This is a genomic window from Agrococcus sp. TF02-05, from assembly GCF_017565345.1.
GTDB lineage: Bacteria > Actinomycetota > Actinomycetes > Actinomycetales > Microbacteriaceae > Agrococcus > Agrococcus pavilionensis.
Genome location: NZ_JAGEKO010000009.1, coordinates 1 through 56665, shown reverse-complemented (window position 1 = coordinate 56665; position 56665 = coordinate 1). Strand labels below are relative to the sequence as shown.

The following is a 56665-nucleotide window of genomic DNA, read 5'->3' as shown; positions in this document are numbered from 1 at the left end:
GACGGTCGCGCGCAGCTCTCGTTCCGGCACCGCGCCGAGCGGCTGCTCGTCGAGGACGGTCGCGTCGTCGGCGTCGCCGGCTCCCGGCTCGCGCCCGACGTCACCGTGCGCGGTGAGCCCTCGAGCCGCGAGGCGGTCGGCGGCTTCGAGCTGCGCGCCGAGTCGGTAGTCGTGGCGACCGGCGGCATCGGCGGCGAGCTCGAGCGCGTGCGCGAGCTGTGGCCCGCGCGGCTCGGCGCCGCGCCCGAGACAGCGGTGCGGGGCGTGCCGGTGCACGTCGACGGCTCCGGGCTCGCGATCGCGGCGGATGCCGGTGCCCGGCTCGTGAACGGCGACCGCATGTGGCACTACACCGAGGGCATCCGCAACTGGGATCCGGTCTGGCCGCAGCACGGCATCCGGATCCTGCCAGGTCCCTCGAGCCTGTGGCTCGACCACCGCGGCCGCCGCTTGCCCTCCCCCAACTACCCGGGCTTCGACACGCTCTCGACGCTCGAGCACCTGCGCTCGGTCGGCGCCGAGCACTCGTGGTTCGTGCTCACGCAGTCGATCGTCGAGAAGGAGTTCACGCTCTCGGGCTCGGAGCAGAACCCCGACCTCACCGGCAGGAGCATCCGCAGGCTCGCCCAGCGTGTGCTGCCCGGCGCGCCCGCGCCCGTGCAGGCGTTCCTCGACCACGGCGAGGACTTCGTCGTCGCCGGCAGCCTCACCGAGCTGCTCGACGGCATGGAGCGGCTCGGCCCCGGCCTCGACCGCGCGGCGGTCGTCGCAGCGATCCGCGAGCGCGACGCGGCCGTGGCCGACCCCGCCTCGGACGACCCGCAAGCGGTCGAGATCCGCCGCGCGCGCGAGTACGTCGGCGACCGGCTCGTGCGCACCGCCGCGCCCCACCGCATCCTCGACGAGCGCCACTGGCCGCTCATCGCCGTCCGCCTGCACACGCTCACGCGGAAGACGCTCGGCGGCATCCAGACCGACCTCGACTCGCGCGCGCTCGGCGCCGACGGCGAGCCGATCCCCGGGCTCTTCGCGGTCGGCGAGGCGGCGGGCTTCGGCGGCGGCGGCGTGCACGGCTACCGCGCGCTCGAGGGCACGTTCCTCGGCGGCTGCCTGCACACCGGGCGGCGTGCGGGTCGCGCCGCCTGAGCCGGGACGGCGAAGCGCCCCGTCCGCGGGGGACGGGGCGCTTGCGCTGCGAGCGGTCAGTGCGTGAAGTTGCCGCGGTAGTGCTCGTAGACCCAGCCGACGAGCATGATGATGAGCAGCACGGCCGCGATCGGGATGAGGAACGTCGGCCCCGTCGGGGAGAGGAACACGAGCGCGAGGGCGAAGCCCACGCCGATCGGCCACCAGCTCCACGGGGAGTAGTGCCCCTCCTCCGGGTCGGCGTCGTCGATCTCGGCGTCGAGGCGGTCGGACGGGTGCTCTGCCCCGCCCTGCCCGCGGCGCACGAGCACGAGGTAGAACCCGATGAGGCCCGACATGAGGCCCGTGAGCGCGAGGCCCAGGGTGCCGGCCCACTCGACCCGGCCGTCGTACGCGAGCATGTGCCAGATCGTGTACGCCGCCGAGCAGAGGAGGAAGAAGGCGGTCAGGATCGCCATCAGGATGATGTTGACGCGCATGTCAGCGCACCTCCTCGTCAGACAGATCCACGACCGGGCGCTGCGGGGCGTCCTTGAGCGCGCCCACTCCCACGCCGTACTGCATGCCCGCGTTCGGGTGGTGCAGGTCGAACGCCGGCGACTCCGAGCGGATGCGCGGGATCGAGTGGAAGTTGTGGCGCGGCGGCGGGCAGCTCGTCGCCCACTCGAGCGAGCGGCCGGTGCCCCACGGGTCGTCGACCGTCACGCGCGGCGCGGTGCGCGCCGTGATCCAGACGTTCCAGAGGAACGGGATCATCGACAGGCCGAGGATCATCGAGCCGATCGTCGAGACCTGGTTCATCCACGTGAAGCCGTCCTCCACGAGGTACGTGTAGTACCGGCGCGGCATGCCCATCACGCCCAGCCAGTGCTGGATGAGGAAGGTCATGTGGAAGCCGATGAACAGCATCCAGAAGTGCACGTGGCCCAGCCGGTCGTTGAGCATCTTGCCGGTCCACTTCGGCCACCAGAAGTAGAAGCCCGCGAACATCGCGAACACGACGGTGCCGAACACGACGTAGTGGAAGTGCGCGACCACGAAGTACGTGTCGGAGATGTGGAAGTCGAGCGGCGGCGAGGCGAGGATGACGCCCGTGAGGCCGCCGAACGTGAACGTCACGAGGAACCCGAGCGTCCAGATCATCGGCGACTCCCACGTGATGGAGCCTCGCCACATCGTGCCGATCCAGTTGAAGATCTTGACGCCCGTGGGTACCGCGATGAGCATCGTCATGAGTGCGAACCACGGCAGCAGCACCGTGCCGGTGACGTACATGTGGTGCGCCCACACCGTGACCGAGAGCGCCGCGATCGCGATCGTCGCGCCGACGAGCGTGTTGTAGCCGAAGATCGGCTTCCGCGAGAACACCGGGGTGATCTCGGAGATGATGCCGAAGAACGGCAGCGCGATGATGTACACCTCCGGGTGCCCGAAGAACCAGAAGAGGTGCTGCCAGAGCACAGCTCCGCCGTTCGCCGGATCGTAGATGTGGCCGCCGAGGATGCGGTCCATCGCAAGGCCGAACATCGCGGCCGCGAGCACCGGGAAGACGACGATCACGAGGATCGACGTGATGAGCACGTTCCAGGTGAAGATCGACATCCGGAACATCGTCATGCCCGGAGCGCGCATCGTGATGATCGTCGTGATGAAGTTGACGCCACCCATGATCGTGCCGAAGCCCGAGAGGCCGAGGCCGAGCACCCAGAGGTGCCCGCCGATGCCGGGCGAGAACGCCGTCGTCGAGAGCGGCGTGTAGGCGAACCAGCCGAACGACGCGGCGCCCTGCGGCGTGAGGAAGCCCGCGACCGCGATGAGCGAGCCGAACGAGAACATCCAGTAGGCGAGCGCGTTGAGCCGCGGGAACGCGACGTCGGGGGCGCCGATCTGCAGCGGCATCATGACGTTCGCGAAGCCCGCGAAGAGCGGCGTCGCGAACATCAGCAGCATGATCGTGCCGTGCATCGTGAAGAGCTGGTTGTACTGCTCCTCCGTCGGCACGACCTCGAGGCCAGGCGCGAACAGCTGGGCGCGGATCAGCAGCGCCATGACGCCGGCGATGAGGAAGAAGAGGAACGAGGTGATCAGGTAGAGGTACCCGATCGTCTTGTGGTCGGTGGTGGTGATCCACTTGACCAGCACGTTGCCCTTGCGCTCAGCCCCCGGGCTCAACGCCGGTCGCGTCTGCGTACCGGGCGTCACCGTGGCAGTCATCAGCGGTCCTCGCCTTCGTTCGTGGTGTCGACGTCCTCGTCACGGGCCGGGTCGACGTTCTCGTCGCCCGAGAAGGGGTTGATCGACTCGCCGATCTCGCCCACGAAGCCCTGCTGCTCAAGGCTCTCGAGGTAGGCGTCGTACTCCTCCGGGCTGACGAGCTCGACGTTGAAGAGCATGTACGCGTGGTACTCGCCGCAGAGCTCGGCGCACTTGCCGCGCAGCACGCCCTCCTGGTCGCCGGTCTCGAAGTACATGTGGTTGGTGACGCCGGGCAGCATGTCCTTCTTGTAGAGGAACTCCACCACCCAGAAGGAGTGCGCGACGTCGCGCGCCTCGAGCGTGATCTCGATCGACGAGTTCGTCGGGAGGTACAGCGTCGGCAGCGAGTCGGCCTGCATCTGCCCCGTCTCGGGGTCGTTCTGCACCTGGATGCCCTGGTAGTAGACCGGGTCCTGGCCCTCGCGCTCGTAGACGAAGTCCCACGACCAGCGCTTGCCGTAGACGGTGAGCGAGTAGTCGGGGTCCTCGATCGGCTCCTCGATGATCGCCTGGTCACGCGCGGTGAACGCGAAGAAGCCCGCGACGAGCACGACCGGCACGATCGTGAAGAAGATCTCGATCGGCATGTGGTACCGCAGCTGCACCGGCAGGCCCGTCTGGCCCCGGCGGCGGCGGTAGGCGATCGCGGCCCAGATCATGAGGCCCCACGTGATGATGCCGACGCCCATCAGGACGATCCACGAGGTCGTCCAGAGCCCCATGATGCGGTCGACGTGGTTCGTCAGCCCGGGCTCGGACGGCATGTACCCCTGGAGCTGTGCCTGGGTGCATCCCGCGAGCGCAAGAGCGACGACCACCGCGACCGGGGCGGCGATCCAGCGAGATCGACGATTGCGCAATGTCTTCCTCCGAGTCCTTGAGCAGTCTCCCTCGATCCTAGTACCCACAGACGGCGCTCAGGCCCCGGCGACGCTCCACCGAACCGGCCGTGCAACGGCGGAGCGCCGCGGTTCCGAGTGGATCCGCGGCGCTCCGGCGTGGTGCCTTGCGTACGTCAGTGGAACGAGTCTCCGCACGCGCAGGAACCCTGCGCGTTGGGGTTGTCCATCGTGAAGCCCTGCTTCTGGATCGTGTCCTCGAAGTCGATCGTCGAGCCGTCGAGGTAGGGCACGCTCATGCGGTCGACGATGACCTCGACGCCGTCGAAGTCGCGCACGACGTCGCCGTCGAGCATCCGCTCGTCGAAGTAGAGCTGGTAGATGAGGCCGGAGCAGCCGCCCGGCTGCACGGCGACGCGCAGCCGCAGGTCGTCGCGGCCCTCCTGGTCGAGCAGGCGGCGCACCTTGTCGGCGGCCGTGTCGGTGAGCGTGACGCCGTGCGTCGCGACATCCGTCATGGGTTCGCTCCCTTCGTTCGGCCGGGCGAGCCGGCGTCCCCCAGTCTACGCCTGTCGGTCGCCCGCGCGCGCGAGCAGCAGCGCCTCCGCGCCGATCGCGCGCTTGAGCACCCCGAGGTGCTGCGACTCGTTGGGGCTGTGCGCCATCGTGCCGGGGTCCTCGACGCCCGTCACGAGGATCTGGGCGCCCGGGAACTGCGCGACGAGGTCGGCGATGAACGGGATGGACCCGCCGATGCCGGCCTCGACGGGCTCGGCACCCCACGCATCCGCCATCGCCCGCTTCGCCGCCTCGGCGCCCCAGCCCGACGCGTCGACGAGGAAGGGGTCGCCGAGGTCGACGTCGGTGATCTCGAGGTGCGCGCCGAAGGGCACGTGCGCGCGCAGGTGGCGCTCGATCGCGGCGAACGCGTCGGCGGCCGACTGGCCCGGCGCGATGCGGGTCGAGAGGCGGAAGCGCATCGTCGGGAGGATCGTGTTGGATGCGTCGGGCACGCTCGGCGCGTCGACGCCCGTGATCGTCGCGGCGGGCTTCGCCCACAGGCGGCGCAGGAGCGGCCCCGTGCCGATGAGCTCGACGCCCTCGAGCACCGCCGCCTCGTCGCGCAGGTGCTGCTCGGACTGCTCGGGCACGTCGAGGTCGGCCTCGGTGAGCCCCGCGATCGCGACCGAGCCCTCGCCGTCCCAGATGGTCGCGGCGAGCTTCGCGAACGCGAGCATCGCATCCGGCACCGCCCCGCCGTACATGCCGGAGTGGCTCGCGTGGCCGAGCGTCGTGATGCGCACGTTGAGCGCGACGTTGCCGCGCAGCGCGACGGTGAGCGAAGGCGTCTCGATCGACCAGTTGTCGCTGTCGGCGACGACGATGACGTCGGCGCGCAGCGCATCGGCGTGCAGCTCGAGGAAGCGCTGGAAGGAGCGGGAGCCGTGCTCCTCCTCCCCCTCGATGAACAGCGCGAGGCCGACCTCGGGGTCGAGCACCTCGGCGAGCGCGCGCACGGCGGCGATGTGGGTGATGACGCCGGCCTTGTCGTCGGAGGCGCCGCGGCCGTGGAGCCGGCCGTCGATCTCGGTGGGCTCGAACGGCGGCGTGCGCCATAGCGCCTCGTCGCCCCACGGCTGCACGTCGTGGTGGGCGTAGAGCAGGATCGAGGGCTTGCCGTTCCGCGCCGCGCGCGTCGCGAGCACGGCGGGCTGGCCGAGCTGGTCGGTGTCGCCGATCGGCGCGCGCTCGATCGAGACGCGCTCGAACACGCCGGTGCCCTCGGCGAGCGCGGCGACCGCCTCGGCGCTCTCCCGCACGTGCGCGGGGTCGTACGCGTCCCACGAGACGGAGGGGATGCGCACGAGCGCCTTGAGATCCTCGACCGCGCGGGCGAACCCGGCGTCGACGGCGGCGAGGATGGCCTGGTCGCGCTCGGAGAGCGCGCTGGAGTCAGCGGAGGCGAGAGTCATGCGCTCGATCCTAGGCGCGGGCACGGCACGCGCGCGGCGGTAGGATGGGGGCTCCCCTGGCACACAACGAGAAGGACCTCCCCGTGGCCCTGTTCCGCCGTTCCGCCGACGACAAGGCCGTCGCCGCTCCCGAGCCCTCGGGCCGTCGCACGCCCAAGCAGTCGGAGCAGGTCGCCCGCAACCGCCGGCCGCTCGTGCCGGAGGACCGCAAGGAAGCCCGCCGCCAGATGCAGGACAAGATGCGCGCGGAGCGCGAGAAGGCGCGCCGCGGCTTCGAGGCGGGCGACGAGAAGTACCTGCCGGCGCGCGACAAGGGCCCGGTGCGCCGCTACGTGCGCGACTTCGTCGACGCGCGCCTGTCGATCGGCACGCTCGCGATGCCGATGATGATCGTCGTGCTCGTCATGACGTTCCTCAACGACCCGCAGTGGCGCCTCATCGCGAACCTCGTGCTGTGGGGCTTCGTCATCATCGTCGTGCTCGACTCCGTCTTCATGGCGTGGCAGCTGCGGCGCGCGATCCGCGGCAAGTTCGGCGAGAAGGATGCGAAGGGGCACGGCTGGTACGCGACCATGCGGTCGGTGCAGCTGCCGTTCATGCGCATGCCGAAGCCGAAGACGAAGCTCTTCAAGTACCCGGAGTAGCCGCCGGAGCGGCTCGCTCGGCCGGCTGGGTCGGCGCGGTCAGCCGGCGAGCAGCCCGCGGTTGATCTCGCGCGCCCACCCCGGCCCGCGGTAGATGAAGCCCGTGTAGCCCTGCACGAGCGCGGCGCCCGCCTCGAGCCGCTCGCGCACGTCGGCGGCGGTCTCGACGCCGCCGACCGAGACGACGTCGATCGCGCCGGGCAGCTCGGCGCGCAGCAGGCGGAGCACCGCGAGCGAGCGCGACGCGACCGGCGGCCCCGACAGGCCGCCCGCGCCCGCGCGAGCCACCGCATCCGCCGCCGTCCGCAGCCCGTCGCGGCGGATCGTCGTGTTCGTCGCGATGATGCCGGCGAGCTCGAGCCGGGTGGCGAGCGCGGCGATGCCCGCGACCTGCTCGTCGTCGAGGTCGGGCGCGATCTTCACGAGCACGGGCACCGCGCCGGCCGCCTCGCGCACGGCGGCGAGCAGCGGCTCGAGCACCCGCTCCTCCTGCAGGCCGCGGAGGCCCGGCGTGTTCGGCGAGGAGACGTTGACGGCGAGGTAGTCGGCGACCGGCGCGAGGAGGCGCGCCGAGTGCAGGTAGTCGGCCTCGACGGCCGCGGCGTCATCGGCGTCGACGACGCGGCTCTTGCCGATGTTGACGCCGATCACCGGTCGGGAGCGCGCCTCGCGAGCGGCGGCGATGCGCTCGGCGGCGGCCGCCGCTCCCCCGTTGTTGAAGCCCATCCGGTTGACGAGCGCGCGGTCGTCGACGAGCCGGAACAGGCGCGGCCGCTCGTTGCCGGGCTGCGCGCGGGCCGTGATCGTGCCGACCTCGACGTGGCCGAAGCCGAGCGCGCCGAGGCCCGCGATCATCGTCGCGTCCTTGTCGAAGCCCGCGGCGACGCCGAACGGGGTCGGGAACCGACGGCCGAGCGCCTGCGTCGTCAGCCGCGCATCCGTCCGCACCCCGGGGCGCGCGGCGCCGATCGCGCGGATCGCGGCCGCGCCGAGGTGGTGCGCGCGCTCGGGGTCGACGTGCGCGAAGCCGTGCCGGAACAGCAGGTCGTAGGCGGTCACCGGTCGTCCTCGGCGCTGTCGGCCGCCGCGGCGCGCTCCTCGCGGAGCGCCCGGATCGCCGCCTCGAAGTCGTCGAGCGAGTCGAAGGCGTTGTAGACGCTCGCGAAGCGCAGGTAGGCGACCTCGTCGAGCGCGCGCAGCGGCGGCAGCACCGCGAGGCCGATCTCGTTCGCGTCGATCTGGCTCGCGCCGGTCGCGCGCACGGTCTCCTCGACCGCTTGGGCGACGCTCGCGAGGTCGGCGTCGGTCACGGGGCGGCCTCGCACGGCCTTCCGCACGCCCTCGATGACCTTCTCGCGCCGGAACGGCTCGAGCACGCCCGAGCGCTTGACGACCGAGAGGCTCGCGGTCTCGACGGTCGTGAACCGGCGCCCGCACTCGGTGCACTGGCGACGGCGGCGGATCGACGTGCCGTCGTCGGTCGTGCGCGAGTCGACGACGCGCGAGTCGGGGTTGCGGCAGAACGGGCAGTGCATCAGCGCGCCTCCTCGAACCGGGCGTCGATCGCCTCGCCGTGCGCGGACAGGCCCTCGGCGCCCGCGAGGGCGACGACGTCGGCGCGCACCGCCTCGAGCGCCGCGCGGTCGTAGCGCACGACCTGCTGCGGCCGCAGGAAGGTCGCGGCGCCGAGCCCCGCGACGCGGCGCGCCTGGCCGCCGGTCGGCAGCACGTGGTTGGAGCCCGCGGCGTAGTCGCCGAGGCTCACGGGCGAGTGCGGGCCGAGGAAGATCGCGCCGGCGTGGTGGATGCGCGCGAGCACGGCGTCGTCGTCGCGCGACTGGATCTCGAGGTGCTCGGGCGCGTAGGCATCGCTCACGCGTGCGGCGGCCTCGAGGTCGGCGACGAGCACGATCGCCGACTGCTCGCCGGCGAGCGACGTCGAGACGCGCTCGGCCGCGGCGGTCGCGGCGGCACGGCGGGCGACGGATGCGTCGACGCGGTCGGCGAGGTCCGTGCTGTCGGTCACGAGCACGGCCGCCGCGAGCTCGTCGTGCTCGGCCTGGCTCACGAGGTCGGCGGCGATGAGCTCGGGATCGGCGCTCTCGTCGGCGATCACGAGGATCTCGGTCGGGCCGGCTTCGGCGTCGACGCGCACACGGCCCGCGACGGCGCGCTTCGCGGCAGCGACGAAGACGTTGCCGGGGCCCGTGACGACGTCGACGGGCTCGAGGCCGATGCCCGGCACGCCGTGCGCGAAGGCGCCGATCGCGCCGGCGCCGCCCATCGCGTAGACCTCGTCGACGCCCAGCAGCGCGCACGCGGCGAGGATCGTCGGGTGCGGGAGCCCGCCGTGCTCGGCTTGCGCGGGGCTCCCGACCGCGATCGAGCCGACGCCCGCCGCTTGGGCCGCCACGACGTTCATCACGACGCTCGAGGGGTAGACGGCCTTGCCGCCCGGCACGTAGAGGCCGACGCGGTCGACCGGCTGCCAGCGCAGCTCGACCACCGCGCCCGGCGCGAGCTCGACCGAGCTCGGCGGCGGCACCTGCGCGGCGGAGCCGACGCGCACGCGGGCGATCGCCGTCTCGAGCGCGGTGCGCACGGCGGGATCCAGCTCGGCGAGCGCGCGCTCGACCGCCTCGCTCGGCACGCGGAGGTCGGCGGGCCGCACGCCGTCGAAGCGCTCGGCCTGCGCGACGAGCGCGTCGGCGCCGCGCTCGCGCACGTCGGCGATGAGCTCCTGCGCGGCGGGCAGCGCGCGCTCGACGTCGACCGCCGGCCGCGGCAGCAGCGCGCGCAGCTCCTGATCCCCGGGCAGCGTCGTGAGGTCGAGTCGTCGGAGCATGACCTCCATCGTATTCGCCGCGCCCGCCCGCGCCGCCCCTGCCCTGCCGCCGAGCAGCGCCTCCCGCGCCTGAGTGGCGGCTCCCGCAGGTGAGTGGCGGCGTCGTCCGCCACTCACCCACCGCGGGCGCCACTCACCTGCCGCGGGCGCCACTCACCTGCCGCGGGCGCCACTCACCTGCCGCGGGCGCCACTCACCTGCCGCGGGCGCCACTCACCTGCCGCGGGCGCCACTCACGGGCGGGGCGGCGTGCGCGGGTGGCGCGGGGCGGGTCAGGCGATCGAGGCGGGGCCGAGCAGGCTCTTGATCTCGCCGAAGAGGTCGCTCGAGACGCGCACCTTCTGCGGCAGCGAGAAGACCCGCAGCACCTCGGGGCGCTCGAGCGCGAGCCGCACGTCGGTCGGGCCCGAGTGGCGCTCGAGCAGTGACCGCAGCTCGCGCATCGCCGTCATCGAGGCGCGCCGCTCGGGGATCCGCAGCTCGAGCGGCCGGCTCTCGTCGATCGGCTGCACGTCGGGGGTGTCGATCATGTTCGCGTGCACCGTGAAGCCGTCGTCGCGGGTGCGCACTCGGCCGCGCACGACGACCACCTGGTCGGGCACGAGCGCCGGCCGGAACTCGGTGTAGGTCTTCCCGAGCACCATGACCTCGAGCTCGCCGCCGAAGTCCTCGAGCGAGAAGATGCCGTACTGGTTGCCAGAGTTACGCGCCACGCGGTGCTGCACGTTCGTGATGAGCCCCGCGAGCGTGACGGTGTCGCCGTCCTCGGCCGAGTCCGCGAGGTCCTGGATCTGGTGCGTCGCGTGCTTCGCGAGCTCGAGCTCGAGCCCCGAGAGCGGGTGGTCGGAGACGTAGAGCCCGAGCATCTCGCGCTCGAACGCGAGCTTGTCCTTCTTGCCCCACTCCGGGCGGTCGGGCACGCGGTCGGCGACGGTCTCGAGGTCGTCGAAGATGTCGCCGAAGAGGTCGACCTGCCCGTTGGCCTCGTTGCGCTTGATCGAGACGGCGGCATCCACCGCATCCTCGTGGATCTCGAGCATCGCGCGACGCGTCGCGCCGAGGCTGTCGAACGCGCCCGACTTGATGAGCGACTCGACCGTGCGCTTGTTCGCGACGCCGAGCGGCACCTTCTTCAGGAAGTCGTGGAAGCTCGAGTAGGCGCCCTCGCGCGTGCGCGCCGTGATGATGCCGTCGACCACGCCATCGCCGACGTTCCGCACCGCGCCGAGGCCGAAGCGGATGTCGTCGCCGACGGCCGTGAAGTAGAGCGACGACTCGTTGACGTCCGGCGGGAGCACCGTGATGCCCATCCGGCGGCACTCCGAGAGGTAGAGCGCCATCTTGTCCTTCGAGTCGCCGACGCTCGTCAGCAGCGCCGCCATGTACTCGGCCGGGTAGTGCGCCTTGAGGTAGGCGGTCCAGTAGGAGATGACGCCGTAGGCGGCGGAGTGCGCCTTGTTGAACGCGTAGTCCGAGAAGGGCAGCAGGATGTCCCAGAGGGCCTTGACAGCGGCGGCCGAGTAGCCGCGCTCGAGCATGCCGCCCGAGAAGGCCTCGAACTGCTTGTCGAGCTCGGCCTTCTTCTTCTTGCCCATCGCGCGCCGCAGGATGTCGGCCTGGCCGAGCGAGTAGCCGGCGACCTTCTGCGCGACCGCCATCACCTGCTCCTGGTAGATGATGAGGCCGTAGCTCTCGGCGAGGATCTCGGCGAGCGGCTCCTCGAGCTCGGGGTGGATCGGCGTGATCTCCTGGAGCCCGTTCTTGCGCAGCGCGTAGTTCGTGTGCGAGTCGGCGCCCATCGGGCCCGGCCGGTAGAGCGCGATGACGGCCGAGATGTCGCCGAAGCTGTCGGGCTTCATGAGCCGCAGGAGCGAGCGCAGCGGCCCGCCGTCGAGCTGGAAGACGCCGAGCGTGTCACCGCGCTGCAGCAGCTCGTACGCGCCGCGGTCGTCGAGCGGGAGCGTCTCGAGGTCGAGCTCCTCGCCCCGGTTCGCGCGGACGTTGTCGAGCGCATCCGAGACGATCGTGAGGTTGCGGAGCCCGAGGAAGTCCATCTTGATCAGGCCGAGCGACTCGCACGCGGGGTAGTCGAACTGCGTGATGATCGCGCCGTCCTGCTCGCGCTTCATGATCGGGATGATGTCGATGAGGGGGTCGGACGACATGATGACGCCCGCCGCGTGCACGCCCCACTGGCGCTTGAGGTTCTCGAGCCCGCGCGCGGTCTCGAAGACGGTCTTCGCGTCGGGGTCGGTCTCGATGACCGCCCGCACGTCGCCGGCCTCCTTGTAGCGCTCGTGCTTCTCGTCGAAGATGCCCGAGAGCGGGATGTCCTTGCCCATCACCGCGGGCGGCATCGCCTTCGTGAGCTTCTCGCCCATCCCGAAGGGGAAGCCGAGCACGCGGGATGCGTCCTTGAGCGCCTGCTTCGACTTGATCGTGCCGTACGTGACGATCTGGGCGACGCGCTCCGAGCCGTACTTCTCGGTCACGTAGCGGATGACCTCGGGGCGCCGGCGGTCGTCGAAGTCGATGTCGAAGTCGGGCATCGAGACGCGGTCGGGGTTGAGGAAGCGCTCGAAGATGAGGCCGTGCTCGAGCGGGTCGAGGTCGGTGATGCGCATCGCGTAGGCGGCCATCGAGCCGGCGCCCGAGCCGCGGCCGGGGCCGACGCGGATGCCGTTGTCCTTCGCCCAGTTGATGAAGTCGGCGACGACGAGGAAGTAGCCCGGGAAGCCCATGTTCGAGATGACGCCCATCTCGTACTCCGCCTGCCGGTGGACGGCGTCGGGGATGCCGCCCGGGTAGCGGCGCTCGAGGCCCACCTGCACCTCGTGCCGGAACCACGACTCCTCCGTGTGGCCCTCGGGCACCGGGAAGCGCGGCATGTAGTTCGCCGACTCGTCGAACTCGACGTTGCACCGCTCGGCGACGAGCAGCGTGTTGTCGCTCGCGCCCTCCAGGTCGCGGAAGAGGTGGCGCATCTCGGCGGCCGACTTGACGTAGTAGCCGCCGCCCTCGAGCCGGAAGCGGTTCGGGTCGTCCATCGTCGAGCCCGACTGCACGCACAGCAGCGCCTCGTGGCTCTTCGCGTCCTCCGCGTGCGTGTAGTGCAGGTCGTTCGTCGCGAGCAGCGGCAGCCCGAGGCGCGAGCCGATCTCGAGCAGGTCGTCCTTGACGCGCCGCTCGATCTCGAGCCCGTGGTCCATGATCTCGAGGAAGTAGTTGTCGGCGCCGAAGAGGTCGCGGTAGCTCGCGGCCGCCTCGAGCGCGGCGTCGAACTGCCCGAGCCGCAGCCGCGTCTGCACCTCGCCCGAGGGGCAGCCGGTCGTCGCGATGAGCCCGGTCGAGTAGCGCTCGAGCAGCTCGCGGTCCATGCGGGGCTTGAAGTAGAAGCCCTCCATCGAGGCGTAGGACGAGAGCCGGAAGAGGTTGCGCAGCCCCTCGTCGTTCTCGGCGAGCAGCGTCATGTGCGTGTACGCGCCGCTGCCCGAGACGTCGTCGCCGGGCGAGGCGTCGGCGCCGCCCCACTTCACGCGCGTCTTGTCGCTGCGGTGGGTGCCGGGCGTGATGTACGCCTCGGTGCCGATGATGGGCTTGACGCCCTGCGCGCGTGCCGCCTTCCAGAACTCGTAGGCGCCGAAGACGTTCCCGTGGTCGGTCATCGCGACCGCCGGCATCCCCTCCTCCTGCACCGCCTTCATGAGCTCGTTGATGCGAGCGGCGCCGTCGAGCATCGAGTACTCGGTGTGGACGTGGAGGTGCGCGAAGGAGTCTGCCATGGCCCCTCGATCCTACGGCGGGGCGCCCACCGCGGGCGGCGGCTCGCGCGCCGGCTGTCAGTCCTCGCGCAGCACGTCGAGCGCGCGCGAGAGCTCGGGCGAGGGCTCGGAGGAGAAGACCGCCCACTCCCCCGTGCCGGGGTGCTTGAAGCCGAGCCGCACCGCGTGCAGCCACTGCCGCTCGAGGCCGAGCCGGGCGCTCACCGTCGGGTCGGCGCCGTACATCGCGTCGCCGAGGCACGGATGCCTCCTGGCCGCCATGTGCACGCGGATCTGGTGGGTGCGACCCGTCTCGAGCTGCACCTCGAGCAGGCTGCCGCCGCGGAACGCCTCGATCGTCTCGTAGTGCGTCACGGCGTGCTTGCCGCTCGAGACGACGGCGAAGCGCCACTCGTGGTTCGGGTGCCGCCCGATGGGCGCGTCGATCGTGCCGACGAGCGGGTCGGGGTGCCCCTGCACGGCGGCGTGGTAGATCTTCTCGACCTCGCGGTCGTGGAAGGCGGCCTTGAGCCGCGAGTAGGCCCGCTCGCTCTTCGCGACCACCATGAGCCCGCTCGTGCCGGCGTCGAGCCGGTGCACGACGCCCTGCCGCTCGGCGGCGCCCGAGGTCGCGATCCTGAAGCCTGCCGCGGCGAGCGCGCCGACGACCGTCGGCCCCTGCCAGCCCATGCTCGGGTGCGCGGCGACGCCCGCGGGCTTGTCGACCACCACGATGTCGTCGTCGTCGTGCACGATGCCGAGCTCGGGCACGGGCGTCTCGACGATCGTGGGCTCCTCGCGCGGCTGCCACGAGAGGTCGAGCCACGCGTCGGCGCGCAGCCGATCCGACTTCCCGAGCACCGAGCCGTCCTGCACGGCGCCGCCCGCGTCGAGCATCGCCACCACCGCGGTGCGCGAGAGCCCGAGCAGCCGCGCGATGCCGGCGTCGGCGCGCGAGCCGTCGAGCCCGGGCGGCACCTGCAGGAAGCGGGACTCCATCAGTCGCGCGGTCCCTCGGCGTCCGTGCCCGGCTCGCCGGACGCATCCGCCGCCGTCGGCTCGTCGGTGTGCCGCTGCCCGTCGAGGCCGATGTTCAGCAGCACGAGCAGCACGATGCCGATCATCGACGAGACGATGAAGATGTCGGCGACGTTGAAGATCGCCGGGAAGCCCCACACCTGGATGAAGTCGACGACGTGGCCGACGAAGAAGCCCGGCTCGCGGGTGAGCCGATCGGTCAGGTTGCCGAGCGTGCCGCCGAGGAGCCCGCCGAACGCGGCCGCCCACCAGATGGAGCGGATGCGTCGCAGCTGCGTGATGATGACGACCACGACCGCGGCGGCGAGGATCGTGAAGATCCAGGTCGAGCCGGCCGCGAGCGAGAACGCGGCGCCGGGGTTCCGCACGAAGTGCCACTGCAGCAGCTCGCCGAGCACCTGCCGGCGCTCGCCCTCGGCCATCTCGGCGATGACCCACTCCTTCGAGAGCAGGTCGCCGAGCCAGACGAGCGCCGCGACCCCGAGCACGAGCCCCAGCGTGCGCCAGGAGCGCGCCGCCGGAGCCGCGCCCGGGGTCTCGGGTGCAGCCTCGTGCGTCACCGAGCGGCTCAGCTGCCGCCCTGGCCGCCGAAGGCGAGCGACGACGACCGGTCGAGGTCGCGCAGCTGGCTCTCGATGTAGCCGCGCAGCTTGAGGCGGTAGTCGCGCTCGAAGCTCTTGAGCTCGTCGATCTTCTGCTCGAGGAGCGACTTCTGCTCGTCGAGGCGGGCCTTGGTCTGGTCGAACTCCTGCTCGAGCAGCGACTTGCGCTCCTCGGCCGCCTCCTCGATCTGCTGGGCGGTCTGCTCGGCAGCGGCGACGAGCTCGTCGCGCTTGCGCTCGCCCTCGGCGACGTGCTCGTCGTGCAGGCGCTGCGCGAGCACGATGAGGCTGTTGGCCTCGGTCTGGACGGGGTTCGAAGCCTCGGCGGCGGGCTCGGGCGCGGCCTGCGCGGCGCTCTGCTGCTGCTCGGCGAGCTGCTGCTTGAGCTGCTCGTTCTCGGCGCGCAGCGCGTCGAGCTCGGCAGTGTCGGGCTCGGCGGCCGCGACGGGCTCGGCCTGCTCGGTCGCGACCGGCGCGGCGTCGCGCTCGGCGAGCTGCTGCTTGAGCTGCTCGTTCTCGCTGCGGAGGGCGTCGAGCTCCGCATTGTCGACCTCTGCGGCCGGCGCGGGCTCGGCGGGGGCGATGCCCTGGCGGAGCTGCTCGTTCTCGGCCCGGAGCCCGTCGTTCTCCTCGATGAGGCGACGCAGCTCGGTGACGACCTCGTCGAGGAAGTCGTCGACCTCGTCCTGGTCGTAGCCGTCGCGGAAGCGCGTCGTCTCGAAGCGCTTGTGGACGACGTCGTCAGGAGTCAGTGCCATGGCTTGCCTTTCTTCGTCGGCTGCCCGGCCCGAGCGGGCCTGCAGCGCAGATTCACTGTACCCGCCCGCGGACGGCGTTCTGTCGATCCTAGCCAAGCGCCGACCGAGCGAGCGCTCAGGCGGGCAGGAGCCGGAAGGGACCGACGATGGTCATGACGAGCAGCAGCGCGAGCATGAGCACGACCATCGCGAGGTCGAGCATCGCGCCGCCCACGCGCACGGGCTTCACGAACCGGCGCACGAACCGCAGCGGCGGGTCGGTCAGCCGCAGGATCCACACCGACACGACGAGCCAGAAGCCCGTCGGCCGCCAGTCGCGCCGCACCTGTCGCACGAGGTCGACGACGATGCGCGCGAAGAGGAGGTAGAACGCGAGCAGCGCGGCGGTGTGGACGACCCAGGCGAGGATCGAGACGAGCAGCACTGGGCGCGCGTCAGTGCGAGAAGACGGCCGAGTCGGCGTCCTCGTCGATCGAGCGCGTGCCGGAGACGGCGATGTGCTCGGGGGTGAGGAGGTAGACCTTCGTCGTCACGCGCTCGATGCGGCCCTCGAGGCCCTGCGTGAGCCCGGCGGAGAAGTCGATCAGGCGACGCGCGTCGCCGTCGGTCATCTGCGACAGGTTGATGATCACCGGCGTGCCGGCGCGGAACGCCTCGGCGATCGCCTTCGCGTCCTTGTACTGGCGCGGGTGCACCGTGAGGATCTCGCTCATGTCGTTCACCTTCTGGCTCGCGCGGAGCTTCGTGACGGGTGCGCGGCGCGGCTCCTCCGCCGCGCGCTCGCGCACGGGCTGGGGCGCGCGCTCCTCGCTCTCGGCCCGCTCGACAGGACGGACCTCCTGGGTCAGCTCGTCCTCCTCGGCGAAGCCGAAGTAGATCGCAGCCTTCTTGAGTGCGTTGCTCATGGGATCCTCCTCGTGGCTGGGTTCACGCTATAAGCCGGTCGCACGGTTTCCCGTGATTGCCGTGCCGATGCGCAGGTGTGTCGCGCCGTGGTCGAGCGCCTCGCGCCAGTCGCCGCTCATGCCGGCGGAGATCCAGTCGGCGTCGGGGTCGATCGATCGCGCGCGCTCGGCGAGCGAGGCGAGCCGCTCGAAGGCGCGCGCCGGCTCCTCGCCGAGCGGCGCGACCGCCATGACGCCCCGGAGCCGGAGCGCGGGTGATGCGGCGACGCGCTCGGCGAGCGCGTCGAGCCCCGCAGGCGCGACGCCGCCGCGGCCGGGGTCGTCGGTCAGGTTGATCTGCACGAGCGCGTCGCGCACCGGGCGCTCGTCGCCCGGCTCGCCGCCCTCGAGCGCCTCGACGAGGTCGACGGAGTCGATGGAGTGCAGCACGTCGGCGTAGCGGGCGACCTGCCGCGCCTTCTTGCGCTGCAGCTGGCCGACGAAGTGCCACGTGAGCCCGAGGTCCTCGAGCTCGGCCGCCTTGTCGCGCGACTCCGGGTGCCGGCTCTCGCCGAAGTGCCGCTGCCCCGCCTCGGCGAGCTCGCGCACGAGCGAGGCCGGGTGAAGCTTCGTCACGACGACGAGCGTCACCTCGCGCCCCCGGCGCGCGCCCTCGAGCTCGTCGAGGAACGCGGCCAGGCGCGCGGCGGGGGTGTCGGTCACGTCAGCGGAGGAAGTCGGGGAGGAACTCGTCCTCCTCCTCGTCCACCTGGGTGAGCGGCTGCACCGGACCGGTGAGGTGGTCGGCGACGGGCGGGGCCGGGATCGGCCGTCGCTCGGCGGGCGCCTCCTGCGCGCTCGGGGCGCTGTGCGACGACTCGCGCAGGCCCATCTCGGTGCGCGCCGCGGTGCGGATGACCGAGTCGTCGTCCTTCGCGATCGGGCCGGCGCCGTCGAAGCCCGCGGCGATGACCGTCACGCGCACCTCGTCGCCGAGCGTGTCGTCGATGACGGTGCCGAAGATGATGTTCGCCTCGGGGTGCACGGCCTCCTGCACGAGCTTCGCCGCGTCGTAGGTCTCGTGGATGCCGAGGTTGCTGCCCGCCTGGATCGAGAGCAGCACGCCGTGGGCGCCGTCGATCTTGGCCTCGAGCAGCGGGCTCGCGACGGCGAGCTCCGCCGCCTTGATCGCCCGGTCGGCGCCCCGCGAGGAGCCGATGCCCATGAGCGCGGAGCCCGCGCCCTGCATGACCGACTTCACGTCGGCGAAGTCGACGTTGATGAGGCCCGGCGTCGTGATGAGGTCGGTGATGCCCTGCACGCCCGCGAGCAGCACCTGGTCGGCGGTCTCGAAGGCCTCGACCATCGAGATGCCCATGTCGCTGATCTCGAGCAGGCGGTCATTCGGCACGACGATGAGCGTGTCGACCTCGTTCTTGAGCGCCTCGACGCCAGCCTCGGCCTGCGCCTGGCGGCGGCGGCCCTCGAACGAGAACGGCTTCGTCACGACGCCGACGGTGAGCGCGCCGAGGCTCTTGGCGATGCGAGCGACGACGGGCGCGCCGCCCGTGCCCGTGCCGCCGCCCTCGCCAGCGGTGACGAAGACCATGTCGGCGCCGGCGAGCGCCTCCTCGATCTCCTCCGCGTGGTCCTCGGCAGCGCGACGGCCGACCTCGGGGTCGGCGCCCGCGCCGAGGCCCTTGGTGAGCTCGCGGCCGACGTCGAGCTTGACGTCGGCGTCGCTGAGCAGCAGCGCCTGCGCGTCGGTGTTGATGGCGATGAACTCGACGCCGCGCAGGCCGAGGTCGATCATGCGGTTCACGGCGTTCACGCCGCCGCCGCCCACACCGACCACCTTGATGACGGCGAGGTAGTTGTTGTTGGAAGTCACGGTCCCGGCCCCTCGATCGAACTCTCAACCTCTAGTTGAAGTTTAGAGAATTCCTCACTTCATGCTGACGACTCCGACGGTACGGGCGGCGGAGGCGCTCGGCCGGGAGCGACTCGGTGTGTCGGCGCAGGTCAGGACAAGAAAAAGAATCGTCAGATTCTTCGAGGCGCCAGGGGGCGCTCGGGACGCCGCCGACGGGCGTCAGGAGCCGCGGACGACGGGCGTCTCGGGGGCGCTCACGTCGAGGATGACCGCAAGCGCCGGGTCTTGCGTCTCGAGCAGCGCGGCGAGCACGTCGGCCTTGAGCTGGCTCTCGTCGGCGCCGCCCCACAGCACCGTCTGCCCGCTGTGCAGGGAGAGCTGGATGTCGGACGGGGTCGGCGCCGCGATCGTCGCGGTCGCCTCGAGCACGCTCCTGGGCACCGACACGAGCACGGTCGCGGCCGCCTCGAACTCCTCGGTGCCGACCGCGACGCCGTCGAGCCGCGGGAGCGCGGCGGTCGACTCGTCGACCCCGCCGAGCACGACGCCAGCCGCGTCGATCACGACCTCGCCAGCATCCCCCGGCACGATGGCCGCGGGCTCGCGCTCGACGATCCGCACGATCACGGTCGACGGCGGCACGATGTCGACCCGGAAGGACTCGATCTGCGGGATGGACCGGAGGCGCGCGGCGACGCCCTCCTCGGTGACCGTCGCGATCGGCTGGCCCATCGAGTCGGCGAGCGCTTGCTGCACGGCGGCGGCGCCGAGGCGCTCGGTGCCCTCGACGCGCACCTCCCGCACCGACATGAGCGGCGACCAGACGAGCCCGACGAGCGCGGCGAGCGCGACCGCGAGACCGCCCACGGCCAGGAGCGCCGTGCGCAGCTGCCTGCGGCGCGCGGCCGTGAAGCGTCGCACCTCCGCGCGCTCGCGGCGCACGCGCGCGCGCTTCGCGGCCCGCGCGGCGCGCGCCGCCTCCCGTGCCTCGGCGCGCTCGGCGCGCCGCTGCTCGCGCTCCGCCTCGCGCCATGCCCGGTCGACGCGCTGGGCGTGCGAGCCGCCCTCGACGAGCGGCTCGACCGGCGCCGTCCCCGCGTCGGTGCCGTCGGCATCCGCCGCCTCGCCCTCGTCGAGGTCGCCGTAGGCGCTCAGCGCCCAGCGCCGCTGCGGCACGGCCTCGGCGGCCTCGCGCTCGAGCGCCTCGCGGCGCGCGCGCACGAGCTCGGCGAGGTCGACGGGCCGCTCCCCCGCCTCCTCGGCCTCGGTTGCGCGGGGCTCGGGCTCGACCGGCTCGAAGCCGTCGGGTCGCCTCACGCCTCGCCGCCCTCCTCGAGCGCCGAGAGCACCTGCGGGATGATGCGGTACACGTCGCCGCACGAGAGCGTCACGATGATGTCTCCCTCGCGCGCGAGCGCAGCCGCGCGCTCGGCCGCGCGCTGCCAGTCGGGCAGGTAGTCGACGTCGGCGGGGTCGGCGAAGCGCTCGGCGACGAGCGCGCCGGTGACGCCGGGGATCGGGTCCTCGCGCGCGCCGTAGACGTCGAGCACGACGGTGTGGTCGGCGACGCGCTCGTACACGGCCGCGAAGTCGGCGGCCATATCGCGCGTGCGGGTGTAGAGGTGCGGCTGGTGGATCGCGATGATCCGGCCGTCGCCGATGACGCTGCGGGCGGCCGTGAGCGCCGCGTCGACCTCGGCGGGGTGGTGCGCGTAGTCGTCGAAGACCCGCACGCCGCGCCGCTCGCCGTGGAGCTCGAAGCGGCGGCCGGTGCCGCGGAAGGCGGCGAGCGCCCGAGCCGCGTCGGCGGGGGCGATGCCGAGCGCGACGAGGGTCGCGAGGGCGCCGGCCGCGTTGACGGCGTTGTGCCGACCGGGCACGCCGGCGGAGAGCTCGAAGCGGGCGCCCGCGACCTCGACGGTGCACTCGGCGCTCTCGCCGAGGCGGACGTCGACGATGCGCACGTCGGCGCCCTCGGCCTCGCCGAACGTCACGACCCGCTCGTGCGTGATCGACTCTCGCACGCGGCGCGCGCCCGGGTCGTCGATCGAGATGACGACGGCCTCGCTCGCCCGGTTCGCGAACTCCGCGAACGCGGCGTCGAACGCCTCGGGCGTGCCGTAGTGATCGAGGTGGTCGGTGTCGACGTTCGTGATGAGCGCGACGGCGACGTCGTAGAGCAGGAACGAGCCGTCGGACTCGTCGGCCTCGAGCACGAACACGTCGGAGTCGCCGTGGCCGCTCGAGACGCCGAGCCCGGCGATGATGCCGCCGTTGACGAATCCCGCCTCGATCCCGAGGCCGTGCAGCCCGACGACGAGCATGCCGGTCGTGGTCGTCTTGCCGTGCGCGCCGGCGACCGCGACGACGCGCTTGCCGCGCGCGAGCACGTGGAGGGCCTGCGAGCGGTGCAGCACGGGGATGCCGGCCTCGCGCGCCGCGAGCAGCTCGGGGTTGTCGGGCCACAGCGCGCTCGTGACGACCACCGCATCCGCCCGGTGCTCGCCCTCGAAGGCGAGGTTCGCGGCGGCGTGGCCGATCGCGACGCTCGCGCCGCGCTCGCGCAGCCGGTCGACGGTCGCCGAGCCGGAGCGGTCGGAGCCCGAGACGGCGATGCCGGCGTCGAGCATCATGTGCGCGATGCCCGACATGCCCGAGCCGCCGATGCCGATGAAGTGCACGCGCTCGATCGACTCGGGGATCGGCTGGGTCAGGTCTGGTTCGATCACGGCTGCCTCCTCGTGGCGGCGGCCCGCTCGATGAGATCGCACATCCGGTCGCTGCCGTCGCTCGCGCCGGCTCCCGCGGAGGCGGAGGCCATCGCCGCGAGGCGATCGGCGTCCCGCAGCAGCGGCACGAGCCGCGCGCGCACCCATTCTGCCGTGAACTCGGCGTCGGCGACGAGCTCGGCTCCCCCGGCTGCGACCTGGTCGGCGGCGTTGAGGCCCTGCTCGCCGTTGCCGTAGGGCAGCGGCACGTAGATCGCGGGCAGCCCGACCGCCATGAGCTCGGAGACCGTGAGGCTCCCCGCGCGGCACACGACGAGATCGGCGGCGGCGAGCGCGAGGTGCATGCGGTCGAGGTACTCGATCGCGACGTAGTGCGGCACGGTCGCGGGCTCGAAGTCGGTCTGGCGTCCCCCCGAGAGGTGCAGGATCTGCCACCCGGCGTCGACGATGTCGGCCGCGGCGGCGACGATCGCGCGGTTGATCGAGCGGGCGCCCTGCGAGCCGCCCGTGACGAGCAGCGTCGGCCGGTCGGTGTCGAGGCCGAGCTCGGCGAGCGCCTCCGGCCGCAGGCTCGCGCGGTCGAGAGCGGTGATCTCGGGACGGAGCGGCATCCCGACGAGCTCGCCCGCGAGGCTCGTCGAGCGATAGGAGATGCCGACGAACCGCGTCCAGCGCGCGCCGAGCAGGTTGGCCATGCCGGGCTTCGCGTTCGCCTCGTGGATCACGATCGGCACGCGCTCGAGCCGCGCCGCGCGGTAGGCGGGCGCCGAGGCGTAGCCGCCGAAGCCGACGACGACCTCGATGCGCCGCTCGCGGATGAGCGCGCGCACCTCGGCGACCGCACGCCGCCAGCGGCCCGGGAAGCGCAGCGCGGCGAGGTCGGGACGGCGTGGGAAGGGCAGCTTCTCGATCGTGGCGAGCTCGAGGCCCGCGCGCGGCACGAGCTCGCGCTCGAGGCCCTCGCGCGTGCCGAGCACGACGAGCTCGGCGTCCGGGTGCCGCTCGCGCAGCCGCTGCGCGGTCGCGAGCAGCGGGTTGACGTGGCCGGCGGTGCCGCCGCCGGCGAGCAGGACGCGCACGGTCAGTCCCGCGCCTCGGCGAGCGAGCGCACGGTCGGGTTGTCGACCCGCTCGAGCGAGAGCACGACGCCGACGATCAGCAGCGCCGCGATGAGCTGCGAGCCGCCCGAGGAGATGAACGGCAGGGGCACGCCCAGCACGGGCAGCAGCCCGAGCACGACGCCGATGTTGACGATCGCCTGGCCGACGAGCCACACCATCGCGGCGCCCGTGACGACGCGCGTCATCTGCAGCGAGGCGTGGCGCACGATGCGCAGCATCGTCCACGCGAGCAGCGCGAAGAGCGCGAGCACGACCGCCGCGCCGAGGAGGCCGAGCTCCTCGCCGATGATGGCGAAGATGTAGTCGTTGTCGGCCTCGGGCAGCCACGACCACTTCGCGCGCGAGTTGCCGAGCCCGACGCCGAAGAGCCCGCCGGCCGAGAGCGCCCACGTGCCGTGGAGCTGCTGCCAGCAGCCGGAGTAGTAGTCGGCGTCGGTGCAGCCCTGGAGGAACGCGGTCACGCGGCGCACGCGCGAGGGGCTCGAGAGCACGACCGGCACGGCGAGCAGTCCGAGCCCGACGGCCGGCAGCGCGAGGTGCCACCACTTGACGCCCGCGAACCACAGCGCGCCGAACGACAGCAGCGCCATGATGACGACCGTGCCGAGGTCGCTGCCGAGCAGGACGAGGCCGATCGAGAGGCCGGCGACGGGACCCGCCGGGATCCACGCCTGCCAGAAGCCGTGGATGCGCGCCTGCTTGCGCGTCATGATCATCGCGAGCCACACGCACAGCGCGACCTTCACGAACTCGGACGGCTGGAGCGAGAAGCCGCCGATGCCGATCCAGTTGCGGTTGCCGTTCGCGCCGAAGCCGAGGGGCGTGAAGACGAGCACCTGCAGCGCGATGCCGAGCATGATGCCGAGCCACGCGAGGCGCTGCCACGTCGTGGCCGGCATGCGGGCCGCGAGCAGCATGAGCACGACGCCCACGGCCGCGAACGCCGCTTGCTTCGCGAAGTCGGTGAAGAAGGAGCCGCCCGCGACGTAGGCCTCGACCGACGACGACGAGAGCACCATGATGAGGCCGAACGCGACGAGGAAGAGCGTCGTGCCCGAGAGCAGGGCCGCGTTGAGGGTCGGCGCGCCGAAGACCGCGCGCACGCGCACGAGCGCGCGTCGGCCCATGCCGGCCGGTCGGGCCTCAGCCGCCGGGGCGGGAGCCGTCGTGGTCGCCACGAGCCCCCCTCTCCCGCACCGCGTCGGCGAACCGGTCGCCGCGCTCCGCGTAGTCAACGAACTGGTCCATGGATGCCGCCGCCGGGGCCAGCAGGACCGTCGCGCCTGGCTCGGCGTGCGATGCGGCCGCCTCGACGGCGATCCGCATCACCGATCCAGTGTCGGGCGTGTCGACCTCGACGACCGGGATGCCGGGCGCGTGTCGTGCGAACGCCTCCACGACGGGCGCGCGGTCGACGCCGATCACGACCGCGGCGGCGACGCGCCGCGCGTGCTTCGCGACGAGCGGGGCGACATCGGCGCCCTTGAAGAGCCCGCCGACGATCCACACGACGGGGTCGAAGGCGCTGAGCGAGCCCTCGGCCGCGTGCGGGTTCGTCGCCTTCGAGTCGTCGACGAAGCGCACGCCGTCGACGATCGCGACGAGCTCGGTGCGGTGGCGGTCGAGCCGGAACGAGCGGATGGCCTCGCGCACGTGGGCAGGATCGGCGCCGACCGCGCGGGCGAGCGCGGCGGCCGCGAGCACGTTGCGCGCCATGTGGGGCGAGCGGAGCCCCGCGGGCTCGAGGTCGTCGAGGTGCGCGAGCTCGAGCGCGCTCGAGCGGCGCTCGTCGAGGAAGGCGCGGTCGACGAGCACGCCGTCGACGATGCCGAGGTCGCTCGGGCCCGGCACGCCGAGCGAGAAGCCGATCGCGCGGCAGCCCTCGACGACGTCGGCCTCCTCGACGAGCCGCATGGTCGCGGCGTCCTCGACGTTGTAGACGGCCGCGATGCGCGCATTGCCGTACACCTTCCCCTTGGCCGCGCGGTACGCATCCGCCGACTCATGCCAGTCGAGGTGGTCGTCGTCGATGTTGAGGCACGCGGCCGAGTGCGGCCAGAGCGCACCGGGACCGTCGGTCGGGAGGCTGTGGAGCTGGAAGCTCGAGAGCTCGACGACGAGCACGTCGAAGCCCTCGGGGTCGCGCACGGCGTCGAGCACGGGCGTGCCGATGTTGCCGACGGGCGCGACGCGCTTGCCCGCCTCGCGCAGCATGTGCGCGGTGAGCTGGGTCGTCGTGGTCTTGCCGTTCGTGCCGGTGACGAGCACCCACTCCGCGGCGCGCACCTTGTCGCGCACGCGCCACGCGAGCTCGATGTCGCCCCAGACCGGGATGCCGTGCTCAGCCACCGCGGCGAGCCACGGGTGGTCGGGCCGCAGCCCGGGCGAGGCGATCACGAGCTCCGCCTCGGCGAGGGCCGCGGGCGACTCGTCGCGGCCGGCCTCGACGATCGGCACGCCCAGCACGCCGAGGATCGTGCGTCGCTCGTCGTCGACGCGCTCGGCGATCGCCGTGACGTCGGCGCCGAGCTCGGCGAGCGTGTCGACCGCGGCGAAGCCCGTCACGCCGAGCCCGAGCACTGCGACGCGGAGGCCCCGCCAGTCGGCGTGCCACGAGGTGAGGTCGTCGAGCCGGCTCACGGGGTCGCGACCTGCCACTGGAAGTAGAACAGCCCGACGCCCGCCGCGACGCACAGCCCCGCGATGATCCAGAAGCGCACGACGACGGTGATCTCGGCCCAGCCCTTGAGCTCGAAGTGGTGGTGCAGCGGGCTCATGAGGAAGATGCGCTTGCCGCCCGTGACCTTGAAGTAGGCGCGCTGCACGATGACGGAGCCGGTCGTGATGATCGGGAGGCCCGCGATGAGCAGCAGCAGCAGGTGCGTGTCGGTCATGACCGCGAGGCCGGCGAGCGCGCCGCCGAGCGCGAGCGAGCCGACATCGCCCATGAACACCTGCGCGGGGCTCGTGTTCCACCACAGGAAGCCGATGAGCGCGGCGGCGATCGTGGCCGCGAGCGTCGCGATGTCGAGCGGCTGCACGACGTCGTAGCAGCGGTAGAGGTCCTCCTCCGCCGCGCCGGGCGTGAAGCACGACTGGTTGAACTGCCAGAACGCGATGAAGGCGTAGCCGATCATCGACAGGATCATCGAGCCGGTCGCGAGGCCGTCGAGCCCGTCCGTGACGTTGACGGCGTTCGCCGCGGAGACGTTGATGAGGGTGATCCACAGCACGAAGACGATGACGCCGATCGCGCCCCACGGCGCGAGGTCGAGCCACGGGATGTCGCGGACGCCCGAGATGACGGGGTCGACGACGGGTCGGCCGCTCGCGCCCACCGGCACGGTGATGGCGAGCACGCCGAACGCGACCGAGACGACGAGCTGGCCGAGCACCTTCGCCCAGCCGCCGAGGCCGAGCGATCGCTGGTTCGAGATCTTCAGGAAGTCGTCGACGAAGCCGACGACGCCCATCCCGACGATGAGCAGCAGGACGAGCAGCACCGGCACGGTCGGGGGGTCCTGCCCGAGCAGCTTGCCGCCGAAGTAGCCCGCGAGGATCGCGACGATGAAGATGAGGCCGCCCATCGTGGGCGTGCCGCGCTTCGTGTGGTGCGACTGCGGGCCGTCGTCGCGGATGAACTGGCCCCAGCCGATGCGCGCGAAGCCGCGGATGAACAGCGGCGTCGCGAGCAGCGAGACGAGCAGCGCGATGCCCGCGGAGGCGATGAGCACGAGCACCTAGCGACCCCCGATCCGGTCGCCGAGGTCCTTGAGGCCCGCGGAGAGCGACGACTTCACGAGCACGACGTCGCCGGGCTCGAGGCTCGAGCGCAGGAGCGCCTCCGCCTCCTCGGCGGTCTCGACCCACGCGGTGTCCTGGCCGAACGACGACTCGAGCTCCGCCGCGTCGTGGATCGCCTTCGCGGCGCTGCCGACGACGACGAGCCGGTCGATGCGCACGCGCACCGCGAGCCGGCCGATGCGGTCGTGCTCCTCGGCCGAGAGCGCGCCGAGCTCCCCCATCTCGCCGAGCACGGCGATCGAGCGGCGCCCGGCCTCGCGCGTCATGTGCGCGAGCGAGCGGATGGCGGCGGCCATCGAGTCGGGGCTCGCGTTGTAGGCGTCGTTGATGACGGTGATCCCGCCGCCCGGCTCGAGCAGCTCCATGCGCCAGCGCTCCGCGCGCTCGAGGCTCCCGAGCGCCGCGATCGCGCGCTCGAGGTCGAGGCCGAGGGCGTCGGCGACGGTGAGGGCTGCGAGCGCGTTCATGACGTGGTGCTCGCCGAGGATGCGCAGGCGCAGGGGCCACGACTCCTCGCCGCGGTGGATGGTCGCGGTCGTGCCCTCGAGGGTCGAGGCGATGTCGCCGGCCCACAGGGTCGTCGGGTCGTCGGCGGTGCCGGGCGACGTGCCGAACCACGCGATGCGCGCGCGCGTCGCGCCCGCCATGCCCGCGACGCGCTCGTCGTCGCGGTTCAGCACGGCGACGTGCGACTCCGCGAGGTCGCGCACCATCTCGGTCTTCGCGCGCGTCGTCGCCTCGACGCCGCCGAACTCGCCCGCGTGGGCGAGGCCGACCTTGAGCACGACCCCGACGTCCGGTTGCGACATGGCCGTCAGGCGGGCGATGTCGCCGACGTAGCTCGCGCCCATCTCGAGCACGAGGTAGCGGGTCGCCTCGTCGATGCGCAGCATCGTCATGGGCGCGCCGACCTCGTTGTTGAACGACTTGATCGGGCTCACGGTCGGCCCGTGCTGCTCGAGGATCGCCTGCAGCATGTTCTTCGTCGTCGTCTTGCCGTTCGAGCCGGTGACGCCGATGACGGTGAGCTCGCCCGCCTCCCGCACGCGGCGGATGACGTCGGCGGCGAGCGCGCCGAGCGCGACGACGCCCGAGTCGACGACGACGTGCGGCACGGCCTGCTCGAGCGGCCGCTCGGCGATGACGAGCGCCGCGCCCGCGGCGACGGCCGCGTCGACGAAGCGGTGGCCGTCGGTCGACTCCCCCGGCATCGCGACGAAGGCGCCGCCGGGCGTCACGAGTCGCGAGTCGGTCTCTACCGAGCCCGTCACGAGCACGTCGTCGCCGTGGAGCGCTCCGCCGACGGCTGCCGCGATCTCGCGGGCGCGCATCCGGAGCATCAGCGCGCGTCCCGCCCGGCGCGCTCGCCGCGCTCCTCGGTGGGCCAGCCGGCCTCCTCGAGCGCGCGACGCGCCTCGGCGCGCGCGTCGAAGGGCTCGCGCACGCCGGCGACGTCGCGGTAGTCGGCGTCGCCCGGGCCCGCCCAGAGCACGGTGTCGCCCGGCCCGGCGAGGCGCAGCGCCTCGCGGATCGCCGCCTCCTCGGGCGACGACTCGATGACGGGCTTGTCGCCCGCGGCCGCGCGAGCGCCCTCGAGCACCTGGGCGCGGATGCTCGCGGCGTCCTCGGTGCGCGGGTTGAAGTCGGTCACGACGACGGCGTCGGCGAGCTCGGCCGCGATGCGGCCCATGTCGACGCGCTTGGTCGCGTCGCGGTCGCCGTCGGCGCCGAAGAGCATGACGAGGCGCCCCTCGGTGACGCGCCGGAGCGCCTCGAGCGTCTGCGCGAAGGCGTCGGGGCTGTGGCCGTAGTCGAGGAAGACCGCCGGGCCGCCCTCGCCCGAGACGCGCTCGATGCGGCCGGGGAGGGTGGGGCGCATGCCGCGGTCGATCACCTCGGCGATCGCCTCCATCTCGAACCCGTCCTCGACGAGCATGAGGATCGCGATCGCGGCGTCGATCGCCATGTGCCGGCCGATGAAGGGGATCTGCACCTCGATCGCGCCGCCGTCGATGCCCGTGAGCGTGAACGAGGTCGAGGAGGGCGTCTCCTCCCAGATGTCGACGTGCCAGTCGGCGTCGACCCCCGGCTCGCTCGTCACCGTCGTGACGGGGATGCGGCTGCGCTCGGCGATGCGGCGGCCCCACTCGGTGTCGACGCACACGACGCCGCGCTCGGCGCGATCGGGGGTGAAGAGCTCGGCCTTGACGTCGAAGTAGGCATCCATCGAGCCGTAGTCGTCGAGGTGGTCGTGGCTGAGGTTCGTGAAGGCGACGACGTCGAAGACGACGCCGTCGACGCGGTGCCGCTCGATGGCCTGCGCGCTCACCTCGAGCACCGCGGCGCGCACGCCGGCCTCGCGCATCCGCGCGAGCAGCGCGTGCAGCTCGCTCGCCTCGGGGGTCGTGAGCTTCGACGTCACGACGAGGTCGCCGACGTGCCGCTCGGCGGTCGTCGAGAGGCCCGTGACGAAGCCGAGGTCGGCGAGCAGGCCCTCGAGCATGAAGGAGGTCGAGGTCTTGCCGTTCGTGCCCGTGATGCCGAAGAGCCGGGGGCGGTCCTCGCCCGTGCGGTACACCCAGGCCGAGATCTCGCCGAGCGCGGCGCGCGGGTCGTCGAGCACGATGACGGGCGCGCCCGTCTCGAGCATCGCGGCGCCCGCGGCATCGGTGACCACCGCGACCGCGCCCTGCTCGAGCGCCGCCGCGGCGAACTCCGCGCCGTGGCGCCGGGCGCCGGGCAGCGCGGCGAAGAGGTCGCCGGGCTCGACGTCGCTCGAGTCGAGCGTCACGCCCGTCACCTCGATGCCGTCGAGGTCGGCCTCGACCGCGAGCTCGAACGCCTCGACGAGGCCGGTGAGCGGCCTGGGCGCGGGGTGCTCGGGCCGCAGGATCCTCGGTGCGACGGGTCCCACGGACATCCTCTCCTCGTGCATCGCTCTCATGGCTGATCGGCGGTCCACTCGAGCGGGATCTCCGGCTGCTGGGTCGTGCTGGGCGGGATGTCGAAGTGGCGGATCAAGAGGTTCACCATATCGTGGAAGGCCGGGATGGCCCCGCCGCTCGTGCGGATCGTCTGGGGGCTGTCGTACATCGTGAGCACGACGAACTGCGGGTCGTCGACGGGGAACACGCCCGCGACCGAGATCATCATCCGGTTCGGGTCGTAGCCCGATCCGTCCTCGTACGCCATCTGCGCCGTGCCGGTCTTCGCGGCGATGCGGTAGCCCTCGATCGGGAACGTGTCGTAGCCGTAGTCGGTCACGACGTTCTCGAGCACCTCGAGCGTCTGGCGCGCGGTCGTGTCGCTCACGACCCGCTCCCCCTCGCCGACCTCGGGCGCGGTGACCTCGCCCTCGGCGTCGGTGCAGCCGGCGATGAGCCGCGCGGGCAGGTGCACGCCGCCGTTCGCGAGTGCCTGGTAGGCCGACGCGAGCTGGATGGGCGTCGCGGCGATGCCCTGGCCGAAGAGCACGTTGAGCTGCGTCTGCGCGTCGAGGTTCGCGGGGTTCCGGAGCGGCACCGGCTGCTCGCCGGCGAAGTCGACCGCGGTCGTCTCGCCGAAGCCGAAGCGATCGAGGTACTCGTAGTAGTCGCTCGTCGCCATGGGCTCTGCGAGCCGCACCATGCCGGAGTTCGACGAGTTGACGAGGATGCCGGCGGCCGTCCACTGCTCGACCTCGTGCGAGAGGGCGTCGCGCACGCGCACGCCGGGCGCCGTGTACGTCCACGGCACGCTCAGCTCGTCGCGCGGCGTGATGATGCCGAGGTCGAGCATCGCGGCGAACGAGAACGCCTTGAAGATCGAGCCGGGCTCGTAGGCGGCGGTGAACGCGCGCGAGCCGCGGTCGCGGGAGTCGGATGCGGTCGGGTCGTTGGGGTCGACGGTCGCCGACTCGGCGACCGCGACGATCGAGCCGTCGGCGCGCATGACGATGCTCGTGCCGCTGCGCGCGCGCAGCTGCGACGTGTACTGCTGCGTGAGCTGCTGCACCTGGAACTGCACGTCGGCGTCGATCGTGAGCTGCACCGAGCCGCCGTCGACGGCGGGCCGCGTCGTCATCGAGCCGGGGATGGGCGTGCCGTCGGCGCCGCGGTCGAAGACCCGCGAGCCCGACTCGGCGCGGAGGCACTCGTCCTCGGATCGCTCGACGCCAGCGAGCGGCTCGTCGGCGCCCATGAAGCCGACCAGGTTGCCCGCGACCGAGCCCGAGGGGTAGATCCGCTGCGGGTTGAGGCGCAGGTAGACGTAGGGCAGGCCGAGGTCGCGCACCGCCTCGAACTGCGCGACGTCGAGGCCGCCGACGAGCAGCAGGTAGTCGGAGTCGGGGTCGCGCTCGAGCTCGGCGAGGATCTTCGCCTGCAGGTCGACGGGGTCCTGCCCCGTGATGGCGCCGATCTCGACGAGCGCGTCGCCGACCGTGAGCGTCTCGTCGACGCGGTCGATGCCGGGCTGCAGGTCGCGCGTGTAGCGCGGCGAGATCGTGAGGTCCCAGCGGTCGACGCTCTCGGCGAGCACGGTGCCGTTCGCGTCGACGATGGGCCCGCGCGTGCCGAAGATCGTCTGCGTCACCCCGCGCCGCCCATCCGCCTCGGCGTTGAGGGCCTCGGCGCGCACGAGCTGGATGTCGGCGAGCCGCACGACGAACACGGCGAGGAGGGCGAACGTGAGGATGGCGACCACGACGGTCCGCACCCGATCGCTGCTGCGCTTCGCGCTCGCGGCCACGCTCACCTGCGCTTCCTGCTCGGCGGCCGAGCTTCCATGTCGACGTGCACGGTATCGGCGACGGGGCGCGCGACCGTGCCGCCACGCCCTCGCCGGCTCACTCCTGGCCGGGGGCCGGCAGCAGCGTGCCGGGCGCGACGGTCGTCGGCTCGACCGCCTGCACGGCCGCGGGCGCCGTCGCCTCGATCGCGGGGGCGCTCTCGCCGGCGGGCAGCAGCATGCCCGGGTAGGGCTCGATCGCGGCGGCCTGCACGTGGGCGACGGATGCGGCGACCTCGGGCTGGGCGGTGAGGAGCGAGTTGGGCACGTACATGCCGAAGCCGTCGACGGCCGGCACCTGCATGTGGAGCGCGTCGGGGCCGCCCGCGGTCGACGTCGACGCGAGCGTGAGGAACTGCGAGGGCTGGCCGGCGAGCATGCCGAGCTCGGCGCCCGCGACGGCGACGTGCTGCGGCGAGCTCAGCACGGCGAGCTCCTCCGCGACGCTCTGCTCGGCGCGGGCGAGGCTCGTCGACTCGGCCTGCAGCGCGCTCATCCGGTAGGCGCCCTCGCTGATGACGACCGAGAGGCCGAGCTGCGCGCACACGATGCCGGCGAGCCCCGCGAGGGCGATGACGCCGTGCACGAGCCGCGGGGCACGCCGGGGCGCGACTCGCGGCGTCGGCAGCGCGCGGAGGTGCCGCTCCGCGGGCGCCTCGGGCGCGGGCAGCGGCTGTGCGTGCAGGTCGAGGACGCTCAGGCTGGTCATGGCTGCTCCCGGTTGGTCGAGTGGGTCGAAGCGGGTCGGATGCGCTCGGCCGCGCGCAGGCGGACGGGCGCGGATCGGGGGTTGCGCGCGCGCTCGGCCTCGTCGGCGAGCTCGGCGCCGCGCACGAGGAGCCGCAGGTGCGGCGCGTGCTCCGGCAGCTCGACGGGCAGGTCGCGCGGGGCGGTCGAGGCCGACGCGGCCTGCAGCGCGCGCTTGACCACGCGGTCCTCGAGCGACTGGTACGAGAGCACGACGAGCCGGCCGCCGACGGCCAGCGCGTCGATCGCGGCGGGCATCGTGCGCTCGAGGATCGCGAGCTCCTGGTTGACCTCGATGCGCAGCGCCTGGAAGACGCGCTTCGCGGGGTGGCCCTGGTTGGCGAGCGCGCGCGGCGTCGCGGCCTGCAGGATGTCGACGAGCCGCGCGGACGTCTCGATCGGCGCCTCGGCGCGCGCGGCGACGATAGCCCGCGCGTAGCGGTCGGCGAGCTTCTCGTCGCCGTAGACGCGGAAGAGCCGGGCGAGCTCGCGGTCGCTGCGCTCCGCGAGGATCGTCGCGGCCGTCACGTCGCCCGCCTGCCCCATGCGCATGTCGAGCGGGGCGTCCTTCGCGTAGGCGAAGCCGCGCTCGGCGTCGTCGAGCTGCAGGCTCGAGACGCCGAGGTCGAGCAGGATGCCGTCGGCGTGCTCGGCACCGGCTGCCTCGAGCGCGAGGTCGATGCGGTCGTAGGTGGTCTGCACGGGCACGAAGCGGTCGCCGAAGGGCGCGAGGCGCTGGCCCGCGAGCCGGATGGCGTCGGGGTCGCGGTCGATGCCGGCGACGCGGAGCGTCGGGTGCGCCGCGAGCATCGCCTCGGTGTGGCCGCCCATGCCGAGCGTGCCGTCGACGACGAGCGGGGCGCGCCCCTCGCCGGCGGCGCGCTCGATCGCGGGCGCGAGCAGCTCGAGGGTGCGCTCGAGCATGACGGGGATGTGGAGGTCGGATGCGTCCATGGGCTTCGGGCGGTCCGACCCGGCCCCTGATCCCCATCCGTGCGACGCGCCACCGGGGAAGGTGCGGCGCGGCGACCGGCTGAGGGTCACGGGTCGGGTCAGAAGATGCCGGGGATCACCTCCTCCGTCGTCGCAGCGAAGTCGGCCTCCTTGGCCGCGTAGTAGGCGTTCCACGCCTCGGTGTCCCAGATCTCGGCGCGGGAGCCCGCGCCGATCACGGTGAGCTCGCGGCCGAGGCCGGCGTACTCGCGGAGGTTCGAGGGGATCGTGACGCGGTGCTGGCTGTCGGGCTGCTCGCTCGAGGCGCCCGAGAGGAAGAGCCGCAGGAAGTCGCGCGCACCGGCCGAGGTGAGCGGCGCCTGCCGGATCTGCTCGTGGACGCGCTCGAACTCGCGCATCGAGAAGACGTAGATGCACCGCTCCTGGCCGCGCGTGAGCACGAGCCCGCCCTCGAGCTCCTGGCGGAACCGGGCGGGGAGGATCACGCGGCCCTTGTCGTCGAGCTTGGGCGTGTGCGTGCCGAGGAACACGGTGCCCCCTCTCGTCCGGCCTGCGAGCAGATGCTGCGCCGGGTCACCCCGACTTCCTCCACTCTACTCCACTGACCGCCACATCAGCCTAGGAATCCTCTGCATTCACCCGCGTGTTGCGCAGGATTCTGCGGAGGATCGCGGTGGAGGGATTCGGCCGAGATTCGCGCTGGATCGGCCGCACGATGGGGCGCAGGAGCGCACGAGGGCGCGAAAAAGGGACCGACTCGGGTGAGTCGGTCCCTGGGGGAGGAAGGTGGAGGGGGTGGGGACTGGAGCTGGATCCGGTGTCGCTCGGGTCAGCAGTGGGTCTCGATGCGCGCGCGGCTGCGCCGCGCGCTACTCGACCCTGAGCCCTGCGCGCTCACCGTGAAGGTGAGCGCTGCGGGCTCAGCGCTGGTTGCGGTCGTCCCACTCCTCGGCGAGGCGGTCCATGAGGCTCGTCGACTGCTTCGTCGCGGCGGGGCCCTCGCCCATCGCGCCGGTTCGCGGCACGTCGTCGCCCGACGCGGGTCGCGAGGCGGAGAGCGCCCACAGCGCGCCGAGCACCGCGACGCCGAAGCCGGCGACGCCGATGATGGCGAGCTTCATGAGCACGCCCACGACGATGAGGACGAGGCCGGCGACGACGCCGAGGACGCCGACGGCCACCTTCGTGTAGTCGACCGTGCGAGGCCCGCTCGTCGTCGCGACGATGTCCGCCTCGTGCTTGTAGAGATTGCGCTCCATCTCGTCGAGCAGTCGCTGCTCGTGCTCGGAGAGGCCCATCTCGCACCCCCCTTCGTCCGACCGGTGCGGAGCGCCAGTCTACGCATCACTCCTGTCAATAGCATGTGGGTTGTGTCCGCACAGCAGCGCTTCGCCCGAGCAGTCGAGGGCTCGATCGACCAGTACCTCGACGCGCGCGAGCGCGCCCTCGCCCGCATCTCCCCCGATGCCGAGCCGCTCGTGCGGCACGTGCGCGCGATGGTCTCGGGGGGCAAGCGCGTGCGCAGCGCCTTCGTGCTGTGGGGCTGGCACGCGGTCGCCGCCGCGCGGCCCGGCGCGACGCACGAGGCGGGCACCGAGCGCGACCCGGAGTGGGCCGACGTCGTCGGCGTCGCGACCGCGATGGAGCTCTTCCACGCAGCCGCGCTCGTGCACGACGACATCATCGACGCATCCGACACCCGCCGCGGGCGTCCCGCGATGCACCGCGCGCTCGAGGCGATGCACCGCGAGGGCGAGTGGGTGGGCGAGCCGGAGTCGTGGGGCACGAGCGCCGCGATCCTCGTCGGCGACCTGCTGCTCAACTGGGCCGACGACCGCATGGTCGAGGCGTGCCGCGGCGCCGCGCACGGCGAGCGCGTGCACGACGCCTACCGGCGCATGCGCGAGGAGGTCACGTTCGGCCAGTACCTCGACGTGCTCGAGGAGGCCGCGTGGATCCGGCAGGACCCGGATGCCCTGCTCGACCGGGCGCACACCGTCGCGGTCTTCAAGTCGGCGAAGTACTCCGTCGAGGCGCCGCTCGCGCTCGGCGCGCTCCTCGCGGGCGGCGACGACGCGCAGCTCGACGCGCTCGCGGGCTACGGCCTGCCGCTCGGCGTCGCGTTCCAGATGCGCGATGACCTGCTCGGCGTCTTCGGCGACCCGGCGGTCACGGGGAAGCCCGCGGGCGACGACCTGCGCGAGGGCAAGCGCACGGTGCTCATCGAGATCGCGCGGCAGCGGCTCGCGCCCGGCGTCCGCACGATGCTCGACGAGCTGCTCGGCGACCGCGAGCTCGACGAGCGGCAGGTCGCGGTGCTGCAGGACGCGATCGCCGGCTCGGAGGCGCCCGCGCGGCTCGAGGCGCTCATCGACCGGGCGGTCGGCGAGGCGCTCGAGTCGCTCCACGAGGGCGAGCTCTCGCGCGCGGCGATGCTCGAGCTCGAGCGGCTCGCCGACACGGTCGCGAAGCGCGACCGCTAGCGCTCAGCCGAGCAGCTGCGCCGCGCGGCGCACGGCGGCCTTCGCGCCGCCGCGCATCGCCTCGACCGGCGGCACGCCGAGCGAGTCGTCCTCCGCGAGCAGCCAGTCGATCGCCTCGTCCTCGGTGAAGCCCTGGTCGAGCAGCACGAGCAGCGTGCCGCGCAGCTCGGGCAGCGGCTCGCCGTCCTTCACGCACAGCGCCGGCACCTGGAGGGGGCCGTTGCGCCGCGTGGCGGGCAGGCGATGCTCCTCGATCAGGCGATGGATGCGCCCCACGGGCTGGCCGAGCAGTGTCACGAGGTCGGGCACGGAGAGCCATGCGGTGTCTTGCGTCACGCGTCCATCTTGGCATTCTCGGCTCCGCCAGCGTGGGTGCGGGGCGGACGCCCCGCCGCCGCCTATCCTCGCTTCGTGCCCGTCGACTCCCGCGATCCCGTCATCGGACGGATGATCGACCGTCGCTACGAGGTGGGCGAGCGCATCGCGCGCGGCGGCATGGCGAGCGTCTACGAGGGCGTCGACCTGCGGCTCGACCGGAAGGTCGCCGTCAAGGTCATGCACCCGCACCTGAGCGACGACGAGGACTTCCGGGAGCGCTTCATCCAGGAGGCGAAGGCGGCGGCCCGCCTCGCGCATCCGAACGTCGTCAACACGTACGACCAGGGCGAGGAGGGCGAGCTCGCGTGGCTCGTCATGGAGCTCGTGCCCTCCATCACGCTGCGCGACCTGCTCGCCGAGCGCGGGCGCATCACGCCCGAGCAGGCGCTCGACGTGCTCGAGGCGATCCTCGCGGGGCTCTCGGCCGCGCACCGCGCCGGCATCGTGCACCGCGACCTCAAGCCCGAGAACATCCTGCTCGCGCACGACGGGCGCATCAAGATCGGCGACTTCGGCCTCGCGCGCGCCGCGACGGCGAACACCGCGACGGGCAAGGCGCTGCTCGGCACGATCGCCTACCTCTCCCCCGAGCTCGTCACGCGCGGCGTCGCCGACGCCCGCAGCGACATCTACGCCGTCGGGATCATGCTGTTCGAGATGCTCACCGGCAAGCAGCCCTTCACGGGCGACGAGCCGATGCAGATCGCCTTCCAGCACGCGAACGAGCAGGTGCCGCTGCCGTCGACCGAGGCGCCGGGCGTGCCCGAGCAGCTCGACGCGCTCGTGCACTGGGCGACGCAGCGCGACCCCAACCTGCGGCCCGCCGACGCGACCGAGATGCTCGCAGAGGTGCAGTCGATCCGCGACCGCGGCCTCGACGCGCGCACCGCGCTGCTCCCCGCCCTCTCGGAGGACGACCGCTCGACGACCGTCATCGAGCGGCCGAAGCCCCCGCGCCGCATCGCGGCCGCGCCGGAGGTCGTGCACGACTCGGGCGACGGGGTCGCCGCGAGCGCGCTCGCGCGGCGCGCGACCGTGCGGCGCAGGCGGGGGATGCTGTGGCTCGCGGTCGTCGTGATCGGCGCCCTCGTCGCGGCGGGGCTCGGCTGGTGGTTCAACCTCGGGCCCGGCGGCCGCTCGATGGTGCCGGACGTCTCCGGCGAGCCCGCCGACGCCGCGATCGCGATGCTCGCCGAGCACGGCATCGAGGTGTCGGAGACCGTCGAGGAGCCCGACTACGACGTGCAGGCGGGGCTCGCCCTCCGCACCGATCCCGGCGCGGGCACCGAGCTCGCGAACGGGGAGCCCGTGCGGCTCATCGTCTCCTCCGGCCGGCGGAGCCTCGCGGTGCCGGCACTCACGGGCATGCCGCTCGAGGAGGCCCGCGCCGCGATCGAGGCGGCTGAGTTCACCGTCGCCGAGGGCGATCCCGATCTCGTGTTCGACCAGGCGCCCGCCGACACCGTGCTCGCCGCCTTCGCGCCGGACGGCACCGACCTCGCGGAGCTCGAGTCGCTCGAGGAGCGCTCCCCCATCGCGCTGCGCGTCTCGCTCGGCCCCATCCCCGCCGCCGCGGGGCAGAGCGCCGCCGAGGCGGCCGCGGCGCTCGAGCAGGTCGGGCTCGTCGCCGACTTCTCGGAGGAGCACTCGCTCGAGGTCCCCGAGGGGCAGCTCATCTCCGTCGCGATCCCGAGCGATGGGCTCGTGCGCCGCGGCGCGACGATCGGCGGCGTCGTCTCGCTCGGGCCGCGCATGATCGAGGTTCCCGACGTCGTGGGCGACCCCATCCCCGAGGCCGTGCAAGCCATCCGGGACGCCGGCCTCGTGCCCGACCTCCGCACGAACGTGCCGTCGCCGCTGCAGGCGCTCGCGGCGATCCTCTCGCAGGAGCCGGGCGCCCCCGGCCCGGTCGTCGAGGGCTCGACGATCGTCATCGACGCGACCTACTGAGCCTCGTCGACCGCGCCGCCGAGCACCCGCGGGCTCAGCCCGCCACGCGCTCCCGGACGCGGCCCGCGTCGCGCAGCTCCTCGGCGACGAGGAAGGCGAGCTCGAGCGACTGCATGTGGTTGAGGCGCGGGTCGCACAGCGACTCGTAGCGCGACTCGAGGCCGAGCTCGTCGATGTCCTCCGAGCCGCCGAGGCACTCGGTGACGTCGTCGCCCGTGAGCTCGACGTGGATGCCGCCCGGGAACGTGCCGACCGCGCGGTGCGCCGCGAAGAAGCCCCGCACCTCGTCGACGACGTCGTCGAAGCGCCGCGACTTGTAGCCGTTCTGCGTCGTGATGCCGTTGCCGTGCATGGGGTCGGTGACCCACAGCGGCGTCGACTCGAGCGACTTCGAGGCCTCGAGCAGCGGCGGGAGCGCGTCGCGGATGCGACCGGCGCCCATGCGGGTGATGAACGTCAAGCGGCCGGGCTCGCGGTGCGGGTCGAGCTTGTCGACGAGCGCCTCCATGTCGGCGGGCGTCGTGGTCGGCCCGAGCTTCACGCCGATGGGGTTGCGGACGCGGGAGAAGAAGTCGACGTGCGCGCCGTCGATCTCGCGCGTGCGCTCCCCGATCCACTGGAAGTGGCTCGAGGTGTTGTAGGCGAGGCCCGTGCGCGAGTCGATGCGCGTGAGCGGCCGCTCGTAGTCCATGAGCAGGCCCTCGTGGCCGGTGAAGAACTCGACCCCCTTGAGCTCGTCGAAGTTCGCGCCCGCGGCCTCCATGAAGCGCACCGCGCGGTCGATCTCGGCGGCGAGCGCCTCGTAGCGCGCGAAGAGCGGGTTCTCGGCGAAGCCCTTGTTCCACGAGTGCACCTGCCGCAGGTCGGCGAAGCCGCCCTGCGTGAAGGCGCGCACGAGGTTGAGGGTCGACGCGGCCATGTGGTACCCGCGCAGGATGCGCTCCGGGTCGGCCGTGCGGGAGTCGAGCGTGAAGTCGTAGCCGTTGACGATGTCGCCGCGGTACGCCGGCAGCGTCTCGTCGCCGCGCGTCTCGTGGTCGTTCGAGCGCGGCTTGGCGAACTGCCCCGCCATGCGGCCCATCTTCACGACCGGCATCGCGGCGCCGTACGTGAGCACGACCGCCATCTGCAGGATCGTCTTGACGCGGTTGCGGATGTTGTCGGCCGTCGCGCCCGCGAAGGTCTCGGCGCAGTCGCCGCCCTGCAAGAGGAACGCGCGGCCCTCGGCCGCGGCCGCGAGGCGATCGCGCAGCATGTCGACCTCGCCCGCGAACACGAGCGGCGGCGCGGCGCGCAGCTCGCGGCGGACGCGCTCGAGCTCGGCCTCGTCGGGCCAGTGCGGCTGCTGCTTGATCGGCAGGGCCCGATACGCGTCGAGGCCCTGCTCGATGGAGCGGCGCTCGTCGGAATGCGGGATCGCGATCGTGTCAGTCATGTGCCTCTGCCTCACGCGGCGCCGAGTGCGCCACCGCTCGAGTCTACCGAGCCGCGGGGTCCGCGATGGGCGCGGCGGCGGGTGCGCGCCGCTCCGCGTCGAGGCGCGACTTGACGCTCGAGGCGTACATGTCGACGTACTCCTGGTCGGAGATGCGGTTGAGGGTCACCATGATCTCGTCGGTGATCGACCGCAGCACGAAGCGGTCGCCCTCGAGGTTGTAGTAGCGCGAGAAGTCGAGCGGCTCGCCGAAGACGATGCCGATGCGGCCCACGCGCGGCAGCCGCTTGCCGATCGGCATGATCTTCTCGGTGTCGACCATGACGCACGGGATGACCGGCACCCGCGCATCGAGCACCATGCGCGCGACGCCCGTGCGGCCGCGATAGAGCTTGCCGTCGGGACTGCGCGTGCCCTCGGGGTAGATGCCGACGAGCTGCCCGTCCTGCAGCTTCTCGAGCGCGGCGCCGAGGCTCTGCGAGCTCTTCTCGCCGCCAGAGCGATCCATCGGCAGCTGCCCCACGCCGAGGAAGAACCAGCGGATGAGCCGGCCCTTGAGCCCCTTGCCGTTGAAGTAGTCCGACTTCGCGAGGAAGTAGACGCGCCGGTCGAGCACGAGCGGCATGAGGAACGAGTCGATGACCGAGAGGTGGTTGCCCGCGATGATGGCGCCGCCCGAGGCGGGGATGTTCTCGAGCCCGGAGACCCAGGGGCGGAACACCCGCGTCATGAACGGGCCGACGACCCAGTGCCGCAGCAGCCAGTAGAACATCGCACCTCCAGGACGCGAGCCTAGGGCAGGCTGCCGGGCCGCAGGGACATGCGCGCCGCGGGCCGGCGCGAGACCGCCGCAATATGATGAGGAGAACGCACGAGAGCCGAAGGAGTCCCAGTGCCCCAGATCACCGTCCCTGACGGCGTCATGCCCCCGGTCGTCCCAGCCGACCCCGACGCCAACGTCACCGACCTCCTCGAGGAGACCCTCCGCCGCACTCCCGACAGCTCTCTCTTCGCGATCCCCGAGGGCGAGGGCTGGCGCGAGGTGACGACGCGGGAGTTCCACCGCCAGGTCATCGCGCTCGCGAAGGGCTTCGTCGCCGCCGGCGTGCAGCCGGGCGACTTCGTCGGCTTCATGTGCAGGGTGCGCTACGAGTTCTCGCTCGTCGACTTCGCGCTCTGGTACGCCGGTGCGCGCATGGTGCCGGTCTACGAGACCTCGGCGCCCTCGCAGATCCAGTGGATCCTCTCCGACAGCGGCGCGACGCGCGTCATCCTCGAGGATGCCGACCTCGTCTCGCGCTTCGACGAGGCGCACGGCGACCTCCCCGCCGTCGCCGACGTCTGGCGCATCGACCGCGGCGACCTCGACCGGCTCGTCGAGCAGGGCAAGGACGTCGCCGACGGCGAGATCGAGCGCCGTCGCTCGCTCGCGGTCGGCAGCGACCTCGCGACCCTCATCTACACGTCGGGCTCGACCGGTCGCCCCAAGGGTACGATGCTCACGCACTCGAACTTCGTCGAGCTGTGCCGCAACGCCGCCGCCGTGATGTCCGACGTCGTCGGGCCGGGCTCGTCGACCCTGCTGTTCGTCACGCAGGCGCACGTCTTCGCCCGCTTCATCTCGGTGCTCGCGATCTCGGCGGGCGTCCGCGTCGGCCACCAGGCCGACACGAAGAAGCTGCTCGCGTCGCTCGGCAGCTTCAAGCCGACCTTCTTCCTCGCCGTGCCGCGCGTGTTCGAGAAGGTCTACAACGCGAGCGAGCAGAAGGCCGAGGCGGGCGGCAAGGGCAAGATCTTCCGCGCCGCGGCGCACGCCGCCGTCGCGCACTCGAAGGCGCTCGACGAGGGGCACGTGCCGCTCGGCCTCAAGCTGCGCTTCAAGGTGCTCGAGCGGCTCGTGCTCAACAAGCTCAAGGTCGCGATGGGCGGGCAGGTGAAGTACGCCGTGTCCGGCTCGGCGCCGCTGTCGACCTTCCTCGCGCACTTCTACCGCTCGCTCGGCATCCGCATCCTCGAGGGCTACGGCCTGACCGAGACGACCGCGCCGCTCACGGTCAACGTGCCCGACCGGTTCAAGATCGGCACGGTCGGGCCGGCGCTGCCCGGCAACGGCGTGCGCATCGCCGAGGACGGCGAGGTGCTCGGCAAGGGCGTCGCCGTGTTCGCGGGCTACTGGAAGAACGAGCAGGCCACGAAGGATGCGTTCACCGAGGACGGCTGGTTCCACACGGGCGACATCGGCTCGCTCGACAGCGAGGGCTACCTGACGATCACCGGTCGGAAGAAGGAGATCCTCGTCACGGCCGCGGGCAAGAACGTCGCGCCCAACATGCTCGAGGACCCGATCCGCTCCAACACGATCATCGGCCAGCCCGTCGTCGTCGGCGACCAGCGGCCGTTCATCGCCGCGCTCATCACGCTCGACGCCGAGATGCTGCCCACGTGGCTCGAGAACAACGGGCACGACAAGTCGCTCTCGCTCGAGCAGGCGGCGCAGCACCCCGCGGTCATCGAGGAGGTGCGCTCGGCGATCCAGCGCGCGAACCGGCTCGTCTCGCGCGCCGAGTCAGTGCGCAAGTTCGCGATCGTCCCCGTGGAGTTCATCGAGGCGAACGGTCACCTGACGCCCAAGATGTCGATCAAGCGCCACAACATCCTGAAGGACTTCCAGGCAGAGATCGACGACATCTACGCCGCCGACTCGAAGGCGCACGACGTCGGCGAGTGAGCCGCAGCGCGAAGGGGGCCCCGCGGGGCCCCCTTCGTCGTGTCAGAACCAGTCGGCCTGGCGCACCGCGTGCATCGCGACCGCGCGCGTCTCCTTCTCGAGCGACTGGAGGTAGAGCCGCCCGTCGAGGTGCCCCATCTCGTGCTGCAGCATCTGCGCCATGAGGCCCTCCCCCTCGAGCACGACGTCGCGCCCGTCGAGGTCGACGCCGATCACGCGGCAGAACGGGTGCCGCGGGGTCGGGAAGCCGAGGTCGGGCACCGAGAGGCATCCCTCGTCGACGAGCTGCGGCTCGCCGCGCACCTCGTCGATGCGCGGGTTGAGCACGTAGCCGAGCTCGTCGTCGACGAGGTAGGCGAACGCCGCCTTCGCGACGCCGATCTGGTTGGCGGCGACCCCGGCGCGACCCGGCAGCCGCACGGTGTCGAGCAGGTCCTGCACGAGCGCGGCCGTCGCGGGGTCGACGGGGTCGACGGGCTCGGCGCGCTCGCGCAGCACCGGGTCGCCGAAGACTCGGATCTCTCGGACGCTCACGCCGGCCGCACCACCGCGATGAGGTCGCCCGCCTCGACGGGCGTCGTGCCGGAGAGCGCGAGCCGCTCGACGGTGCCGGCGATCGGGGTCGTGATCGCCGCCTCCATCTTCATCGCCTCGATCGTCGCGACGGGGTCGCCGGCAGCGAGCTGATCGCCCGCGGCGACCTTGACGGTGACCGCCCCCGCGAAGGGAGCCGCGACCTGGCCCGGCATGGACGCATCCGCCTTCTCCGCCTTCGCCTTGTCGACCTTGACCGAGCGGTCGCGCACGTAGACGGGGCGCAGCTGGCCGTTGAGCACCGTCATGACGGTGACGATGCCGTCGTCGTCGGCCTCGCCGACCGCCTCGAGCGAGACGTTGAGCGTGACGCCGCGGCCGATGCCGACGTGGTGCTCCTCGCCGTGCTGCATGCCGTAGAGGAAGTCGATCGTGTCGACGACCGAGAGGTCGCCGTACTGCTCGCGCGTCTCCTTGAAGGCCTTCGTCGGGCCGGCGAAGAGCAGCTCGTTGAGCGCGTCGCGGCGATCGGCGCCCGGCTCCGCGAGGCGCGCGGCCTGCTCGGGCGCGAGCGGCTTCACCGAGATGTCGACGTCGCGGCCCTCGAGCACCTTCGAGCGGAAGGGCTCGGGCCAGCCGCCCGGCAGGTCGCCGAGCTCGCCGGCCATGAAGCCGATGACGGAATCGGGGATGTCGAACCGGCGCGGGTCGCGCTCGAACTCCTCGGGGTCGACGCCCTGCGCGACGAGCTGGAGCGCGAGGTCGCCGACGACCTTCGACGAGGGCGTGACCTTCGTCGGGCGGCCGAGGATGCGGCTCGCTTCGGCGTACCAGTCCTCGATGCGCTCGAAGTCGTCGGCGAGGCCGAGGGCGATCGCCTGCTGGCGGAGGTTGGAGAGCTGCCCGCCGGGGATCTCGTGGTGGTAGACGCGGCCGGTGGGGCCGGGCAGCCCCGACTCGAACGGCTTGTAGAGGCGGCGCACGGCCTCCCAGTAGGGCTCGAGGTCGCTCACGGCCTGGAGCGAGAGACCCGTGTCGCGCTCGGTGTGCGCGATGGCGGCGACGAGCGCCGAGAGCGAGGGCTGGCTCGTCGTGCCGGCCATCGGCGCGCTCGCGACGTCGACGGCGTCGACGCCGACCGCCGAGGCGGCGAGCAGCGTCGCGAGCTGGCCGCCCGCGGTGTCGTGCGTGTGCAGGTGCACCGGCAGCGCGAAGCGCTCGCGCAGCGCCGCGACGAGCTTCGACGCTGCGCCGGCGCGCAGCAGCCCCGCCATGTCCTTGATCGCGAGCACGTGCGCACCCGCGTCGACGATGCGCTCGGCGAGCCGCAGGTAGTAGTCGAGCGTGTAGAGGTCCTCGTCGGGGTTCAGCAGGTCGCCCGAGTAGCACAGCGCGACCTCGGCGACCGCGGTGCCGGTCTCCCGCACCGCGTCGATCGCGGGGCGCATCTGGTCGACGTCGTTGAGGGCGTCGAAGATGCGGAAGACGTCGATGCCCGTGGCGGCCGCCTCCTCGACGAACGCGCTCGTCACCTCGGTCGGGTAGGGCGTGTAGCCGACGGTGTTGCGGCCGCGCAGCAGCATCTGCAGCGGGATGTTGGGCATCGCCTCGCGCAGCCGCGCGAGCCGCTCCCACGGGTCCTCGCCGAGGAAGCGCAGCGCGACGTCGTAGGTCGCCCCGCCCCACGCCTCCATCGAGAGCAGCTGCGGCGTCATGCGCGCGACGTGCGGCGCGATCGCGACGAGGTCGGCGGTGCGCACGCGCGTCGCGAGCAGCGACTGGTGCGCGTCGCGGAAGGTCGTCTCGGTGACGGCGAGCGACGTGCGGTCGCGGAGCGCCTGCGCCCAGCCCTCGGGGCCGAGCTCCTGCAGCCGCTGCCGCTCGCCCGCGGGCGCCTCGGTCTCGAGGTCGCAGTCCGGCAGCTTGATCGCGGGGTTGATGACGCCGTCGGCGGCGCCGTTGGGCTGGTTGACGGTGACGTCGGCGAGCCACGCGAGCACCTTCGAGGCGCGGTCCTTCGGGGGGTTGATGCGCGTGAGCTCGGGGTGCTCGTCGATGAAGCTCGTCGAGACGTCGCCGGCGCGGAACTCCTCGTCGTCGAGCAGGTTGAGCAGGAACGGGATGTTCGAGGCGACGCCGCGGATGCGGAACTCGCTCACCGCGCGGTGGGCGCGGCGGATCGCGGTGTCGAGATCGCGGCCGCGGCACGTGACCTTCGCGAGCATCGAGTCGAAGTGCGGGCTCACCTCGGTGCCGGGGTTGATGGTGCCGCCGTCGAGGCGCACGCCCGCGCCGCCCGGCGAGCGGTAGGCGGTGATGCGGCCCGTGTCGGGGCGGAAGCCGTCGGCGGGGTTCTCGGTCGTCACGCGGCACTGCAGCGCGGCGCCGTGCATCTCGATGCGGTCCTGCGTGAGGCCGAGCTGCTCGAGCGTCTCGCCGGCCGCGATGCGGATCTGGCTCGCGACGAGGTCGACGTCGGTGATCTCCTCCGTCACGGTGTGCTCGACCTGGATGCGCGGGTTCATCTCGATGAAGACGTGCTGGCCCGCGCGCTCCCCCGCGGTGTCGAGCAGGAACTCGACGGTGCCGGCGTTGACGTAGCCGATCGAGCGGGCGAACGCGACCGCGTCGCGGTAGAGCGCATCGCGCTGCTCCTGCGAGAGGTTCGGCGCCGGGGCGAGCTCGACGACCTTCTGGTGGCGGCGCTGCACCGAGCAGTCGCGCTCGAACAGGTGCACGGTCTCGCCTGCCGCGTCGGCGAGGATCTGCACCTCGATGTGGCGGGGGCGCACGACCGCCTGCTCGATGAACATCGTCGGGTCGCCGAACGCGCTGTCGGCCTCGCGCATCGCGCCCTCGAGCGCCTCCCGGAGGTCCTCGCGGCGCTTGACCAGCCGCATCCCCCGACCGCCGCCGCCCGCGACCGCCTTCGCGAAGACGGGGAAGCCGATCTCGTCGGCGCCCGCGATGAGCGCCTCGATGTCGGTCGTCGCGGGCGTCGAGCGCAGCACGGGCACGCCGGCCGCGATCGCGTGCTCCTTGGCCGTGACCTTGTTGCCGGCCATCGCGAGCACCGAGGGGCCGGGGCCGACGAAGGTGATGCCAGCCTCGGCGGCGGCGGTCGCGAGCTCGGGGTTCTCGCTCAGGAAGCCGTAGCCGGGGTAGATGGCGTCGGCGCCGGCGTCCTTCGCGACGCGGATGATCTCGCTCACCGTGAGGTAGGCGCGTACCGGGCGGCCCGGCTCGCCGATCTGGTAGGCCTCGTCGGCCTTCTGGCAGTGGAGGGAGTTGCGGTCCTCGTGCGCGTAGACGGCGACGGTGCGGATGCCGAGCTCGTTGGCCGCGCGGAACGCCCGGATGGCGATCTCGCCACGATTGGCGACGAGGAGCTTCGAGAACATAGAGGAACCCTCCAGGGTGCGGCGGCGCGGGCTTCTCAATGTAGTGGGGCTAGGCTTGGGCGCCGTGCACGTACTCTCGATCAGCTCGCTCAAAGGCGGTGTCGGCAAGACCACGGTGACGCTCGGCCTCGCCTCCGCCGCCTTCGCCAAGGGCCTCCGCACGCTCGTGGTCGACCTCGACCCCCAGTCAGACGCCTCGACGGGCATGGACATCGAGATCGAGGGCCGGCTCAACGTCGCCGACGTGCTCGCGAACCCGAAGGACAAGGTCGTCCAGCAGGCCATCTCGCCCTCGGGCTGGACGCAGGGCCACGGCGGCACGATCGACGTGCTGATCGGCTCGCCCTCGGCGATCAACTTCGACGGGCCGCACCCGACGATCAAGGACATCTGGAAGCTCGAGACGGCGCTCACGGCGGTCGAGAACGACTACGACCTCGTGCTCGTCGACTGCGCGCCGTCGCTCAACGCCCTCACGCGCACCGCGTGGGCGGCGTCCGACCGCGTGCTCGTCGTGACCGAGCCCGGCCTGTTCTCGGTCGCTGCCGCCGACCGCGCGCTGCGCGCGATCGAGGAGATCCGCCGCGGCCTCAGCCCGCGCCTCCAGCCGCTCGGCATCGTCGTGAACCGCGCGCGCCCGCAGTCCCTCGAGCACCAGTACCGCATCCAGGAGCTCAAGGACATGTTCGGCCCGCTCGTGCTCGACACGGTGCTGCCCGAGCGCACCTCGATGCAGCAGGCGCAGGGCGCGGCCCGGCCGCTGCACGTGTGGCCCGGCGAGGGCGCGCAGGAGATGGCGCTGCAGTTCGACGAGCTGCTGCAGCTCGTGCTGACGGCTTCGGGCCGAGCTGGCGACGAGGCGGCCTCGGGCCGCAAGGTGCCCGCGCCGACGGCAGCCGTCGACGCGACGGCCGCCGCGCAGCTCGAGGAGGCGGCGGCTGCCGAGGCGGACGCCGACTCCTCCCCCGCCGCCGACAAGCAGCAGTAGTCCCGCTGCGAGCGCCCGCACCTCCTTCGGTGCGGGCGCTCTCGCGTTCCCCCTTCGCTGCGTGGTCGCGTCCGCACTCGCGGGGCTGACCGCTCGAGGGGCGAAGCGCCACTCACCCGCGGGAGGCGCCACTCACCCGCGGGAGGCGCCACTCACCCGCGGGAGGCGCCACTCACCCGCGGGAGGCGCCACTCACCCGCGGGAGGCGCCACTCACCCGCGGGAGGCGCCACTCACCCGCGGGAGGCGCCACTCACCCGCGGGAGGCGCCACTCACACGCGGGAGGCGCCACTCACCCGCGGGAGGCGCCACTCACCCGCGGGAGGCGCCACTCACCCGCGGGAGGCGCCACTCACCTGCGGGAGGCGCCACTCGGGGGCGGGAGGCGCCACTCACCTGCGGGAGGCGCCACTCACACGTGCGGGAGGCGCCACTCACGTGCGGGAGGCGCCACTCGAGCGCGGGAGTGGGCGGATGCGCGGGGCGGGTCAGGCGGTGCGGCTGCGGCGCGCGCGGCGCGCGGCGAGCTCGTCGACGGGACGCTCGTCGACGGGCGTGCCCTCGAGCTCGATGAGCTGCGACTCGACCTCGCGCAGCACGCGGCCGACGGCGATACCGAACACGCCCTGGCCATTGCTCAGGAGGTCGATGACCTCGTCGTTCGAGGTGCAGAGGTAGACGCTCGCACCGTCGGAGATGAGCGTCGTCTGCGTGAGATCGCGCACGCCCGCGTCGTGGAGCTGCTGCATCGCGACGCGGATCTGCTGCAGCGAGATGCCGGTGTCGAGCAGGCGCTTGACGAGCTTGAGCACGAGGATGTCGCGGAACGAGTAGAGGCGCTGGCTGCCCGAGCCGTGCGCGGGCCGGATCGACGGCTCGACGAGCCCGGTGCGCGCCCAGTAGTCGAGCTGGCGGTAGGTGATGCCGGCGGCGTCGGCCGCGATCGAGCCCTTGTAGCCGACCGCGTCGTGCTCCTGCGGCAGCCCGTCGGTGAAGAGCAGGCCCGCGTCGATGCGGGTGGTGCCGCCCTGGTCTGCATCCCGGGTGCCGTCGCGCATCGCCGTTCCCTTCCGAAGAGCTGAGCCCCAACCTTCAAGGTGAGGTTGAGTGTTGTCGCCCACCGTATCGACCCGCCGCCCCGACCCGGCGGAACCTGCGACCGGCGCGGCGTGTCGGGTCGAGTCTACGCCCTGCCGCCGACGCGCGGCCGGGACGCGCGGGCGCTCACTCGCCGAGCGCGTCGCGCGTGAGCAGGTCGCGCACGGCCTGGATCTGCCCGGCGAGGTCGCGCGCGGTCTCGGCCGCCTTCGCCTGGCTGCCGGTCTCGCGGCGGCCGCGCATCGGCTTGAGCGCCGACTCGATGAGCGCGGCCTCGCGCTGCGCCGACTGCCGCATGCCGCGCAGGTGGCGCGGCTCGATGCCGAAGCGCTGCAGCTCGACGAGCGAGCGGAGCGCCTGCACCGCCGCCTCGCCGAACGGCTCGGCGCCCGGCAGCAGCTGCGCCGAGATCGCGTCGGCGAGCAGCTGCTTCGAGGCGCCCGCCTCCGCCTGCAGCTCGCTGCGCGAGAGCCGGCGCTCGCTGCCGAGGATCGACGGCGCCTCGAGGCGCACGTTCGCGCCCGGGATCTGGGGCGATCGGCCCGCGTCGATGTCGTCGAGGTGGCTGAGGATGACCTTGAGCGGCAGGTAGTGGTCGCGCTGCAGCGTGAGGATGTAGCGGAGCCGCTCGACGTCGGCCGCGTCGAACTTGCGGTAGCCCGAGGGCGTGCGCTGCGGCGAGATGAGTCCCTGGTCCTCGAGGAAGCGCAGCTTCGACGGCGACAGGTCGGGGAACTCGGGACCGAGCTTCGCGAGCACCTGGCCGATCGAGAGGAGGGCGGCAGCCTTCCTCGCCGCCTGCGCGCTCACTGCCGCGGTTCGAGGTCGAGGCGGGAGCGGTAGAAGGTGAGGCGGAACTTGCCGACCTGCACCTCCGCGCCGTCGTGCAGCACGGCCTGCTCGACGCGCTCGCCGTTGTGGTACGTGCCGTTGAGCGAGCCGAGGTCGCGCAGCTCGAACGTCGTGCCGGAGCGGGCGAACTCCGCGTGCCGGCGCGAGACGGTGACGTCGTCGAGGAAGATGTCGGCGTCGGGGTGCCGGCCCGCGATCGTCGAGTCCTGGTCGAGCAGGAAGCGGGCGCCGACGTTGGGCCCGCGGCGGACGACGAGGATGGCCGACCCCGACGGCAGCGAGGCGACCGCCTCGCGGTCCTCGGGCGTGGTGCCGGACAGCATCGACGCGAGCTGCGCGCGGTAGTCGTCACCCCACGACTGGGTGCTCTCTCCGTCGCGGCCGGGCTGGCGGCCGTCGTGCTCGGTCATGCGCTTCCTCCACGCGGATGGGCCATCGCTGGCCAGGGTCTCAAGTGCCGTTCAGCATAGCGATCCGGAGGCTGAACCAGACCTTGAACGTCTGAGCCTCGAGAGGCCACCCTAGCGAATGCCGCTGACGCGGCGCGCCGGTCAGGGGAAGCCCGCGAACGCCCGCAGCAGCGCCGCCGTGACGGCCGCGGCGGCGACCGCGACGATGAAGGGCGCGCGCACCGCGAACAGGCCCGCCGCGACGAGCACCGCGGGGATCCGCGCGTCGAGCACGAGGCCCCCGTCGCCGCCGAGCGCCTGCACCGCGACGAGGCCCGCGAGCAGCGAGACCGTGAGCAGCTCGAGCGTGCGCCGGGGCCGCGGGCTGTCGAAGACGGCCGGCGGCACCGCGTAGCCGAGCAGCTTGATCGCGAGCACGGCGATGCTCGCGAGCAGCAGCAGGTGCCAGAGGGTCACGAGTGCTGCCCCTTCCTGCTCCCCCGCGGACCGGGGTCGGGCAGCGCCGACTCGTGCCGCGGCCCGAGCCAGTTCGTCACGCCGACGACGACGCCGACGACCGCGGCGACGATGACGGGCATGCCGGCCGGCAGCACCGGCAGCAGCGCCGCGGCGAGCACCGCGCTCACCGCCGCGACCGCGACCGCCTGCCGCGTCTTGAGCCGCGGCCAGAGCAGCCCGACGAACGCGGCGGCGGCCGCCGCGTCGAGCCCCCACTGCCGCGGGTCGCCCAGCAGGTCGCCGAGCAGCGCTCCCGCGAGGGTCGCGAGGTTCCAGCCGATCCAGATGCCGACGCCCGTCACCCAGAACCCCGTGCGCTGCGCGCGAGGTTCGTCCTGCGCGAGCGCGACGGCGGTCGACTCGTCGATCGTGACGTGCGCCGCGACCGGCAGCAGCGCCCCGCGCGGCTGCACGACGCGCCGCATGCTCATGCCGTAGAGGGCGTTGCGCAGCCCGAGCATCGCCGCGCTCGCGACGCCGGCGATGCCGCCGCCCGCGGCGACGACCCCGATGAACGCGAACTGCGAGCCGCCCGAGAACATCACGAGGCTCAGCACCATCGTCTGCCAGAGGTCGAGGCCCGAGGCGATCGAGAGCGCGCCGAACGAGAGCCCGTAGGCGCTCGTGGCCACGACGACGCTCACGCCCTCGCGCCAGGCGCGTCGCACCGCATCCGTCTGCACCGATCCAGCCTAGGCGCGCGGCTAGCCTTGCCTGCATGCACCTCATCGTGGGCGACGACGGCCTCGCCCGCCCCGCGTGGGCCGCGACCGATGCGCTGCTGCGCGAGTACTACGACACCGAGTGGGGCATGCCGGTGCGCGACGAGCGCGGCCTGTTCGAGCGGCTCTCGCTCGAGGCCTTCCAATCGGGCCTGTCGTGGGCGACGATCCTGCGCAAGCGGCCGGCGTTCCGCGCGGCGTTCGCGGGCTTCGATCCGGATGCGGTGGCGCGCTTCGGCGACGACGACGTCGGCCGGCTCATGGGTGACGCGGGCATCGTGCGCAACCGGCGCAAGATCGACGCCACGATCGGGAACGCGCGCGCGACCGTGCGGCTGCGGGACGACGGCGGGCTCGCGGCCCTCATCTGGTCGTTCCAGCCGGCGTCGACGCCGATGCCGCGCTCGTTCGCCGACGTGCCCACGTCGAGCCCGGAGTCGGTCGCGCTCTCGAAGGAGCTCAAGCGGCGCGGCTTCGCGCACGTCGGACCGACGACGATGTTCGCGCTCATGGAGGCGGTCGGCATCGTCGACACGCACCTCATCGGCTCGCACCGTCGCGGCTCGAGCGGCGTGTGGGCGGCGGACGGCTCGAGGGCGGAGGCGGCGTGATGCGCCGGATCATGGTCGTGCAGTCGCGGCCCGAGGACGAGGTCGCCGACGCCGAGCTCGAGGCGATGGTGCGCTTCGGCGCGCTCGACGAGGCGCGCATCCAGCGCGTGCGGCTCGACCGCGAGATCCCGCCGCTCGAGCTCCGCGACGTCGACGCCGTGCTCGTCGGCGGTGGCCCCGCGAACTTCAGCGACGAGCACCGCCGGCCGCCCGGCCACGCCGAGACGATCGCGTGGCTCACGCACCTCGGCGAGCGCGCCATCCGCGACGACATCCCCTACCTCGGCGCGTGCCTCGGGCTCGGCGCGCTCGTGCACGCGCTCGGCGGGCGCATGGTGCGCGGCATCGCCGAGTCGGTCGCGCCGGTCGAGCTCAGCCTCATCGGCGACGACTGGCTCACCGAGGGGCTGCCGCGCGCCTTCACCGCGTTCGGCGGGCATAAGGAGGGCATCGCGGAGGCGCCCGAGGGCGCGACGACGCTCGCCGTCTCGGCCGCGTGCGTGCACATGGTGCGCGTCGGGCAGCACGTCGTCGGCACGCAGTTCCACCCGGAGCTCGACGCCGACGGGCTCGAGCAGCGCATCCGGGTCTACCGCGACCACGGCTACTTCTCCCCCGACGAGGTCGAGGACCTCGTCGCCGCGGGCCGCGCCGCGAGCGTCTCGCACCCGCAGTCGATCCTCCGTCGCTTCGCCGAGCGCTACGGGCTCACGCGATGACCGCGAGCCGGCAGCGGGCGCGCGCGGTCGTCGCGTTCGACGCCTTCAAGGGCAGCCTCACGGCGCTCGAGGCGTGCGAGGCGGCGGCGCGCGGCATCCGCGCCGCGGCGCCGGGCACCGACGTCGCGCTCCTGCCGATGGCCGACGGCGGCGAGGGCAGCCTCGACGCCGTGCTCGCGCGCGGCGGGGAGGAGCGCGCCACGCCCACGGTCGACGCGCTCGGCCGGCCGGCGCTCGCGCGCTGGGCGCTCGAGGGCTCGCACGCGGTCATCGAGCTCGCGCAGGCCGCGGGGCTGCCGCAGGTCGAGGACGTGCCGCTCGAGCCGCTCGCCGCCTCGACCGCCGGGCTCGGCGCGGTCGTGCTCGACGCGCTCGACCGCGGCGCCGACGAGCTCACGCTCCTGCTCGGCGGCTCGGCGACGACCGACGGCGGCGCGGGGCTCCTCACGGCGCTCGGGGTGCAGCTGCTGGATGCGTCGGGCCGGCCGGTGCGCTCGGGCGGCGGCGGGCTCGGCTCGCTCGAGCACCTCGACGCGACGGGCCTCGACGCCCGGGCCCGCGCGGCGCGCTGGCGCTTCGTCACCGACGTCGACGCGCCGCTCATGGGACCGGGCGGCGCCGCCGCCGTCTTCGGGCCGCAGAAGGGCGCGAGCCCCGACGACGTCGCGGTGCTCGACGCCGCGCTCGAGCGCTTCGCGCGCGTCGCGGCGACCGCGCTCGGCGTCGAGGCCGCCGCGATCGCCGACGTGCCGGGCGCGGGCGCGGCGGGCGGCGTCGCGAGCGTCCTGCGCGCGCTCACGGGCGGCGAAATCGTCGCGGGCGGCGCGTGGTTCGCGGAGCTCGCGGGGCTCGACGCCGCGGTCGAGGGCGCCGACCTCGTGCTCACGGGCGAGGGCCGCTTCGACGGCCAGTCGGCGCTCGGCAAGGTCGTCTCGGTCGTGCACGCTGCCGCCGCTCGCGCGGGCGCGCCGCTCGCCGTGATCGCCGGCTCGGTCGACGCCGAGGCGGCCGCGGCGATGGGCGTGCCGGCGCTCTCGATCGCGCCGGGCCCCGCGACCCTCGACGAGCTGCAGCGCGACGCCGCGAGCCTCGTCGAGGCGGCCGCCGCGACCGTCGCGCGCCTCGCCCTCCGCTCGCGCTGAGATCGCTCCGAGTGCTCGCGCCCGCGGGAGCCGCCTACGCGGGGCTCACGCTGTGGGCGGAGCGGCGTCGGCGAGGCCGCCCGCGCCCTCGATGAGCTCGAGCGCGCGCACGCGCTGGGCGGTCGTGCCGTGCATCGCCATGATGAGCTCGTCTGCGTCGGCCTCGACGAGGAACCGGCGCAGGGTCGTCACCGCCTCCTCGCCCGTGCCGAGCGCGGTGTGCTGCAGCATCTTCTGCACCGGCGCGGCCTGCGGGCTCGCGGCGAGCGCGTCGAGCTCGTCGTCGCCGACCTGCTGCGCGATCGGGCTGTCGCGCAGCAGCAGGCCGCGCACGCGAGCCCGGGCGACCTCGCGCTGCATCTCGAGCGCCTCGGCGCGCGAGGGGGCGACGACCGCGTTGATGCCCGCGATGACGAAGGGCTCCGCGAGCTGCGCGGAGGGCTGGAACCGCTCGCGGTAGACGGCGACGGCCTGGTGCAGCGCATCCGGCGCGAAGTGCGACGCGAACGCGTAGGGCAGGCCGAGCGCGGCCGCGAGCTGCGCGCCGAAGAGCGACGAGCCGAGGATCGTGAGCGGCACGTCGGTGCCGTGGCCCGGCACCGCCTTGATGCCCGGCACGGTCGGCTCGCCGCGCAGGTAGCCCTGCAGCTCGACGACGTCCTCGGGGAAGCGGTCGGACGCGCGGATGTCGCGGCGCAGCGCCGTCCACGTGCGCTGATCGGTGCCCGGCGCGCGGCCGAGGCCGAGGTCGATGCGGCCGGGGTGCAGCTCGGCGAGCGTGCCGAACTGCTCGGCGATCACGAGCGGCGAGTGGTTGGGCAGCATGACGCCGCCCGCGCCGAGCCGGATCGTCGACGTGTGCGCGGCGACATGGGCGATGAGCACGCTCGTCGCGCTCGACGCGATCGTCGCCATGTTGTGGTGCTCGGCGTACCAGACGCGCGCGAAGCCGAGGCGCTCGGCCGCCTGGGCGAGCAGCACGGAGCCCTGCAGGCTCTCGCCCGCCGTCTCTCCGGGGTTGATCGGGGCGAGGTCGAGCACGGAGAGGCGCATCGATCCAGCCTACGCGCTGCGTCCTCGGCCGCGCCCTTCCGGCGGGTGCCGCTAGATCGCCTCGAGCACGAGGCCCGTGCCCTGGCCGCCGCCGCCGCAGATGCCGGCCGCGCCGAGCGAGCCGGTGCCGAGCTGCTGCAGCCGGCGCGCGAGGTGGCCGACGATGCGCGCGCCCGACGCGCCGATCGGGTGCCCGAGCGCGATCGCGCCGCCGTTCGCGTTCACGATCTCCGGGTCGACGCCGAGCTGGCGCGTCGAGGCGACGCCGACCGCGGCGAACGCCTCGTTGATCTCGACCGCCTGCAGGTCGGTCGTCGCGCGGCCCGCGCGCTCGAGCGCCTGCTCGATCGCGTCGGCGGGCTGCGAGTGCAGCGAGACGTCGGGGCCGGCGACGAAGCCGGTCGAGACGATGCGCGCGAGGCCCGTGAGTCCCTGCTGCTTCGCGTACGCGTCCGAGACGAGCACGACCGCGGCCGCGCCGTCGGTGATCTGGGATGCGTTGCCGGCCGTGACCGTGCCGTCGGGCGTGAAGGCGGGGCGGAGCGACGCGAGCGACTCGACCGTCGTGTCGGCGCGCAGGCCGTCGTCGACCGAGACCGTGACGGTCTTCCGGCCGGCCTTCGCCTCGAACGGCACGATCTCGCCGTCGAGCGTGCCGTCGGCCTGCGCTCGCGCGAGGCGCGCGTGCGAAGCCGCCGCGAACTCGTCCTGCTGCTCGCGCGTGATCTCGAAGCGGCCGTTGTGCTCGTCGGTCGAGGCTCCCATCGCGACGCGGTCGAACGCATCCGTGAGCCCGTCGAACTGCATCGTGTCGATGAGGCTCGTGTCGCCGAACTTCGCCCCGGCCCGCATGGGCGCCGCGTGGGGCGCGAGCGACATCGACTCCTGGCCGACGGCGAGCACGACGTCGGCCTCGCCGAGCTGGATCATCCGGTGGCCGGTCACGATCGCCTCGGCGCCCGAGAGGCACACGGCGCTGATGCCGAGCGCGGGCACCGACATCGGCACGCCCGCGGCGACGGCGGTCTGGCGCGGCGGGTTCTGGCCGACCGTCGCCTGCAGCACCTGGCCCACGACGACCGCGTCGACCTCGCCCGGGGCGACCCCGGCGCGCTCGAGCGCGTGGCGAGCGGCGTGGGCACCGAGCTCGGTCGACTTCGACTGGGCGAGCTGGCCGAGGAACTTGGCGAACGGCGTGCGCGCGTATCCGGCGATGATCGTCTCGGGCATGGTGCTGCTCCTTCGCAGGTCGGGGTACGACCAGGATACGCGGGCGCGGGCGCGGTCGTGCGGCTCTCAGGTCGGCGCGGTAGGACGGGGGCACGACGACAGGAGGCATCGTGACCGAGCAGCAGCATGGCCAGCAGCCCGACGAGGTGGAGGAGCCGCACGAGGGCGCCGAGCGCCCCGAACCCGACCACCACAACCCGGAGACGGAGGAGGACACCGTCTCGGGCGGCCCCGCCTAGCGGTCGCCCATCGCGACCGAGGGCGCCGGCGACCGGATCACCGGCGCCGGCGCCCTCGGTTCAGCGCTGCGCGCCCGGATCCCGCTGCTCGTCCGCCGGCCACTGATCGGCGGTGTTCTCGTGCCCGGAGCTCGGCTCGGGCGTCGCGCCCTCCGAGTGCCACTGCTCGGCGGTGTCCTGGTGCCCGCCCGCGGTCGCGACGCCGTCGTCGTCGATCGCCGACGACAGATCCGCCCCTCGGCCCGCGCCGGGCGCGATGTTGACCATCCAGAGCACGCCCCAGCGGTCGACGAGCATGCCGAACCTGTCGCCCCACGGCGCCGCGACGAGCGGCTCGAGCACCGTGGCGCCGTCGCTGAGGCTCTCCCAGTAGCGCGAGAGGGTCGCGTCGTCGTCGCCCGAGAGCGAGACCTGCTGGCGCCCGCTCGGCTGGTCCATGCCGCGCGGGGTGTCGCTCGCCATGATCGTGTGGCCGTCGGCGGTCGTGAGCTGGGCGTGCATGACGAGGTCGGCGTCGCCCGGGTCGTCGGCCATGCCGCTCTCGCCGAACGTGCTGACGACGAGGTCGCCGCCGAACACGCCGTGGTAGAAGTTCATCGCCTCGCGAGCCTCGCGCCCGAACGCGAGGTAGGGGTTGAGCAGGGTTGCCATCTCGGCTCCTCACTGCGGCCGCGCGGCCGCGTGGAGTCAGCATGCCGCAGGCGGGCGGCGGGCGCCAGGGTCCGTCAGGCCGCGGCGTCGCGCGCGAGCTGCCAGGCCTCGGCGATCGCGGCGTCGATGCCGCGCGGAGACCGCGCGTCGCCGATCGCGAGCACGGGCACGCCGAGCGCAGCCTCGAGCTCCTCGGCGTCGTGCCCATCGAGGCCGAGGGCCTCCGGCGGCGTGAGCGCGACGATCGCCGTCGGGTCGGCGAGCCGCGTCGCCTCGCCCGTGAGCACGTCGACCGCCCACGCCCGGCCGCCGTCGAGGCGCACGCGCGCCGCGGTGCGCCGCACGACGCCGCCGGCGGCGAGCGAGCGCAGCACGAGCTGCCGCTCGTAGCCGGTGCCGACGTGCGGCAGCAGCTGCTCGAACGGCGTCACGACCTCGATCGCCGCGCCGCTCGCCGCGAGCGCGAGTAGCACGCCCGAGGCGCGCGCCGTGCCGTCGTCGTCGACGACGAGCACGCGCTCGCCGAGCGCGGCGGGATCGTCCATCGCGCGCCACGCGTCGATCGTCGCGGGCCGCTCCCCCTCGAAGGCCTCCTCGACGGCGAGCGCGGTGCGCGCGGGCGGCGCCGCGCCGGTCGCGAGCACGACCGCGTCGGCGCCGAGGGCACGGAGCACCGCCGCCGTGGCCGGCGTGCCGAGCCGCAGCTCGACGCCCGCCGCGCGCGCGTCGCGCTCGAGGTCGGCGACGAGCAGCGCGACCGAGGAGCGGCCGGGCACGCGCGCGGTGCTCCGTGCCCTCGGCG

At 73.0% G+C, this 56665-nt stretch carries 52 protein-coding genes and 1 pseudogene (1 of these 53 cut by a window edge); 10 read left to right on the top strand and 43 right to left on the bottom strand.

Annotation, left to right across the window (positions count from 1 at the left end; genetic code table 11):
* Positions 1 to 1146, top strand: partial view of an FAD-binding dehydrogenase gene (locus tag JQT67_RS10245; protein WP_208064578.1) — the 3' portion only. It extends 483 nt beyond the left edge of the window; the window shows 1146 of its 1629 coding nt (coding positions 484-1629); its start codon lies beyond the left edge, outside the window; the stop codon is at positions 1144 to 1146.
* 56 nt (positions 1147 to 1202) lie between these two features.
* On the opposite strand, the gene JQT67_RS10240 is transcribed toward JQT67_RS10245, so the two are convergent.
* The 5 genes from JQT67_RS10240 to JQT67_RS10220 all read right to left on the bottom strand — a co-directional run bounded on the left by JQT67_RS10240 (position 1203) and on the right by JQT67_RS10220 (position 6214).
* A complete protein-coding gene (locus JQT67_RS10240; RefSeq protein ID WP_208064577.1) occupies positions 1203 to 1625 on the bottom strand; it encodes a cytochrome c oxidase subunit 4 in 423 nt (140 codons plus the stop codon).
* A gap of 1 nt (position 1626) precedes the next feature.
* The gene (gene ctaD / locus JQT67_RS10235) at positions 1627 to 3360 is read right to left on the bottom strand and encodes a cytochrome c oxidase subunit I (RefSeq protein ID WP_208064576.1); all 1734 of its coding nucleotides are present in this window, start codon (positions 3358 to 3360) and stop codon (positions 1627 to 1629) included.
* Positions 3360 to 4166: a cytochrome c oxidase subunit II gene (gene coxB, locus JQT67_RS10230; protein ID WP_208064575.1), complete on the bottom strand. Its 807-nt coding sequence runs from the start codon at positions 4164 to 4166 to the stop codon at positions 3360 to 3362. Before coxB ends, ctaD begins: the two co-directional genes overlap by 1 nt.
* A 251-nt stretch (positions 4167 to 4417) precedes the next feature.
* Positions 4418 to 4759 carry an iron-sulfur cluster assembly accessory protein gene (locus tag JQT67_RS10225; RefSeq protein ID WP_208064574.1) on the bottom strand — a complete coding sequence of 114 codons (342 nt, stop codon included), beginning with the start codon at positions 4757 to 4759 and terminating at the stop codon, positions 4418 to 4420.
* A 45-nt stretch (positions 4760 to 4804) separates the two neighbouring features.
* A complete protein-coding gene (locus JQT67_RS10220; protein ID WP_208064573.1) occupies positions 4805 to 6214 on the bottom strand; it encodes a dipeptidase in 1410 nt (469 codons plus the stop codon).
* Between the two features lie 83 nt (positions 6215 to 6297).
* Between JQT67_RS10220 and JQT67_RS10215 the strand changes: the two genes are divergently transcribed.
* A complete protein-coding gene (locus JQT67_RS10215; RefSeq protein WP_208064572.1) occupies positions 6298 to 6858 on the top strand; it encodes a DUF3043 domain-containing protein in 561 nt (186 codons plus the stop codon).
* A gap of 39 nt (positions 6859 to 6897) precedes the next feature.
* Here the strand turns inward: JQT67_RS10215 and JQT67_RS10210 are convergent, their stop codons facing one another.
* The 24 genes from JQT67_RS10210 to JQT67_RS10095 form a co-directional block, all read right to left on the bottom strand.
* The gene (locus JQT67_RS10210; protein ID WP_208064571.1) at positions 6898 to 7917 is read right to left on the bottom strand and encodes a quinone-dependent dihydroorotate dehydrogenase; all 1020 of its coding nucleotides are present in this window, start codon (positions 7915 to 7917) and stop codon (positions 6898 to 6900) included.
* Positions 7914 to 8393: a transcriptional regulator NrdR gene (gene nrdR, locus JQT67_RS10205; protein WP_208064570.1), complete on the bottom strand. Its 480-nt coding sequence runs from the start codon at positions 8391 to 8393 to the stop codon at positions 7914 to 7916. Before nrdR ends, JQT67_RS10210 begins: the two co-directional genes overlap by 4 nt.
* Positions 8393 to 9703, bottom strand: a complete 1311-nt coding sequence (gene hisD, locus JQT67_RS10200; protein ID WP_208064569.1) for a histidinol dehydrogenase — start codon at positions 9701 to 9703, stop codon at positions 8393 to 8395. Before hisD ends, nrdR begins: the two co-directional genes overlap by 1 nt.
* A gap of 272 nt (positions 9704 to 9975) precedes the next feature.
* Complete coding sequence (gene dnaE, locus JQT67_RS10195; protein WP_208064568.1) at positions 9976 to 13485, bottom strand: DNA polymerase III subunit alpha; 3510 nt, start codon at positions 13483 to 13485, stop codon at positions 9976 to 9978.
* Between the two features lie 57 nt (positions 13486 to 13542).
* Positions 13543 to 14463, bottom strand: coding sequence for an RluA family pseudouridine synthase (locus JQT67_RS10190; protein WP_208064567.1), 921 nt, complete (start codon positions 14461 to 14463; stop codon positions 13543 to 13545).
* Positions 14463 to 15062, bottom strand: coding sequence for a signal peptidase II (gene lspA / locus JQT67_RS10185; protein ID WP_208064566.1), 600 nt, complete (start codon positions 15060 to 15062; stop codon positions 14463 to 14465). Before lspA ends, JQT67_RS10190 begins: the two co-directional genes overlap by 1 nt.
* Before the next feature lie 8 nt (positions 15063 to 15070).
* The gene (locus tag JQT67_RS10180; RefSeq protein ID WP_208064565.1) at positions 15071 to 15862 is read right to left on the bottom strand and encodes a DivIVA domain-containing protein; all 792 of its coding nucleotides are present in this window, start codon (positions 15860 to 15862) and stop codon (positions 15071 to 15073) included.
* A 115-nt stretch (positions 15863 to 15977) separates the two neighbouring features.
* Complete coding sequence (locus JQT67_RS10175; RefSeq protein WP_021011649.1) at positions 15978 to 16286, bottom strand: YggT family protein; 309 nt, start codon at positions 16284 to 16286, stop codon at positions 15978 to 15980.
* Positions 16287 to 16296: 10 nt separating this feature from the next.
* The gene (locus JQT67_RS10170) at positions 16297 to 16767 is read right to left on the bottom strand and encodes a cell division protein SepF (RefSeq protein ID WP_021011648.1); all 471 of its coding nucleotides are present in this window, start codon (positions 16765 to 16767) and stop codon (positions 16297 to 16299) included.
* Positions 16768 to 16794: 27 nt separating this feature from the next.
* Positions 16795 to 17469, bottom strand: coding sequence for a YggS family pyridoxal phosphate-dependent enzyme (locus tag JQT67_RS10165; RefSeq protein WP_208064564.1), 675 nt, complete (start codon positions 17467 to 17469; stop codon positions 16795 to 16797).
* 1 nt (position 17470) lies between these two features.
* Positions 17471 to 18637, bottom strand: coding sequence for a cell division protein FtsZ (ftsZ, locus tag JQT67_RS10160; protein ID WP_021011646.1), 1167 nt, complete (start codon positions 18635 to 18637; stop codon positions 17471 to 17473).
* A gap of 201 nt (positions 18638 to 18838) precedes the next feature.
* Positions 18839 to 19936: an FtsQ-type POTRA domain-containing protein gene (locus tag JQT67_RS13790; protein WP_208064563.1), complete on the bottom strand. Its 1098-nt coding sequence runs from the start codon at positions 19934 to 19936 to the stop codon at positions 18839 to 18841.
* Entirely contained in the window at positions 19933 to 21348 is a 1416-nt protein-coding gene (murC, locus tag JQT67_RS10150) for a UDP-N-acetylmuramate--L-alanine ligase (protein ID WP_208064562.1), read from the bottom strand. The genes JQT67_RS13790 and murC overlap by 4 nt, the downstream gene beginning before the upstream one ends.
* Positions 21345 to 22433, bottom strand: coding sequence for an undecaprenyldiphospho-muramoylpentapeptide beta-N-acetylglucosaminyltransferase (murG, locus tag JQT67_RS10145; protein ID WP_208064613.1), 1089 nt, complete (start codon positions 22431 to 22433; stop codon positions 21345 to 21347). The genes murC and murG overlap by 4 nt, the downstream gene beginning before the upstream one ends.
* The gene (gene ftsW / locus JQT67_RS10140; protein WP_208064561.1) at positions 22430 to 23647 is read right to left on the bottom strand and encodes a putative lipid II flippase FtsW; all 1218 of its coding nucleotides are present in this window, start codon (positions 23645 to 23647) and stop codon (positions 22430 to 22432) included. The genes murG and ftsW overlap by 4 nt, the downstream gene beginning before the upstream one ends.
* The gene (gene murD / locus JQT67_RS10135; RefSeq protein ID WP_307864299.1) at positions 23613 to 25127 is read right to left on the bottom strand and encodes a UDP-N-acetylmuramoyl-L-alanine--D-glutamate ligase; all 1515 of its coding nucleotides are present in this window, start codon (positions 25125 to 25127) and stop codon (positions 23613 to 23615) included. The genes ftsW and murD overlap by 35 nt, the downstream gene beginning before the upstream one ends.
* Positions 25106 to 26209 (bottom strand): phospho-N-acetylmuramoyl-pentapeptide-transferase, encoded by a 1104-nt coding sequence (mraY, locus tag JQT67_RS10130; protein WP_208064560.1) that lies wholly within the window; start codon positions 26207 to 26209, stop codon positions 25106 to 25108. The genes murD and mraY overlap by 22 nt, the downstream gene beginning before the upstream one ends.
* A complete protein-coding gene (murF, locus tag JQT67_RS10125) occupies positions 26210 to 27613 on the bottom strand; it encodes a UDP-N-acetylmuramoyl-tripeptide--D-alanyl-D-alanine ligase (RefSeq protein ID WP_208064559.1) in 1404 nt (467 codons plus the stop codon).
* Positions 27613 to 29193, bottom strand: a complete 1581-nt coding sequence (locus JQT67_RS10120; protein ID WP_208064558.1) for a UDP-N-acetylmuramoyl-L-alanyl-D-glutamate--2,6-diaminopimelate ligase — start codon at positions 29191 to 29193, stop codon at positions 27613 to 27615. Before JQT67_RS10120 ends, murF begins: the two co-directional genes overlap by 1 nt.
* 20 nt (positions 29194 to 29213) lie before the next feature.
* A complete protein-coding gene (locus tag JQT67_RS13785) occupies positions 29214 to 31007 on the bottom strand; it encodes a penicillin-binding protein 2 (protein ID WP_208064557.1) in 1794 nt (597 codons plus the stop codon).
* Positions 31008 to 31098: 91 nt separating this feature from the next.
* On the bottom strand, positions 31099 to 31749 hold the full coding sequence (locus tag JQT67_RS10110; RefSeq protein WP_208064556.1) for a hypothetical protein: 651 nt from the start codon (positions 31747 to 31749) through the stop codon (positions 31099 to 31101).
* The gene (rsmH, locus tag JQT67_RS10105) at positions 31746 to 32741 is read right to left on the bottom strand and encodes a 16S rRNA (cytosine(1402)-N(4))-methyltransferase RsmH (RefSeq protein WP_208064555.1); all 996 of its coding nucleotides are present in this window, start codon (positions 32739 to 32741) and stop codon (positions 31746 to 31748) included. The genes JQT67_RS10110 and rsmH overlap by 4 nt, the downstream gene beginning before the upstream one ends.
* Positions 32742 to 32839: 98 nt before the next feature.
* A complete protein-coding gene (gene mraZ, locus JQT67_RS10100) occupies positions 32840 to 33271 on the bottom strand; it encodes a division/cell wall cluster transcriptional repressor MraZ (RefSeq protein WP_021011634.1) in 432 nt (143 codons plus the stop codon).
* A gap of 390 nt (positions 33272 to 33661) precedes the next feature.
* Positions 33662 to 34039, bottom strand: coding sequence for a DUF3040 domain-containing protein (locus JQT67_RS10095; RefSeq protein WP_021011633.1), 378 nt, complete (start codon positions 34037 to 34039; stop codon positions 33662 to 33664).
* A 72-nt stretch (positions 34040 to 34111) separates the two neighbouring features.
* Here JQT67_RS10095 and JQT67_RS10090 point away from each other — a divergent pair, with 72 nt between their 5' ends.
* On the top strand, positions 34112 to 35224 hold the full coding sequence (locus tag JQT67_RS10090; protein ID WP_307864297.1) for a polyprenyl synthetase family protein: 1113 nt from the start codon (positions 34112 to 34114) through the stop codon (positions 35222 to 35224).
* Positions 35225 to 35227: 3 nt separating this feature from the next.
* Here JQT67_RS10090 and JQT67_RS10085 read toward each other — a convergent pair whose 3' ends face one another.
* Positions 35228 to 35560 (bottom strand): Rv2175c family DNA-binding protein, encoded by a 333-nt coding sequence (locus tag JQT67_RS10085; protein WP_021011631.1) that lies wholly within the window; start codon positions 35558 to 35560, stop codon positions 35228 to 35230.
* Between the two features lie 75 nt (positions 35561 to 35635).
* On the opposite strand from JQT67_RS10085, the gene pknB reads away from it, so the two are divergent.
* On the top strand, positions 35636 to 37552 hold the full coding sequence (pknB, locus tag JQT67_RS10080) for a Stk1 family PASTA domain-containing Ser/Thr kinase (RefSeq protein WP_208064553.1): 1917 nt from the start codon (positions 35636 to 35638) through the stop codon (positions 37550 to 37552).
* A 34-nt stretch (positions 37553 to 37586) separates the two neighbouring features.
* On the opposite strand, the gene JQT67_RS10075 is transcribed toward pknB, so the two are convergent.
* Together JQT67_RS10075 and JQT67_RS10070 are read right to left on the bottom strand one after the other, a co-directional pair.
* Positions 37587 to 38987, bottom strand: coding sequence for a class II 3-deoxy-7-phosphoheptulonate synthase (locus JQT67_RS10075; RefSeq protein WP_208064552.1), 1401 nt, complete (start codon positions 38985 to 38987; stop codon positions 37587 to 37589).
* A gap of 43 nt (positions 38988 to 39030) precedes the next feature.
* Complete coding sequence (locus tag JQT67_RS10070) at positions 39031 to 39759, bottom strand: 1-acyl-sn-glycerol-3-phosphate acyltransferase (protein ID WP_208064551.1); 729 nt, start codon at positions 39757 to 39759, stop codon at positions 39031 to 39033.
* A gap of 150 nt (positions 39760 to 39909) precedes the next feature.
* Here JQT67_RS10070 and JQT67_RS10065 point away from each other — a divergent pair, with 150 nt between their 5' ends.
* Positions 39910 to 41715 (top strand): long-chain fatty acid--CoA ligase, encoded by a 1806-nt coding sequence (locus tag JQT67_RS10065; RefSeq protein ID WP_208064611.1) that lies wholly within the window; start codon positions 39910 to 39912, stop codon positions 41713 to 41715.
* A gap of 42 nt (positions 41716 to 41757) precedes the next feature.
* Here JQT67_RS10065 and JQT67_RS10060 read toward each other — a convergent pair whose 3' ends face one another.
* Together JQT67_RS10060 and JQT67_RS10055 are read right to left on the bottom strand one after the other, a co-directional pair.
* Positions 41758 to 42249 carry a peptide deformylase gene (locus JQT67_RS10060; RefSeq protein ID WP_208064550.1) on the bottom strand — a complete coding sequence of 164 codons (492 nt, stop codon included), beginning with the start codon at positions 42247 to 42249 and terminating at the stop codon, positions 41758 to 41760.
* On the bottom strand, positions 42246 to 45650 hold the full coding sequence (locus JQT67_RS10055; protein WP_208064549.1) for a pyruvate carboxylase: 3405 nt from the start codon (positions 45648 to 45650) through the stop codon (positions 42246 to 42248). The genes JQT67_RS10060 and JQT67_RS10055 overlap by 4 nt, the downstream gene beginning before the upstream one ends.
* A 64-nt stretch (positions 45651 to 45714) precedes the next feature.
* On the opposite strand from JQT67_RS10055, the gene JQT67_RS10050 reads away from it, so the two are divergent.
* A complete protein-coding gene (locus JQT67_RS10050) occupies positions 45715 to 46638 on the top strand; it encodes a ParA family protein (RefSeq protein ID WP_208064548.1) in 924 nt (307 codons plus the stop codon).
* A 488-nt stretch (positions 46639 to 47126) separates the two neighbouring features.
* Here JQT67_RS10050 and JQT67_RS10045 read toward each other — a convergent pair whose 3' ends face one another.
* The 5 genes from JQT67_RS10045 to JQT67_RS10030 form a co-directional block, all read right to left on the bottom strand.
* Positions 47127 to 47696, bottom strand: coding sequence for a MerR family transcriptional regulator (locus JQT67_RS10045; protein ID WP_208064547.1), 570 nt, complete (start codon positions 47694 to 47696; stop codon positions 47127 to 47129).
* Between the two features lie 166 nt (positions 47697 to 47862).
* Positions 47863 to 48546 carry a MerR family transcriptional regulator gene (locus JQT67_RS13520; protein WP_021011622.1) on the bottom strand — a complete coding sequence of 228 codons (684 nt, stop codon included), beginning with the start codon at positions 48544 to 48546 and terminating at the stop codon, positions 47863 to 47865.
* Positions 48543 to 48998 (bottom strand): FHA domain-containing protein, encoded by a 456-nt coding sequence (locus tag JQT67_RS13515; RefSeq protein ID WP_021011621.1) that lies wholly within the window; start codon positions 48996 to 48998, stop codon positions 48543 to 48545. Before JQT67_RS13515 ends, JQT67_RS13520 begins: the two co-directional genes overlap by 4 nt.
* 141 nt (positions 48999 to 49139) lie before the next feature.
* Complete coding sequence (locus tag JQT67_RS10035; RefSeq protein ID WP_208064546.1) at positions 49140 to 49454, bottom strand: AzlD domain-containing protein; 315 nt, start codon at positions 49452 to 49454, stop codon at positions 49140 to 49142.
* A complete protein-coding gene (locus tag JQT67_RS10030) occupies positions 49451 to 50179 on the bottom strand; it encodes an AzlC family ABC transporter permease (RefSeq protein ID WP_208064545.1) in 729 nt (242 codons plus the stop codon). The genes JQT67_RS10035 and JQT67_RS10030 overlap by 4 nt, the downstream gene beginning before the upstream one ends.
* A gap of 35 nt (positions 50180 to 50214) precedes the next feature.
* Here JQT67_RS10030 and JQT67_RS10025 point away from each other — a divergent pair, with 35 nt between their 5' ends.
* From JQT67_RS10025 to JQT67_RS10015, 3 genes are read left to right on the top strand one after another with little or no spacing between them, the layout of a single operon-like run.
* The gene (locus JQT67_RS10025; RefSeq protein ID WP_208064544.1) at positions 50215 to 50829 is read left to right on the top strand and encodes a DNA-3-methyladenine glycosylase I; all 615 of its coding nucleotides are present in this window, start codon (positions 50215 to 50217) and stop codon (positions 50827 to 50829) included.
* Positions 50829 to 51548 (top strand): gamma-glutamyl-gamma-aminobutyrate hydrolase family protein, encoded by a 720-nt coding sequence (locus tag JQT67_RS10020; protein WP_208064543.1) that lies wholly within the window; start codon positions 50829 to 50831, stop codon positions 51546 to 51548. The genes JQT67_RS10025 and JQT67_RS10020 overlap by 1 nt, the downstream gene beginning before the upstream one ends.
* Positions 51545 to 52690: a glycerate kinase gene (locus JQT67_RS10015; RefSeq protein ID WP_208064542.1), complete on the top strand. Its 1146-nt coding sequence runs from the start codon at positions 51545 to 51547 to the stop codon at positions 52688 to 52690. The genes JQT67_RS10020 and JQT67_RS10015 overlap by 4 nt, the downstream gene beginning before the upstream one ends.
* A 45-nt stretch (positions 52691 to 52735) precedes the next feature.
* On the opposite strand, the gene JQT67_RS10010 is transcribed toward JQT67_RS10015, so the two are convergent.
* Together JQT67_RS10010 and JQT67_RS10005 are read right to left on the bottom strand one after the other, a co-directional pair.
* A complete protein-coding gene (locus JQT67_RS10010) occupies positions 52736 to 53743 on the bottom strand; it encodes an LLM class flavin-dependent oxidoreductase (protein WP_208064541.1) in 1008 nt (335 codons plus the stop codon).
* A 51-nt stretch (positions 53744 to 53794) separates the two neighbouring features.
* Positions 53795 to 54973 carry an acetyl-CoA C-acyltransferase gene (locus JQT67_RS10005; RefSeq protein WP_208064540.1) on the bottom strand — a complete coding sequence of 393 codons (1179 nt, stop codon included), beginning with the start codon at positions 54971 to 54973 and terminating at the stop codon, positions 53795 to 53797.
* Positions 54974 to 55083: 110 nt separating this feature from the next.
* On the opposite strand from JQT67_RS10005, the gene JQT67_RS13650 reads away from it, so the two are divergent.
* The gene (locus JQT67_RS13650) at positions 55084 to 55212 is read left to right on the top strand and encodes a hypothetical protein (protein WP_279537682.1); all 129 of its coding nucleotides are present in this window, start codon (positions 55084 to 55086) and stop codon (positions 55210 to 55212) included.
* A 60-nt stretch (positions 55213 to 55272) separates the two neighbouring features.
* On the opposite strand, the gene JQT67_RS10000 is transcribed toward JQT67_RS13650, so the two are convergent.
* Together JQT67_RS10000 and JQT67_RS09995 are read right to left on the bottom strand one after the other, a co-directional pair.
* Complete coding sequence (locus JQT67_RS10000; protein WP_208064539.1) at positions 55273 to 55863, bottom strand: VOC family protein; 591 nt, start codon at positions 55861 to 55863, stop codon at positions 55273 to 55275.
* Between the two features lie 74 nt (positions 55864 to 55937).
* A pseudogene (locus JQT67_RS09995) lies at positions 55938 to 56665 on the bottom strand (hypothetical protein); the annotation flags it as partial.

Coding starts and splice junctions, on each gene's coding strand:
- JQT67_RS10240 (WP_208064577.1), bottom strand. CDS start 1,625: ATGCGCGTCAACATCATCCTGATGGCGATCCTGACCGCCTTCTTCCTC.
- ctaD (WP_208064576.1), bottom strand. CDS start 3,360: ATGACTGCCACGGTGACGCCCGGTACGCAGACGCGACCGGCGTTGAGC.
- coxB (WP_208064575.1), bottom strand. CDS start 4,166: ATGCCGTCCGAGCCCGGGCTGACGAACCACGTCGACCGCATCATGGGG.
- JQT67_RS10225 (WP_208064574.1), bottom strand. CDS start 4,759: ATGACGGATGTCGCGACGCACGGCGTCACGCTCACCGACACGGCCGCC.
- JQT67_RS10220 (WP_208064573.1), bottom strand. CDS start 6,214: ATGACTCTCGCCTCCGCTGACTCCAGCGCGCTCTCCGAGCGCGACCAG.
- nrdR (WP_208064570.1), bottom strand. CDS start 8,393: ATGCACTGCCCGTTCTGCCGCAACCCCGACTCGCGCGTCGTCGACTCG.
- hisD (WP_208064569.1), bottom strand. CDS start 9,703: ATGCTCCGACGACTCGACCTCACGACGCTGCCCGGGGATCAGGAGCTG.
- dnaE (WP_208064568.1), bottom strand. CDS start 13,485: ATGGCAGACTCCTTCGCGCACCTCCACGTCCACACCGAGTACTCGATG.
- JQT67_RS10190 (WP_208064567.1), bottom strand. CDS start 14,463: ATGGAGTCCCGCTTCCTGCAGGTGCCGCCCGGGCTCGACGGCTCGCGC.
- JQT67_RS10180 (WP_208064565.1), bottom strand. CDS start 15,862: ATGGCACTGACTCCTGACGACGTCGTCCACAAGCGCTTCGAGACGACG.
- JQT67_RS10170 (WP_021011648.1), bottom strand. CDS start 16,767: ATGAGCAACGCACTCAAGAAGGCTGCGATCTACTTCGGCTTCGCCGAG.
- murF (WP_208064559.1), bottom strand. CDS start 27,613: ATGCTCCGGATGCGCGCCCGCGAGATCGCGGCAGCCGTCGGCGGAGCG.
- JQT67_RS10120 (WP_208064558.1), bottom strand. CDS start 29,193: ATGTCCGTGGGACCCGTCGCACCGAGGATCCTGCGGCCCGAGCACCCC.
- JQT67_RS10110 (WP_208064556.1), bottom strand. CDS start 31,749: ATGACCAGCCTGAGCGTCCTCGACCTGCACGCACAGCCGCTGCCCGCG.
- rsmH (WP_208064555.1), bottom strand. CDS start 32,741: ATGGACGCATCCGACCTCCACATCCCCGTCATGCTCGAGCGCACCCTC.
- JQT67_RS10095 (WP_021011633.1), bottom strand. CDS start 34,039: ATGGGCCTCTCCGAGCACGAGCAGCGACTGCTCGACGAGATGGAGCGC.
- JQT67_RS10075 (WP_208064552.1), bottom strand. CDS start 38,987: ATGACTGACACGATCGCGATCCCGCATTCCGACGAGCGCCGCTCCATC.
- JQT67_RS10070 (WP_208064551.1), bottom strand. CDS start 39,759: ATGTTCTACTGGCTGCTGCGGCACTGGGTCGTCGGCCCGTTCATGACG.
- JQT67_RS10065 (WP_208064611.1), top strand. CDS start 39,910: ATGCCCCCGGTCGTCCCAGCCGACCCCGACGCCAACGTCACCGACCTC.
- JQT67_RS10055 (WP_208064549.1), bottom strand. CDS start 45,650: ATGTTCTCGAAGCTCCTCGTCGCCAATCGTGGCGAGATCGCCATCCGG.
- JQT67_RS10045 (WP_208064547.1), bottom strand. CDS start 47,696: ATGCGCGACGGCACCCGGGATGCAGACCAGGGCGGCACCACCCGCATC.
- JQT67_RS13515 (WP_021011621.1), bottom strand. CDS start 48,998: ATGACCGAGCACGACGGCCGCCAGCCCGGCCGCGACGGAGAGAGCACC.
- JQT67_RS10025 (WP_208064544.1), top strand. CDS start 50,215: ATGCACCTCATCGTGGGCGACGACGGCCTCGCCCGCCCCGCGTGGGCC.
- JQT67_RS10020 (WP_208064543.1), top strand. CDS start 50,829: ATGCGCCGGATCATGGTCGTGCAGTCGCGGCCCGAGGACGAGGTCGCC.
- JQT67_RS10015 (WP_208064542.1), top strand. CDS start 51,545: ATGACCGCGAGCCGGCAGCGGGCGCGCGCGGTCGTCGCGTTCGACGCC.
- JQT67_RS10010 (WP_208064541.1), bottom strand. CDS start 53,743: ATGCGCCTCTCCGTGCTCGACCTCGCCCCGATCAACCCCGGAGAGACG.
- JQT67_RS10005 (WP_208064540.1), bottom strand. CDS start 54,973: ATGCCCGAGACGATCATCGCCGGATACGCGCGCACGCCGTTCGCCAAG.
- JQT67_RS10000 (WP_208064539.1), bottom strand. CDS start 55,863: ATGGCAACCCTGCTCAACCCCTACCTCGCGTTCGGGCGCGAGGCTCGC.